General features: G+C 59.5%; 41 protein-coding genes and 5 tRNA genes (1 of these 46 cut by a window edge). 23 read left to right on the forward strand and 23 right to left on the reverse strand.

What is annotated here, in order from left to right; all coding sequences use genetic code 11:
• On the reverse strand, nt 1–106 hold the start of the coding sequence (locus tag BLR25_RS16100) for an efflux RND transporter permease subunit (protein WP_091938958.1). 3,023 nt of this gene lie to the left of the window's left edge; only the first 106 of its 3,129 coding nucleotides appear in the window; it begins with the start codon at nt 104–106; its stop codon lies off the left edge, out of view.
• Nucleotides 103–1,272, reverse strand: a complete 1,170-nt coding sequence (locus tag BLR25_RS16105; protein ID WP_143009889.1) for an efflux RND transporter periplasmic adaptor subunit — start codon at nt 1,270–1,272, stop codon at nt 103–105. Before BLR25_RS16105 ends, BLR25_RS16100 begins: the two co-directional genes overlap by 4 nt.
• A 170-nt stretch (nt 1,273–1,442) precedes the next feature.
• Between BLR25_RS16105 and BLR25_RS16110 the strand changes: the two genes are divergently transcribed.
• The 3 genes from BLR25_RS16110 to rlmD are packed head-to-tail and all read left to right on the forward strand — an operon-like array spanning nt 1,443 to nt 4,919.
• Nucleotides 1,443–2,120: a response regulator gene (locus BLR25_RS16110; protein ID WP_091938960.1), complete on the forward strand. Its 678-nt coding sequence runs from the start codon at nt 1,443–1,445 to the stop codon at nt 2,118–2,120.
• Nucleotides 2,113–3,489, forward strand: a complete 1,377-nt coding sequence (locus BLR25_RS16115) for a sensor histidine kinase (RefSeq protein WP_091938962.1) — start codon at nt 2,113–2,115, stop codon at nt 3,487–3,489. The genes BLR25_RS16110 and BLR25_RS16115 overlap by 8 nt, the downstream gene beginning before the upstream one ends.
• Before the next feature lie 50 nt (nt 3,490–3,539).
• Nucleotides 3,540–4,919, forward strand: a complete 1,380-nt coding sequence (gene rlmD, locus BLR25_RS16120) for a 23S rRNA (uracil(1939)-C(5))-methyltransferase RlmD (protein WP_091938964.1) — start codon at nt 3,540–3,542, stop codon at nt 4,917–4,919.
• Between the two features lie 81 nt (nt 4,920–5,000).
• Here rlmD and BLR25_RS16125 read toward each other — a convergent pair whose 3' ends face one another.
• Complete coding sequence (locus BLR25_RS16125) at nt 5,001–6,272, reverse strand: O-acetylhomoserine aminocarboxypropyltransferase/cysteine synthase family protein (protein WP_091938966.1); 1,272 nt, start codon at nt 6,270–6,272, stop codon at nt 5,001–5,003.
• A 355-nt stretch (nt 6,273–6,627) separates the two neighbouring features.
• Between BLR25_RS16125 and BLR25_RS16130 the strand changes: the two genes are divergently transcribed.
• The 4 genes from BLR25_RS16130 (at nt 6,628) to BLR25_RS16145 (ending at nt 10,312) form a co-directional block, all read left to right on the forward strand.
• Nucleotides 6,628–6,999 (forward strand): hypothetical protein, encoded by a 372-nt coding sequence (locus BLR25_RS16130; RefSeq protein ID WP_091938968.1) that lies wholly within the window; start codon nt 6,628–6,630, stop codon nt 6,997–6,999.
• Nucleotides 7,000–7,121: 122 nt separating this feature from the next.
• Entirely contained in the window at nt 7,122–7,685 is a 564-nt protein-coding gene (locus tag BLR25_RS16135; protein WP_143009890.1) for a DUF5625 family protein, read from the forward strand.
• Between the two features lie 222 nt (nt 7,686–7,907).
• Nucleotides 7,908–8,444: a DUF5625 family protein gene (locus BLR25_RS16140; RefSeq protein WP_245715592.1), complete on the forward strand. Its 537-nt coding sequence runs from the start codon at nt 7,908–7,910 to the stop codon at nt 8,442–8,444.
• Nucleotides 8,445–8,638: 194 nt separating this feature from the next.
• On the forward strand, nt 8,639–10,312 hold the full coding sequence (locus BLR25_RS16145; RefSeq protein WP_091938976.1) for a calcium-binding protein: 1,674 nt from the start codon (nt 8,639–8,641) through the stop codon (nt 10,310–10,312).
• A 38-nt stretch (nt 10,313–10,350) separates the two neighbouring features.
• Here BLR25_RS16145 and BLR25_RS16150 read toward each other — a convergent pair whose 3' ends face one another.
• Together BLR25_RS16150 and BLR25_RS16155 are read right to left on the reverse strand one after the other, a co-directional pair.
• Nucleotides 10,351–11,094, reverse strand: coding sequence for an ABC transporter substrate-binding protein (locus BLR25_RS16150; protein ID WP_091938979.1), 744 nt, complete (start codon nt 11,092–11,094; stop codon nt 10,351–10,353).
• Nucleotides 11,091–12,260, reverse strand: coding sequence for an adenylate kinase (locus BLR25_RS16155; protein WP_091938982.1), 1,170 nt, complete (start codon nt 12,258–12,260; stop codon nt 11,091–11,093). Before BLR25_RS16155 ends, BLR25_RS16150 begins: the two co-directional genes overlap by 4 nt.
• A 247-nt stretch (nt 12,261–12,507) precedes the next feature.
• Between BLR25_RS16155 and BLR25_RS16160 the strand changes: the two genes are divergently transcribed.
• On the forward strand, nt 12,508–13,431 hold the full coding sequence (locus BLR25_RS16160; RefSeq protein WP_091938984.1) for a 2-hydroxyacid dehydrogenase: 924 nt from the start codon (nt 12,508–12,510) through the stop codon (nt 13,429–13,431).
• A 37-nt stretch (nt 13,432–13,468) separates the two neighbouring features.
• Here BLR25_RS16160 and BLR25_RS22000 read toward each other — a convergent pair whose 3' ends face one another.
• Nucleotides 13,469–13,660, reverse strand: a complete 192-nt coding sequence (locus BLR25_RS22000; protein WP_091938987.1) for a 4-oxalocrotonate tautomerase — start codon at nt 13,658–13,660, stop codon at nt 13,469–13,471.
• Between the two features lie 241 nt (nt 13,661–13,901).
• Here BLR25_RS22000 and BLR25_RS16170 point away from each other — a divergent pair, with 241 nt between their 5' ends.
• Nucleotides 13,902–15,200, forward strand: coding sequence for an amidohydrolase (locus BLR25_RS16170; RefSeq protein WP_091938989.1), 1,299 nt, complete (start codon nt 13,902–13,904; stop codon nt 15,198–15,200).
• 74 nt (nt 15,201–15,274) lie between these two features.
• On the opposite strand, the gene BLR25_RS16175 is transcribed toward BLR25_RS16170, so the two are convergent.
• From BLR25_RS16175 to BLR25_RS16185, 3 genes are all read right to left on the reverse strand, one after another.
• Complete coding sequence (locus tag BLR25_RS16175) at nt 15,275–16,543, reverse strand: SLC13 family permease (protein ID WP_091938991.1); 1,269 nt, start codon at nt 16,541–16,543, stop codon at nt 15,275–15,277.
• A gap of 86 nt (nt 16,544–16,629) precedes the next feature.
• Entirely contained in the window at nt 16,630–17,616 is a 987-nt protein-coding gene (locus BLR25_RS16180; RefSeq protein WP_091938993.1) for a zinc-dependent alcohol dehydrogenase, read from the reverse strand.
• Between the two features lie 287 nt (nt 17,617–17,903).
• Complete coding sequence (locus tag BLR25_RS16185; RefSeq protein ID WP_218122781.1) at nt 17,904–19,829, reverse strand: sigma 54-interacting transcriptional regulator; 1,926 nt, start codon at nt 19,827–19,829, stop codon at nt 17,904–17,906.
• A gap of 183 nt (nt 19,830–20,012) precedes the next feature.
• On the opposite strand from BLR25_RS16185, the gene BLR25_RS16190 reads away from it, so the two are divergent.
• Together BLR25_RS16190 and BLR25_RS16195 are read left to right on the forward strand one after the other, a co-directional pair.
• Nucleotides 20,013–20,561, forward strand: a complete 549-nt coding sequence (locus tag BLR25_RS16190; RefSeq protein ID WP_091938998.1) for an NADPH-dependent FMN reductase — start codon at nt 20,013–20,015, stop codon at nt 20,559–20,561.
• 50 nt (nt 20,562–20,611) lie between these two features.
• Nucleotides 20,612–21,250 (forward strand): carbonic anhydrase, encoded by a 639-nt coding sequence (locus tag BLR25_RS16195; protein ID WP_091939000.1) that lies wholly within the window; start codon nt 20,612–20,614, stop codon nt 21,248–21,250.
• Nucleotides 21,251–21,257: 7 nt separating this feature from the next.
• On the opposite strand, the gene BLR25_RS16200 is transcribed toward BLR25_RS16195, so the two are convergent.
• From BLR25_RS16200 to BLR25_RS16220, 5 genes are all read right to left on the reverse strand, one after another.
• The gene (locus BLR25_RS16200) at nt 21,258–24,233 is read right to left on the reverse strand and encodes a hybrid sensor histidine kinase/response regulator (protein WP_091939003.1); all 2,976 of its coding nucleotides are present in this window, start codon (nt 24,231–24,233) and stop codon (nt 21,258–21,260) included.
• A 667-nt stretch (nt 24,234–24,900) separates the two neighbouring features.
• Complete coding sequence (locus tag BLR25_RS16205) at nt 24,901–26,379, reverse strand: sensor domain-containing diguanylate cyclase (protein ID WP_091939005.1); 1,479 nt, start codon at nt 26,377–26,379, stop codon at nt 24,901–24,903.
• A gap of 179 nt (nt 26,380–26,558) precedes the next feature.
• Complete coding sequence (locus tag BLR25_RS16210) at nt 26,559–29,315, reverse strand: bifunctional diguanylate cyclase/phosphodiesterase (protein WP_091939007.1); 2,757 nt, start codon at nt 29,313–29,315, stop codon at nt 26,559–26,561.
• Nucleotides 29,316–29,472: 157 nt separating this feature from the next.
• The gene (locus BLR25_RS16215) at nt 29,473–30,321 is read right to left on the reverse strand and encodes an HDOD domain-containing protein (protein ID WP_091939009.1); all 849 of its coding nucleotides are present in this window, start codon (nt 30,319–30,321) and stop codon (nt 29,473–29,475) included.
• Nucleotides 30,322–30,526: 205 nt separating this feature from the next.
• The gene (locus BLR25_RS16220) at nt 30,527–32,455 is read right to left on the reverse strand and encodes a methyl-accepting chemotaxis protein (RefSeq protein WP_091939012.1); all 1,929 of its coding nucleotides are present in this window, start codon (nt 32,453–32,455) and stop codon (nt 30,527–30,529) included.
• A 562-nt stretch (nt 32,456–33,017) separates the two neighbouring features.
• Here BLR25_RS16220 and BLR25_RS16225 point away from each other — a divergent pair.
• The 5 genes from BLR25_RS16225 to BLR25_RS16245 all read left to right on the forward strand — a co-directional run bounded on the left by BLR25_RS16225 (nt 33,018) and on the right by BLR25_RS16245 (nt 36,710).
• Nucleotides 33,018–33,692: a FadR/GntR family transcriptional regulator gene (locus BLR25_RS16225; RefSeq protein ID WP_091939014.1), complete on the forward strand. Its 675-nt coding sequence runs from the start codon at nt 33,018–33,020 to the stop codon at nt 33,690–33,692.
• 31 nt (nt 33,693–33,723) lie between these two features.
• The gene (locus BLR25_RS16230; protein WP_091939016.1) at nt 33,724–34,512 is read left to right on the forward strand and encodes a transporter substrate-binding domain-containing protein; all 789 of its coding nucleotides are present in this window, start codon (nt 33,724–33,726) and stop codon (nt 34,510–34,512) included.
• Between the two features lie 155 nt (nt 34,513–34,667).
• On the forward strand, nt 34,668–35,339 hold the full coding sequence (locus BLR25_RS16235; protein ID WP_091939017.1) for an amino acid ABC transporter permease: 672 nt from the start codon (nt 34,668–34,670) through the stop codon (nt 35,337–35,339).
• Nucleotides 35,336–35,986: an amino acid ABC transporter permease gene (locus tag BLR25_RS16240; RefSeq protein ID WP_176785946.1), complete on the forward strand. Its 651-nt coding sequence runs from the start codon at nt 35,336–35,338 to the stop codon at nt 35,984–35,986. The genes BLR25_RS16235 and BLR25_RS16240 overlap by 4 nt, the downstream gene beginning before the upstream one ends.
• A complete protein-coding gene (locus BLR25_RS16245) occupies nt 35,973–36,710 on the forward strand; it encodes an amino acid ABC transporter ATP-binding protein (RefSeq protein WP_091939020.1) in 738 nt (245 codons plus the stop codon). Before BLR25_RS16240 ends, BLR25_RS16245 begins: the two co-directional genes overlap by 14 nt.
• Nucleotides 36,711–36,909: 199 nt before the next feature.
• Here BLR25_RS16245 and BLR25_RS16250 read toward each other — a convergent pair.
• From BLR25_RS16250 to gltX, 4 genes are all read right to left on the reverse strand, one after another.
• Nucleotides 36,910–36,986 (reverse strand) — tRNA-Asp (locus BLR25_RS16250).
• A gap of 51 nt (nt 36,987–37,037) precedes the next feature.
• A tRNA-Glu gene (locus tag BLR25_RS16255) sits at nt 37,038–37,113 on the reverse strand.
• Between the two features lie 29 nt (nt 37,114–37,142).
• Nucleotides 37,143–37,218, reverse strand: a tRNA-Ala gene (locus BLR25_RS16260).
• An 83-nt stretch (nt 37,219–37,301) separates the two neighbouring features.
• Nucleotides 37,302–38,693, reverse strand: a complete 1,392-nt coding sequence (gene gltX, locus BLR25_RS16265) for a glutamate--tRNA ligase (protein WP_091939022.1) — start codon at nt 38,691–38,693, stop codon at nt 37,302–37,304.
• Between the two features lie 95 nt (nt 38,694–38,788).
• Here gltX and BLR25_RS16270 point away from each other — a divergent pair.
• The 4 genes from BLR25_RS16270 to BLR25_RS16285 all read left to right on the forward strand — a co-directional run bounded on the left by BLR25_RS16270 (nt 38,789) and on the right by BLR25_RS16285 (nt 43,424).
• Nucleotides 38,789–38,863: transfer RNA gene (locus BLR25_RS16270), tRNA-Val, on the forward strand.
• A gap of 1,615 nt (nt 38,864–40,478) precedes the next feature.
• Nucleotides 40,479–41,057, forward strand: a complete 579-nt coding sequence (locus BLR25_RS16275) for a recombinase family protein (protein ID WP_091939024.1) — start codon at nt 40,479–40,481, stop codon at nt 41,055–41,057.
• 338 nt (nt 41,058–41,395) lie between these two features.
• Complete coding sequence (locus tag BLR25_RS16280) at nt 41,396–41,578, forward strand: hypothetical protein (RefSeq protein WP_091939025.1); 183 nt, start codon at nt 41,396–41,398, stop codon at nt 41,576–41,578.
• On the forward strand, nt 41,571–43,424 hold the full coding sequence (locus tag BLR25_RS16285) for a hypothetical protein (RefSeq protein ID WP_091939027.1): 1,854 nt from the start codon (nt 41,571–41,573) through the stop codon (nt 43,422–43,424). Before BLR25_RS16280 ends, BLR25_RS16285 begins: the two co-directional genes overlap by 8 nt.
• 284 nt (nt 43,425–43,708) lie before the next feature.
• Here the strand turns inward: BLR25_RS16285 and BLR25_RS16290 are convergent, their stop codons facing one another.
• The 4 genes from BLR25_RS16290 to BLR25_RS16305 all read right to left on the reverse strand — a co-directional run bounded on the left by BLR25_RS16290 (nt 43,709) and on the right by BLR25_RS16305 (nt 50,818).
• Nucleotides 43,709–46,915 (reverse strand): type I restriction endonuclease subunit R, encoded by a 3,207-nt coding sequence (locus BLR25_RS16290; protein WP_091939029.1) that lies wholly within the window; start codon nt 46,913–46,915, stop codon nt 43,709–43,711.
• The gene (locus BLR25_RS16295) at nt 46,912–48,123 is read right to left on the reverse strand and encodes a restriction endonuclease subunit S (RefSeq protein WP_091939031.1); all 1,212 of its coding nucleotides are present in this window, start codon (nt 48,121–48,123) and stop codon (nt 46,912–46,914) included. Before BLR25_RS16295 ends, BLR25_RS16290 begins: the two co-directional genes overlap by 4 nt.
• A complete protein-coding gene (locus BLR25_RS16300; protein WP_091939033.1) occupies nt 48,120–49,673 on the reverse strand; it encodes a type I restriction-modification system subunit M in 1,554 nt (517 codons plus the stop codon). Before BLR25_RS16300 ends, BLR25_RS16295 begins: the two co-directional genes overlap by 4 nt.
• Nucleotides 49,674–49,798: 125 nt before the next feature.
• On the reverse strand, nt 49,799–50,818 hold the full coding sequence (locus BLR25_RS16305) for a tyrosine-type recombinase/integrase (protein WP_091939036.1): 1,020 nt from the start codon (nt 50,816–50,818) through the stop codon (nt 49,799–49,801).
• A 77-nt stretch (nt 50,819–50,895) separates the two neighbouring features.
• On the opposite strand from BLR25_RS16305, the gene BLR25_RS16310 reads away from it, so the two are divergent.
• The 3 genes from BLR25_RS16310 to BLR25_RS16330 all read left to right on the forward strand — a co-directional run bounded on the left by BLR25_RS16310 (nt 50,896) and on the right by BLR25_RS16330 (nt 52,913).
• A tRNA-Val gene (locus BLR25_RS16310) sits at nt 50,896–50,970 on the forward strand.
• 702 nt (nt 50,971–51,672) lie between these two features.
• Entirely contained in the window at nt 51,673–51,984 is a 312-nt protein-coding gene (locus BLR25_RS16320; RefSeq protein WP_091939039.1) for an integration host factor subunit beta, read from the forward strand.
• A 284-nt stretch (nt 51,985–52,268) separates the two neighbouring features.
• On the forward strand, nt 52,269–52,913 hold the full coding sequence (locus tag BLR25_RS16330; RefSeq protein WP_091939043.1) for a DUF2026 family protein: 645 nt from the start codon (nt 52,269–52,271) through the stop codon (nt 52,911–52,913).
• A 169-nt stretch (nt 52,914–53,082) separates the two neighbouring features.
• Here BLR25_RS16330 and BLR25_RS16335 read toward each other — a convergent pair.
• Nucleotides 53,083–53,515 (reverse strand): transposase (locus BLR25_RS16335; RefSeq protein WP_143009844.1); only part of this gene is annotated, 433 nt, incomplete at its 5' end.

Consider the following 53,515-nt stretch of genomic DNA (forward strand, 5'->3'; position numbering starts at 1 on the left):
TCGGCAGGTTGGACAAGGCATAGATGCCGAAGCCGACCAAGGCGGCGACGAGCACCAGGACGAAAACGCGCTGCTTTTGCGCGAATGCAATGACTCTATCGATCACGGTTTGTCGCCAATACGTGCGGTCAGTTCAGCGTCGAGGAGCAGTGCGCCGGTGACGACGACGCGTTCGTCGCCGCCAACGCCCTCGCTCGCACAGCTGATTTCACCGCCGCGCGTTTGCAGCGAGACCTTCTTGCGCTGGAATTCGCCCGGGTTCTTCTCGACATAGATATAGGCGTAGATGCCCTGGTTGATGACGGCGCTGTTGGGCACGCAGATGCCCATGCCCTTGTCCTGGACGACGTAGGCGCGCACGAACATTTCCGGCAGCAACTGGCGCTTGGGATTGTTCAGCGTGGCGCGCACGGTGACGCGGCGGGTGTTCGGGTCGACGATCTGGCCGAGCTGGACGATGCGGGCCGAGAAGCGCTCTTCCGGATAGGCGTCGCTTTCGAGGCTGACGTCGCTGCCGGGCTTGACCTGGGCGATCAGGCGCTCGGGCAGGTCGATCATCAGCCACAGGCGCTTCGGGTCGGTGACGACGAAGAGCGGGGCGGGCAGCGCCGGATTGACTTCGAGTGCCGGGTTGGCATTCCGCTCGGTGACGACGCCGGCGATCGGGCTGGTCAGCAGCACGCGCTGGCCGGAGATCGTCAGGTTGAACGGGTTCATGTTCTTGATGCGCTTTTCGGCGCGGGCCGTTTCGGCGCGGGCCTGCTCATAATCGGCGCCGGCGGCTTCCCAGTCCCTGACCGAGATGGCTTCGCCCGGGCCGAGTTCCTTGGCGCGTTCGAAGGCGAGGCGCTTGCGCTCCTCGTCGGCACGGGCCTTGTTGAGGTCGGCGTAGGCGGTGCCGAAATCCGGCGAATCGATTTCGGCGAGCACCTGTCCGGCATGGACCACGTCGCCGACGGCGGCCTTGAGCGTGACGATGCGGCCGGAGAAGCCGACGCCGATGCGCGCCGTGGCGTCCTCGTCGTAGGTCAGCCGGGCGCTGAGCGCGTCGGTCGACGGAATCTGCACGCGCGGGAAGGTCTTGGCCCGGATCATCGTCAGCTGCGGCGCATCGGGCGGGAAATGCAACTCGTCGGCGCCGACCCGGGAAATGGCCGGCGGCGCAGCGTCCGCCTGGGTTTGCGGGATGCTGCTGTGCGACCAGGCAAACCAGGCGAAACCGCCCGATATGGCCACGATGAGCAGCGCGGCCCATACCAGTTTCTTGTTCATACGTCTCCGGGAGTGCTCGAAAATTGTCAGGGGCGGACGCGGTCACTTCCAGGTGATCGACTCTCGGCGCGCCCCGCATCGCTTCATGATCGGAAAAATACGGGATAATTCGGAACCGGAAAGTATTCTATGAATCCAACCTTGCCTGAACCTTTCTTTCGTGACGCATCATGAGACTCCTGCTCGTCGAAGATGATTTGGAGCTCGCCAACGGCCTCGTCAACGCGCTGGCGCAGTCGAACTATGCGGCCGATGCGGTGCATTTCGGGAACGATGCGATCACCGCCTGCCTGACGACGACGTACCGCCTGATCATCCTCGATCTGGGCCTGCCCGACGAAGACGGCATCTCGGTGCTGCGGCGCCTGCGCGCCAATGGCGTGACGGCGCCGGTACTGATTCTCACCGCGCGCGACGACCTCAAGGACCGGATCGCCGGGCTCGATGCCGGCGGCGACGATTATCTGACCAAACCCTTCGAGTTCGGCGAACTGGAGGCCCGGTTGCGCGCCTTGCTGCGGCGCAGCCATGTCGATCAGAACCTGCGCGTTTTCGGCGAAGTCGAATTCGATCCCGGTTCGCGCATCGCCTCGGTCAAGGGGCGCGAGCTCGACCTGACGGCGCGCGAGGTGGCCGTGCTCGAACTGCTGCTGGCGCGGCCGGGGCGCGTCGTCAGCAAACAGACGATGGTCGAGTCCTTGTATTCCTGGGATCAGGAAGCCAATCCCTCGGCGATCGAAGTCTTTGTCAGCCGCCTGCGGCGCAAACTCGACGACGCCGGGGCCGGCGTCGGCGTGCGCGTGCTGCGCGGGCTCGGCTACCGACTGGAGCTGCAACACGATGCCTAGGGATTCCGGCTACAGCCTGCGACAGCGCCTGCTGGTCAGGCTCTGGGGCACGCTCTTCATCGTCCTCGTGCTCAGCACGGTCGCGGCGCTGGCATTGGCGCGTCATATCGGCACGGTGGTCTACGATCACTGGCTCTACGATTCGGCGATGACGCTGGCCGAGCAGGTCAAGGTGCGCGACGGCAAGTCGGTGCTCGATCTGCCGCGCTCGTCCGTCGAGATGTTCGAGTGGGACCGCGTCGACCGCGTCTTCGGCGAAGTCTCGTCGCAGAAGGGCGGGATGCTCTTCAGCAATGCGCGCTTTCCCAAGCTTGCCGGCACGTTGACGCCGGGCAAGCCGCGTTTCTACGACACCCAGGTCAATGGCAAGCAGGCGCGCGTCGTCGCGCTGCGGCTCAAGGAAGGCGCCGCCCCCGATGACGAGGTCACCATCCAGGTGGCCGAGACGCGCGTCAAGCGCGATTCCCTGCTCAGCGACATCCTGCTGATCTTCCTGCCGATGCAGGCAGTGATTCTGGTGGTCACCTGCCTGCTGGTGTGGTTCGCCGTGACCTCCAGCCTGCGGGCGGTCGAGGATATTGCCCTGCGGCTGTCGAACTACGAGCCGGAGCGACTCGAACCGATTGACGATCTGACCTATCTGCCGAACGAATTGCGGCCCTTGCTCGATGCGACCAACCAGCTGATCGGCAAGGTCGCCGACGCGCAGCTGACGCAGCGCCGTTTCGTCGCCAATGCCGCGCACCAGTTGCGCACGCCGTTGGCGACCTTGCAGGTGCAGGCCGAGCGCGCCCTGCGCGAGTCCGATCCGGTGCGCACCAACGAGGCGCTCGCGCATGTGCTCAAGGCAATCACGCGGTCGCGGCACATGGTGCACCAGTTGCTGACGCTGGCGCGTTCCGACCGCTCGGCCGAGAAGACGCTGGAAATGGGCAAGGTCGATCTCGCCGAGCTGGCACGCGAAGAACTCGAACGCTCGGCCGACGCCGCCATTGCGCGCGGCATCGACCTCGGTTACGAAGGTCCGGATGCCGGCGGCGAACTCGTCGGCGAGGCCTACCTGCTGCGCGAGATGATCGCCAACCTCGTCGACAATGCCATCCGCTACGGACGCGAGAACGGACAGGTGACCCTGGGCCTCACGCTTTCGCCGCTGACGCTCTACGTCGATGACGACGGTCCCGGCATTCCGCCCGAGGACCGCGCCCTCGTCTTCGAGCGCTTCTATCGCCGGCCGGGCGCTGCCGGCGACGGTTGCGGGCTGGGCCTGGCCATCGCCAAGGAGATCGCCGCCCGCCATGGCGCCGTGCTGCGCGTGCTCGACAATCCGGCCGGTCAGGGCGCCCGTCTCGAAGTTCAGTTTTCCTGATTGGCCCGCCGCGGCTAAAATGTCCCCCTTTTTTGCGGGAAAGTAGCGGCATGCCGACCGGAATCATCGAATCGCTGGACCATGAAGGGCGCGGAATCACGCGGCTCGAGGGCAAGACCATCTTTGTCGACGGCGCCTTGCCGGGTGAAACCGTCGAGTTCGCCAGCTATCGCAAGAAGCCGACCTACGAAAACGCCCAGGTGCTGCGCGTGATCAAGGCCTCGGCCGACCGGATCGAGCCGAAGTGCCCGCACTTCGGCGTCTGCGGCGGTTGCAGCATGCAGCATCTTTCGTCGCAGGCGCAGGTCGCGGCCAAGCAGCGCGTGCTCGAAACCAACCTCTGGCATCTCGGCCGCCTCGTCGCCGAGCAGTTCTACGCGCCGATCTACGGCCCGTTCTGGGGCTATCGTTTCCGCGCCCGCCTGTCGGCGCGGCTGGTGCCGAAGAAAGGCGGCATGCTCGTCGGTTTTCACGAGCGCAAGAGCAGCTATGTCGCTGACATGCAGGTGTGCCTGAATCTGCCGCCGCATGTTTCCGCCCTGCTGATGCCGCTGCGCGAACTGGTTGGCGGCCTGTCGATTTCCGCGGCGATGCCGCAGATCGAGCTGGCCATCGGCGATCGCGTCACCGCGCTCGTGCTGCGCATCCTCGAACCGCTGACGCCGGCCGACGAAGACCTGCTGCGCGCCTTTGCCGATCGTCATGACGTCGTCTTCTACCTGCAGCCGAAGGGACCGGCGACGGCCTACCGTTTCTATCCGCTCGACGGGCCGGCGCTCTCGTACAGCCTGCCGGACTTCGACGTCGAGCACTTCTTCTCGCCGACCGAATTCACCCAGGTCAATCACGCCATCAACCGCGTCCTCGTCCGCCGCGCCTTGGCGCTGCTCGATCCGCAGCGTGGCGAGCGCATCGCCGACATGTTCTGCGGCCTCGGCAATTTCACGCTGCCGATCGCGCGTTCCGGCGCCACCGTCGTCGGCATTGAAGGCAGTCCCGAACTCGTCCGCCGTGCCGGCGAAAATGCCGCCGCCAACGGCCTGGCCGATCGCGTCGAGTACGGCGTCTCGAACCTTTTCGAGGCGACGCCCGAATCGCTGGCGGCGCTTGGGCATTTCGACAAGATGCTGATCGACCCGCCGCGCGAAGGCGCCGTCGAACTCGTCAAGGCGATCGGCGCCGACGCGCCGCGCCGCATTGTCTATGTCTCCTGCAACCCGGCGACGCTGGCGCGCGATGCCGCCGTCCTCGTCACGCAGAAGGGTTACCGGCTGCGTGGGGCCGGCGTCATCAACATGTTCCCGAACACCTCGCACGTCGAATCGATCGCGCTGTTCGAATTCGATCCGGCAGCGGCCGCGGCGATCGCCGCCGCCGATGCCGCGGCCCTGTTGGCGGGCGAAGTCAGCACCGAGGAAAAAGGCGCTTAATGCAAGACACCGGCCTGAGCCGGTGTCGCGTGAAATCCCGACGGCCGCCCCGGCATCCCGGTGCGGCCGTATTTCTTTGTCCTAAACCGCGGCGAGCGCCTGTTCGAGGTCGGCGATCAGGTCGTCGATATGCTCGATGCCGATTGAGAGACGCACGGTGTCGAGCGTGACGCCGGCGGCTTCCAGTTCCTTCGGCGACAACTGGCGGTGGGTGGTCGAGGCCGGATGGCAGGCCAGCGATTTGGCATCGCCGATATTGACGAGGCGGGTGAAGAGATTGAGCGCGTCCTGGAAGCGTGAACCGCCCTCGATGCCGCCCTGGACGCCGAAGGTCAGGATGCCCGACGGGCGGCCGCCCATATACTTCTGCGCCAGCGCGTGATCCTTGTGGCCCGGCAGGCCGGCGTAATTGACCCACTTCACCTTCGGATGCGCGTCGAGGTATTCGGCGATCTTCTGGGTGTTCTCGGTGATGCGGTCGAGCCGCAGCGCCAGCGTTTCGATTCCCTGCAAGATGAGGAAAGCATTGAACGGGCTGATCGCCGCGCCGGTGTTGCGCAGCGGCACGACGCGGGCGCGGCCGATGAAGGCGGCGGCACCGAGCGCTTCGGTATAGACGACGCCGTGGTAGGACGGATCGGGTTCGTTGAGGCGCTTGAAGCGCGCCTTGTGCTCGGCCCAGGGAAACTTGCCGCTATCGACGATGATGCCGCCGAGCGAGTTGCCGTGGCCGCCGAGGTACTTGGTCAGCGAATGCACGACGATGTCGGCGCCGAACTCGATCGGGCGCAGCAGGTAGGGCGAGGGCACGGTGTTGTCGACGATCAGCGGCAGGCCGTGCTTGTGGGCGATGGTGGCGAGCGCTTCGATGTCGGTGATGTTGCCGAGCGGGTTGCCGATGGTTTCGGCATAAATCGCCTTGGTGCGGTCGTCGATAAGCTTCTCGAACGAGGCCGGGTCGCGGTAGTCGGCGAAGCGCACCTGGATGCCGAATTGCGGCAGCGTGTGGGCGAAGAGGTTGTAGGTGCCGCCGTAGAGCGTCGCTGACGAGACGATGTTGTCGCCGGCTTCGGTGATCGTCTGGATCGCATAGGTGATCGCGGCGGCGCCGGAGGCCAGCGCCAGACCGGCGATACCGCCTTCGAGCGCGGCGACGCGCTTCTCGAGCACGTCCTGCGTCGGGTTCATGATGCGGGTATAGATGTTGCCGGCGACCTTGAGGTCGAACAGGTCGGCACCGTGCTGGGTGTTGTCGAAAGCATACGACGTGGTCTGGTAGATCGGCACGGCCACCGCCTTGGTGGTCGGATCGGGATCGTAGCCGGCGTGGACGGCGAGCGTTTCGATTTTCATGCGACGGGCTCCTGAAAGGGGGAAATGACGTTACTTTAAAACGTCGGACACGGAGACGGAAATATCGTTTCGTTATGTGCTTATGCATAACGGCGACAAGGCACCAAAAAGCGCGCATGCCGGCGGGGGCGGCATGACCTTCGGCGCCGGTCCCGTTCACAAAAAAAAGCGATTGTCACCTGTCAGATCTGACATTGCGCGGGATTTTTGGCGCCAATACACTGGTCCGGATTTTGTCGCGCCTCGTCGAGGAGCGACGAAACCGTCCGCACGGATGCCGGGCGCCCGCCCGCAAGCGCTTGTCGTAACGCGTCCGGCGGTAGCGCAGGGATGATTGACCGGACGGAGACGCTTCATGAATGACGAGCAGCGAGCCGCAATCCTGAGACGCCGAGACGAAGCGCTCCGACTGTTTGTCGAGCATCCGGAGAACTTCACGCCGGCGGTGCGCGAGGCCATTCTCGCCAACCGTGTGATCGTCGGCATGACGCCGTACGACTGCCATCTGGCGGCGGGGGCGTTCAGCTACAAGGTCCAGGCCGATACGGCGATCTGGCCGCCGAATAGCGATCCCTTGAAAGTGCTGTGGGCGCAAACGCTGCGTCCGGACAACAGCCAGATCTGGATGAGCTTCGAAACCGACACGCAGTTTCCTGGAGAGGGGCGCTGCCGTTTCCGCGTTCACTTCCGTCACGGCGCTGTCGCCCGTATCGAAAAGCTGACCTAGGCCGAAGGCACGCGCGGCGTGTTGGTGACGTTGGCGACTGAGGGACGAAGTTTCGAGCAGGGCGGTCGAGGTGGCCGGGTGAAACGATGTTCAACGCAGGTGATAACGCGAGGAGGTCGGTGATGATGAGTCGACGAAGGTTCTTGAGTGTGTTGGGGGTGCTTCCCTGGATGACGGTATTGGCGGCAGACAAGCCGCTGGAACTGCCGTTCTTTGTGCCCTTCCCGGGAATGGGTAAGGCGGGGGCGAAGCTGTCGGTGGATTTCGTGTGCCCGAAACGCTATCGCCCCTGGTACGCCCTGCTGGCGCCGAAGCCGGTGGACGATGGCGATCCACGGCAGGATTGGATGATGTATTTGGCATTTTTGTTCATATCGGGGGATATAGATGATGGAAGAAGGGTGAAAAAAATTGCTGGATCTCCTCGCGGGGATATTGGTGTCCCTGTCAGCCTGAAGATAAAAATCACGGCCCGTGAGTCTTCCGATGCACGACCGGTCTATGAAAAAAGCATTGAGAACGAGCCTGTGGTCGTGGCTGCAGGAAACGGCCGAATCCATCGCATTGTCGACGGGGTTTTGTTGTTGCCGGGAAAGTATCGACTCGAAGTTGAGAGTGTCGATGATATTCCGGCGCTAGTTCTAGAAAACATCGAGTTTGCAATTTCTTATCCACGCGGGAAATAGATAGGTCGACAAGGTCGCGACGACGAATGTGGTTGGGAAGATGACAGTTCTTGCGCCAATAGTGGTGCGCAATAGCTGTGGCAATAACGATGTGGACGCGTGTTCTGACGGTAGTAGCGAATTTCTTAAACAGAGGTTTTCGAGTCAACGAGGTGAAACGATGTTCTACGCAGTGATAACGCGAGGAGGTTGGTGATGACGAGTCGACGAAGGTTCTTGAGTGTGTTGGCGGTGCTGCCCTGGATGAAAGTATGGGCAGCAGACAAGCCATTGGAATTGCCATTCTTTGTGCCGTTTCCGGGGATGGGCAAGGCGGGGGCGAAGCTATCGGTGGATTTCGAATGCCCGAAACGACGGCACCCGTGGTATGCGATTTTGGCGCCACGACCTGTTGATCCGAACAAGCCGCTGAGAGGCTGGACGATGTATTTGGCATTTTTGTTCAAGGATGGCGATTTGGATGATTTCAGGCGAGTCGAGGAATTTGCTGGGTCGCTAAGTGGAAAAAATGGAATTTCCGTTCGCTTGCACGTGAGCATCGTTTCTATCGGGGGGCATGAAACGTCTCCGATATATGACGAAGTGGTGCTTGTCGAGCAAAAAGCAAGTGGTGCGGGGAATGGTCGTATTGATCGTATCGTTGATGGCGTTTTGCTAGATCCGGGTTTTTATCGCCTTGAGGTTGAGGCCGTCGATGACATTCCAGTATTGATTCCAGAAAGCCTCAAATTCGGTATTGCCTATCCCCACGGAAAATAGAAGGAGTAATTATCATGGCTGCAGAAAATCAGGAATATCTGGTCGTCCATGTCGCGCCGGCAGGTCTCACAATAGCGGACAGAAGAACCGGTGAGGATGGCAAGTCTCTCGCTGGGCACATGTGGTTCACGTTGACAAGTGCCGAAGGAGTTTCGTCTGACTACGGGTTTGCGCCGGATGAGTCACACGGAAACATGCCGTTCGCTCCTGGATACGTCTATCGCGATGATGGCAGGGTTTACAAGATCGATGGTGAAAATGCAGGAAAAGTTTACTCGTCGCGTCAAGTCCCAATTACGCACGAGCAATACCTCGCGATAGAAAGCTTTGCTACCTCAGTTGTCCTGCGCGACACCAATGGCGACGGCATTGTCGAGCAGCGCGAGCGCACGGTGAAGGATGCCGACGGCGGCAAGACCGTCGACTTGCGGACGCTCAACGCCGACGGATCGCTGGCGCGGGAGGCCTGGACGACGACAAGCGCCGACGGAGTGGCCATCGATGTCCTGCGCGACACCAATGGCGACGGCATTGTCGAGCAGCGCGAGCGCACGGTGAAGGATGCCGACGGCGGCAAGACCGTCGACTTGCGGACGCTCAACGCCGACGGATCGCTGGCGCGGGAGACCTGGACGACGACAAGCGCCGACGGGCTGACGGTCGATGTTCGGCGCGACACCAATGGCGACGGCATTGTCGAGCAGCGCGAGCACACGGTGAAGGATACCGACGGCGGCAAGACCGTCGACCTGCAGACGCTCAACGCCGACGGATCGCTGGCGCGGGAGACGTGGACGATGACAAACGCAGACGGGACGAACATCCTGACCGAACGCGACAGCAATGGCGACGGCACGATCGAGCAGGAAGAATTCGTCGTCCGGGACGATCAAGGGGTGCAGGTGTCGATCGAAAACTACGATGCAGCCGGCATGTTGACCAGCGCGTCGACGAAGACGACGAGTGCGGACGGACTGACGCTGCTGACCGAGCGCGATACCAACGGTGACGGCGCCGTCGAGCAATCGACACAGGCAGTGACGGCGGCGGATGGCGGCAAGTCGAACGACGTCCGGAATTTCAGCGCCGACGGATCGCTGAAGAGCGAGGTGTTGACCACAACCGCGGCCGATGGCGCGCAGACGAGTCGCTATGCCCTCGCCGCAAGCGGGGCGCAGACGCTGGAGGGCGGCGGGCACCGTCTGGCGGTGGGTACCTCGGGCAACAACGCGCTTGCCGGAAACGATGCCGTGACGCTCATTATTGGCGGTGCCGGCAACGATACGATGACGCTGGGTAGCGGGACGAACGTGCTCGCCTTCGATGTCGGTGACGGCAAAGATACGGTCCGGGCGAGCGCCGGCGAACACAACGTGCTGTCGCTCGGCGGCGCACTGACGCCCGACGCGCTGAGCTTCAGCAAGAGCGGCGACGCCTTGGTCCTCGGCGTCGGCGAGAACGATGCCATCAGCTTTCGCGACTGGTATGCGTCGCCAGCGAACCGGTGCCTGAAGACCTTGCAGTTGATCGTCGACGATCAACTGGGTGTCCCCGAGAACTTGCGCACGTGCACGGTCGAGACCTTCGATTTCAATGCCCTGGCCGATCGCTTCGACCAGGCGCGAGCCGCCGATCCGGCTGTGCGCGCCTGGCAGTTGTCCAATACGCTGTTCGATGCCTGTATGGGCACGGGCAAGACGACGGCATTGGGCGGCGATCTCGCCTATCAATACGCGCTGCGTGGGACGCTGTCGGGCATGGACATCGCTGCCGCGACGGCGGTATTGGCCGATCCGCAGTTCGGTCGGTCGGCGCAGACCGTGTCGTCGTGGGGCGCGATCAGCGGTGGGACGGCGCCGCTACGCTAGAGTGTGTTCTCAATGATGCGGCGAATTGAGAAGACCCCCTAGAAGGTGCACGCTGGCGGCGCCACCGTGGCGCCGCCGATGCCGTGCCGGCGCAGCGCGTCGGCGACGAAACCGTCGGCCTTGAGCGATTCGACGAAGGCGGCGAGAAAGGCACGGGCGTCCGGGCCACGGTTTTGGGCGAGGCCCATCGCCTGGCGAATGACCATGAAGCGTTCGGGCAGGAGGCGCAGGCCGGGAATCTGCCGCATGTCCATTTCGAGTTGCTGCTTGACGCCGGCGGCGACGTCGAGGCCCTGTTCGACGAACAGCGGCGTCACCGCCTGTGGATTCGGCGCGCGGATGATCTCGGCATGGTGAAGCTCGCGCGTGAGAAAGAGGTCGTAGGCGCTGCCGCGGCCGACAGCGACACGCAGGCCGGGCCGGTCGACCTCGGTGCTTGCCGTGATCGGCGAGTCCTGGCGCACCGCGTACCAGCCTTCGATATGCAGATAGGCGTCGGTAAAGGCGATCGTTTCGCCGCGCTTGGGGTCGATGGCGAAGAAGCCGATGTCGGCGCGGTCGTCGGCGACGGCATCGACCGACTGGCTGGCCGAGTCGAAGACGACGAAATCGAGGCCGACGCCGAGCCGCTCGGCGAGCGCGCCGGCGAGATCGATCGAGACCCCGTGAGGCGCCGCGTCGGGCGCGTCGCGCCGGGCCAGCACCGGGTTGCCGAGGTTGATCGAGGCGCGCAGCCGGCCGCGCGGGGCCAGCTGCTGCCGCAGCGCGTCGCTGACACTCATCGCAGGTTCTTGATGCCGTTCTCGATTTCGGACGAGAGCCGCTCGAAGATTTCCTCGAAGGTGCCGAGGCCGTTGACCTTGGTCACGCCATGACGTTGCGCATAACGGGCGATGACCGGCAGCGTCTTCGATTCGTGCTCCTTGAGGCGCTTGACGATGCGTGCCGTGCTGGTGTCATAGGCCATGCTGTGCTCGGTCTTGCTGCGCTCGTCGAGGCGGTTGATCAGGTCGAGCACCGGCACTTCGAGTTCGAAGGCCATCGAGATCGTCGTGCCGCGCTTGCGCAGCAATCCGTCGAGGATGTAGGACTGCACCAGCGTGCGCGGGAAACCCTTGAAGATGAAGCCCTTGGCATTCTTGGCGTCGCTGATGCGGCGCTCGATCAGCTGTACGACGATGTCGTCGGAGACGAGCAGGCCGTTTTCATAAAGATGGACGATCTTCTTGCCGATCGGCGTCTCGTTGCGGATCTCGGTCTCGAGCATTTCGTTGGTCGAGATGAATTCGAGGCCGAAGCGCTCGGACAGCGCCTTGCCTTGCGAGTCGCGGCCCGATCCGGGATAGCCGAAGAGCAGGATGTTGAGCGGCTGCTTGGCGACCTCGGCGGTGACGATGGTATCGATCTGCTGCGTTACCTGGGCGATGTCGGCCAGGCCGTTGACTTCGAAGCAGACGCCCTTTTCCTTGTAGAACTGCAGCACCGGCAGCGTCTTCTCGGTGTATTCGCGCAGACGATTGCGAATGACGGTTTCATTGTCGTCGCTGCGTCCCGAGGTCTTGCCGCGATTGAGCAGACGCTGGACGCAGACCTCCTCGGGCAGGTCGATGCTGATCAGGCAGGTCAGCGAAGTGTTCAGCTTGAGCATCAGGCCTTCGAGAATGTAGGCCTGCACGTAGGTACGCGGGAAACCGTCGAAGAGGAAGCCGTTCGCTTCCGGGTGATCGGTAATGGTGTTTTCGATGATCTGGACGATGATTTCGTCGGAGACCAGTCCACCCGCCGAGATGATGCTTTGCGCTTCGAGACCGAGCGGCGTCTTCTCGGCGATTTCTTTCCGCAGCAGATCGCCCGTGGACAGGTAGAAGAGGTTGTACTTCTTGATCAGGTATTCCGATTGCGTGCCTTTACCTGCACCGGGCGGTCCGAACAAAGCGATATTGAGCATGGCGGTATGGGTTGGGTTGGTTGGGCGTGGGATTCTCTGACCGGCGACGCAGCGATGAGTTTCCGCTTATTGTGGGCGCCGGGACGATGACTTCATGACGGAAGTATCCTAGTCTTCCCGGCCGGGGTCAATGCTGGTTATCCGTCATCTTTGCTTGAACCAGGCCGCGCCGGACGGGGTTTTCCGGCGCCGCTATAATCGTTTCTTTCGCCGCTTGGCGCGATTTTTACCGAAAACAGGCCGCTTTATGCTGTATGTCTATGCGCCCGATCAGGGCGATCTTTATGCCAGTCTCTTACGTGCGGCATTGCCGGAATGGTCAGTCGCCGCCTGGCCGGCGCCGGTCGATCCGGCAGCAGTGACCCATGTCGCCGCCTGGGCGCCGCCGCCGGGCTTTTTCGCGCCGTTCGGGCAGTTGCGCACCGTCTTCAATCTCGGCGCCGGCGTCGATGCCTTGTTGACGCGCGACGATCTGCCGGCTTCGGTCGATATCGTGCGACTTACCGACGCCGGCATGGCGGCGCAGATGACAGAGTACTGTCTGTACGGCGTGCTGCACTGGCAGCGCGAGATGGATGCCTATCGTCGCCAGCAGGCCGAAGGCGTCTGGCTGCAGCGGCAGACGCGGCTGCGCGCCGACGTCCGGGTCGGCATTCTCGGTCTCGGCGAACTCGGCGGTCGCGTCGCCCGCGATCTCGTTGGCATGGGCTACCGGGTCGGCGGCTGGTCGCGCCGTCGGCGTGAACTCGACGGGGTCGTCTGCCGGCACGGCGACGACGGCCTGAACGAGACGCTGGCATCGAGCGACGTGGTGTTCTGCGTCTTGCCGGCGACGGCGGCGACCCGTCATTTGCTCGACGCGGCGCGGCTTGCCTGCCTGCCCGAAGGGGCGGCGCTGATCAATGCCGGCCGCGGTTCGCTGATCGACGAGGCGGCGTTGTTGGCCCGGCTCGATGACGGCGGCCTGCGCTTTGCCATGCTCGACGTGTTCTCGGAGGAACCGTTGCCGGCCGGGCATCCGTTCTGGCGCCATCCCCGCGTCATCATGACGCCGCACGTCGCGGCCGATACCGTCGCCGAGGAGGCCGTGCGCCAGATCGCCGCGCGTCTCGGCGGCGGCGATGGTGGCGCCGCGCCGGCCGGCCGCATCGATCGTCAGCGCGGCTACTGAGCGCTTGCCAAGGCGGGCGCCGCGCTGAGGTGTCCGCTCAGCTGTCCTTTTCCGACCAGAGCGTGCCGCCGGTCGCCCACTGATCGCGTTCGACGTCGATCAGGATGATGTCGACGGCGCCCGGCTCGCAGCCGAGCACGCGGCAGGTTTCGCGCGTGAGTCCGGCGACGAGTTCGCGCTTTTGTTCCTTGGAGCGTCCGGCAAAGAGTTCGACGTGCAGGGTAGGCATGGTCTTCCTTTCATGGTTTCGGCGAACGCCGACGAGAGCGCGAGGATACGCGCGCGTCCCCCGCCTCGGCAAGATGCCGGCGGCGTCGCCGGGTGTTGTTTTTCCCTTCGGGCGGCTTGCCGCCAATGCTGTGTAGATACTACGGACGCGTATGAAAGAGTGCTAGGATGAAGCGTTTCGGCGCGCGTCGCCGTGCGACGCCGCGCTCCTTATTTTCGCGATTCGTCAAGGGAGGACGATCATGGGTGCAGTGAGCTTCAAAGGGATGCGTCTCGTCCGGGTCGCGGCGCTCGTCGCCGCCGTGTTTCCGGCACTGGTCTGGGCAGACGAGCAGGCCCTGCTGGCGGCGATCGACGCGAAGTCGGGGGCCGTCAAGGAGGTGTCGCAGAAGATCTTCGAATTCCGCGAGTTGGGGCAGCAGGAGTTCAAGAGTTCGCAGCTCGTGATGGACGAGTTGCGCAAGCTCGGCTTCAAGGTCGAGGGCAACCTCAAGGTGCCCGAGGACCTCGTCAAGGGCGGCATCGCCCGCACGGCCTTCCGCGCCGAACTCGCGGGCAAGGGACCGGGGCCGACGGTGACGGTGATGCTCGAATACGATGCGCTGCCGAACGGCCATTCCTGCGGCCACAACCTGATTTCCGGCTCCGGCCTGCTGGCGGTGGCCGGTCTGGCCGAGGTGATGAAGGATCTGCCGGGCCGTTTGCTGGTGATCGGCACGCCCGACGAAGAACGCGGTTCGCTCGGCGGCGGCAAGATCGCCCTGCTCGAAGGCAAGCATTTCGACGGCAGCGACGTCGTGCTGATCACCCATCCGGGCAGCACCTGGAGTGTCGATAAGCCGCTGCTGGCGATGAAGCGGGCAACCTTCGTCTTCAAGGGCAAGGCGGCGCATGCCGCCGCGGCGCCCGAGCAGGGCATCAATGCCCTCGATGCGGCGATCCAGACCTTCAACGGCATCAACGCCCTGCGCCAGCACCTGCGTCAGGACGTTCGCATCCACGGCATCATCAAGAAGGGCGGCGACGCGGTGAACGTCGTGCCGGCCTTGGCCGAGGTCGAGTTCGCGGCGCGGGCGCTCGATACGCCGACGATGCTCGATGCGTATGGCAAGCTGATCAACGCCGCCAAGGCGGCGGCGATGGCCGCCGGCGCGACGATGGAATATACGCCGCCGCGGACCGCCTTGCTCTCGCCGGTGATGGTGCCCGAGTATCTCGCACTGGTGCGCAAGAACATCCGCCAGGCCGGCGTGCCGGCCGGCGAGGTCATCAACGATCCGGCGCCGCTCGGTTCTTCGGACCTCGGCAATGTCGGTCATGCCTATCCGACCGTCAACATCATGTTCAAGGTGGCGCCGGAGAAGGTCGCGCTGCACGAGGACGCAATGCTCAACTACACGGTGCCGTCGGCGGGTTGGCCGGCGACCGTGCAGGCGGCCAAGGCGATGGCGCTGACGGCGCACGACCTGCTCAACGATCCGGCGCTGACCAAGCGCATCGTCGACAAGTTCAAGGCGATGAAGGCGAGCGAAGGCAAGTGACCTAAGGTGTACGGAAGAGAACGAATGAGCGGGCCGCCTTGAACAGGCGGCCCGTTTTTTTGTGCCGGCGATGCTTATGGAATGGCCAGCACGGTGAAGGCCAGCCAGGAAATGACGGCGCCGATGAAGGCGATCGACAGGCCCCAGATCAGCAGGTTCTTGAACAGCCGGTTCTTGTCTTCCGAGGCGTGGGCGTTGGCGAGATAAATCGCGCCGCTCGTCGATAGCGGGCTCATGTCGACGACGAAGCCGCAGGCGACGATCGTCGAGACGATCGGCAGCAACTGGTCGGCCGACGCGCCGGCTTCCTTGAGCAGCATTGGCGCCATCGGCACGAAGGTCGGCAGGATGACGCCGGTGGTGCTGGCGAAGGCCGAGATGACGCCGTTGACGACGCCGGTGACGAGCGTGATCGTCGAGGCGTTCGAGAACCTGGCGATCAGGCTGGCGAAGAGTTCCATGCCGCCCATCTTGGTCATGATCGTGATCATTACGGTGACGCCGGTGACCATGATGATGGCGCCGAGCGGCATCGCCTTGATCGACTTTTCTTCGTCGGCGGCCTTGAGAAAGACGAGGATCATGCCGATCAGGAAGGCGCCGAGACCGATATCCATCTTGAAGGCAGTGACGCCGACGATGTAGGCAGCCAGCCCGATCAGTGTGATGACCTGGTCGCGGCTGAAGGGCTCGATGCGGATGTTCCTGAGCGTTTCGAGATCGCCCTGCGCATCGGTCCTGAGCAGCTTCATGCCGCCGAAGACGAAGAAAGCGATGACGGCGGCAACGAGGTGCACGAGGATGTTGTTGAGCCAGATGACCATCGCCGTGTCGACCATGCCAAGCTTGGTCGTCAGTCCCGTCGTGATGATGCCGCCGATGGCGATCGGAGACATGCCGCCGGCATGGCCACCGTTGCCGGCCATGACTGCGAGCAGCAGCGGGTTGAGCTTGAGTTCCTTGGCCAGCAGCATGACGGTCGGGGCGAGCAGCGCGGCGGTGACGGTCGGGCCGGGGCCGGCGGCGCCGATGGCGAGCGCGACGAAGAAGAGCAGGATGGGCAGCAGGATGAGCTTGCCGCCAATCAGCTTGATGACGACTTTGGTGACCTTTTCGAGCGTGCCGTTGGTTTGGGCCAGGGCGAAGAGGAAGGTTGTCCCGAGCAGCATGACGAGCAGGCTGGTGGGATATCCCTTGAGGATGTCGTCGATCTTCATGCCGCCGATGTAGTGGCCGATGATCAGCGCGATGCCGAGCGCCATGATGCCGATGTTGCGCGCCGAGATACAACTGATGACGATGACGACGACGAGAAATAGCAGCGAAATGACCGCGAGTGACATGGTGCCTCCCTTGTTGTTATGCCGATTCTCATTGCGGGCCGGGCCGCCGGCGCTTGGCGTCGTGCGGCCCGGATGGGCGCGGCGTCCTACGGCCGCAGCACGATCTTGATCGCCGCGTCGTCGGTGTCGGCGAGGTGGAAGGCCTCCTTGATGTCGGCGAGCGGGAACTCGTGCGTGATCAGCGGCTTGATCGTCACGTCGCCCTGGACGACCGGACGCAGCGACGGCGGCGTCCACACATAGCGCTCGCGCCAGGTGTGGTGGACCAGGCAGGTGTTGACGAATTGCAGGCCGTCGTCATGCCAGCGGCTGATGTTCAGCGTCACCGGCTGCGTCACCCAGCTGTAGAAGACGAACTTGCCGTTATGCCGGATGACTTCCGAGGCGAGGTTGAAGGAATCGGCGCTGCCGGCCGCTTCGACGACGACGTCGGCGCCGACGCCGGCGGTCAGGCGGCTGACGATCTGCGCGAGGTCGTCCTTCTTGAGGTTGACGGTGATGTCGGCGCCGAGCGTCTTGGCGAGTTCGAGCTTGCCTTCGAGTACGTCGGCGACGATGACCGTCGACGCGCCTTTCTTTTTGGCGCACTGGGCGATGATCTGGCCGGCGAAACCGCCGCCCATGACGACGACGACATCGCCGAGCTGTACTTCGCAGTGCAGGCCCGAGTACATGGCGCAGGCGATCGGTTCGCCGAGGCTGACAAGGTCCATGTCGAGACCTGCGGGCGCCGGCTGCAACTGGAAGGGCTGGGCGACGAAGTAATCGGCGAAGTTGTTGCACCAGCCGAAGGCGATGACCTTGTCACCGACCTGGTATTCGCTGACTTTGGCGCCGACCTCGACGACCGTGCCGCCGCTCTCGTGGCCGAGCCAGAACGGGAATTTCGGGTCCTGGCGGAATTCGGCGGTTTTCGGCGGCAGCTGGCCGCGATAGAAGCTCTTGTCGGAGCCGCAAATGCCGATCAGATGATTCCTGACGATGACCTCGTTATCGCCGCACACCAAGGTCTTTTCCTGCAGTTCGATATCCCGTGGCCCTTTCAACAAGGCGGCCCGTGTCGTGACGCTCATGACTTGCTCTCCTGGCTAATGTCTTTGGAATAGTCCGGCACGCTGCCGGACTTGCGGTCGCTGGTCTTGCCTTTCGACCGTCAGGATGAGTCATCGCAATTAGGGTGCCAGCTGCGTGCTGCGACGCAATGCCATGCGCCAAAACCATGCTGATTCAATGGTTTTGACGGCATTCGGGGCGTGGTGTCGGGCTGTTTGGGCGAGGGCGGCTGAAACCGATTGTGTTGCACGATGTTTCAATCGGTGTTTCAACTGAAACGTCATGCAACCTGTGGCGCGCGTTTCGTTCAGCGGGCGTCGGCGCTTTCCTTCAGGCGCCGCCACAAGGTCGTGCGGCTGATGCCGAGCAAGGCCGCCGCCTTGCCGTAGTGGAAACCGGATTGTTCGAGCGCTCGCGCAAGCGCGGCCCGGTTCGGCGAGCGATTGCCGATTTGGAGGGTCTCGGCGACGGGCGGCGGTACCGCCGGCGATTCCGTGGTCTCCTGGCTCTCCTCACTCGACGCCGGTTGCAGGACGTCGTCGATTTCGCGCGCGCCGATCCGTTCGCCGTGTCGCAGCGCCGCCAGACGCTCGGCGATATTGCGCAGTTCGCGCACATTGCCTGGCCAGTCGTGGCGTTGCAGTCGCGCCTCGCCGTCGGCGCCGATCGTTTTGGCCGGGCGCTTGAACTGCTGGCAATAGTGGGCGAGGAATTCCCGCATCAGCGGCAGGATGTCTTCGCGCCGCTCGCGCAGCGGCGGCAGGGTCAGGCGGAGAATGTCGAGGCGGTAGTAGAGATCCTGCCGGAAGCGTTCCTGGCGCATCATCCGGAGCAGGTCGCGGTTGGTCGCGGCGATGATGCGCACATCGACCGGAATGACGCGATCATCGCCGAGGCGCATGATTTCACGCTCCTGGAGCACGCGCAGCAGGTGGCCCTGGAGCTTGGGCGAAATCTCCGAGATCTCGTCGAGGAAGATGGTGCCGCGATGCGCCAGTTCGAAGAGACCGATCTTGCCGCTGCGCGAGGCGCCTGAAAAAGCGCCTTCGACGTAGCCGAACAGTTCGCTCTCGAGCAGGTTCTCCGGCAGGGCGGCGCAATTGATCGCGACGAACGGGCCCTGGCGGCGGTGGCCGGCGTTGTGGATGCTCTGCGCGAAGATTTCCTTGCCGGTGCCGGTCTCGCCGGTGATCAGGACGTTGGAATCGAGTTCGCTGTATTCCGAAGCCGCCTCGACGGCTTTGCGAATCGCCCGGCTGGCGCCGACGATGTCGTCGAAGCGGTGCTTGGCGACGAGGCCGCGCTGGTAGATCTTGCGCCGCAGGCGGCCTTCCTGCTCCTGGATGTCGGCGATTGGCCGGAAGGTGGCGACGGCGCCGACGGTCTTGTGATTGACCTTGATCGGAATGGTGTTGACGGCCATTGCCTGGCTACCGACCGTCTCGATTTCGCCGAGGCGGGCGTTGCCGTGCTTGAGCGTCCGGGCAAGACCAAGTTGCGGCAGCAGGGCGTCGCCGGCGCGGCCGACGGCGTTGGCCTGGAGGTGTCCGTGCTTCATGGCGGCGGCATTGACGAGGCTGATCCTGCCGTCGCCGTCCACCGCAACGATGCCGTCGGCGGAATGGTCGAGCAGGGTGCGGAACTGTTCGCTGCGCACCTGTTCCTTGCGCCGGATCTGCACGGCGCGGACGGCTTCGCGCAAGGCGTGGTAGATGGCTTCGCGGCCGGTGCGGATGAAGACCGCGTCGATGCCGCAGCGCTCGGCGATCAACGTCGGCATGACGCCGCCGATGATGACCTCGACACCGCTTTCCTGCAGGCGCGCGATCGTCGGCACGGCATCGGTTTCGTCGATGACCTCGGCAACCTCGAAGCGCAGGTCCGTCAATTCCTCGATGGCGCGGGCGCCGTAGATCATTGTCGCCGAACCGACGATGGCCATGCGCTGGTCCGGAAAGGCTTTCTGCGACTGGCGCAGCGCGCGCATCAGGTCGTAGCCGGTGACCTGGATGTCGACGACCGGGATGTCGGGGTAGCGCTGGCGCGCGGCGATCGCGGTGATGCCGCGCGAGATGATCACGTCGGTGTCGACATTGCGCCAGGCGGCGATCTGGCTGGCATAGTTGGCCTGGATGATCTCGAGTTCCCAGCGCTCGTCGTCGAGTTCGCTGACCAGCTCTTCGATGATGGTGCCTACTTCCGGGTAGGGAATGAAACAAGTGATTTTTCCCACCGGCATGTCTCCGCATAATCGTTCGTCGTAGCGGCATTATCGCCCAGAGTGCTGCGCGCGCGATCCCGGATCGCGCGTGGGCGGAACTTCGCCGCGGCCGGCCGGTCGCATCGGAGAGCGTTCCGCCGTGCCGGGACGCACGCTGGCAGCCGTGCCGCTGCCCTTCCTGCATGGAGAGATCGCATGACGACGACGAAACTGCTGGGCATCGCCGGAAGCCTCCGGCGGACCTCGACCAATCGCGGCCTGTTGCGGGCGGCGCAGGCCAATCTGCCGGAAGGCGCGAGTCTGGAGATCGCCGACCTGACCGACGTGCCGTTCTACAACTCGGACCTGCCGGAAAAGCCGGCCTCGGTCGTGCGCGTGCTCGGGCAGATCGCCGCCGCCGATGCGCTGGTGCTGGCGAGCACCGAGTACAACTACTCGCTGGCGCCGGCGCTCAAGAACATCCTCGACTGGGCCTCGCGCGAGCCGGGCAATACGCTGCTGGCGGGCAAGTCGGCGGCGATCCTCGGGGCGGGCGGCGGCATGGGCACCTCGCGGGCGCAGTACCACCTGCGCCAGGTCTGCGTTTTTCTCGACCTGCGGCCGCTCAACAAGCCGGAGATCTTCGCCAATGCCTTCGCCGGCGGTTTCGATGCCGATGGCAACGTGACCGATGCCAAGCTCATTGCGCAGGTGGCCGAGCAGATGCGGGTGCTGGTGGCGCGCGTCGCCGAGACGCGTCGCTGAGACGCTGGCGGCCCTTTGCCGCCGGTGCCGTCGTCTTACCGGAAACGCGTATGCAAAAAATCATCGAAGGCTTCCTGCGCTTTCAGAGCGAGGTCTTTCCCGACCGTGCCGAGTTGTTCAGCCGCCTGGCCGACGGGCAGAATCCGAAAGCGCTGTTCGTCACCTGTTCGGACAGCCGCGTCGTGCCCGAACTGCTCACGCAGCAGGACCCCGGCGATCTGTTCGTCATTCGCAATGCCGGTAACATCGTGCCGTCCTACGGCCCGGAACCCGGCGGCGTATCGGCGACGGTCGAATATGCCGTGTCGGTGTTGCGCGTCACCGACGTGGTGATCTGCGGCCATTCGAACTGCGGTGCCATGGGCGCGATTTCCGGCGGCCAGTGTCTCGACCACATGCCGGCCGTTGCGCACTGGCTGCGTTATGCCGATGCGGCCAAGGTCATCGTCGCCGCGCGCGACTACCCGACGCCGCGCGCCCGCGCCGACGCGCTGGTGCGCGAGAATGTCATCGCCCAGCTGGCGAACATCCGCACCCATCCTTCGGTGGCGCTGGCGGTCTCGCAGGGGCGCCTGAACCTGCACGGCTGGATCTATGACATCGAGCGCGGCACGATCGACGTGCTCGACGGCAAGACCCAATCCTTCGTGCCCCTCGCCGGGCATACGCAGGTCAACGCCATGCCGTGAACGGCCCCTATTGCGGCGGGTCGGCGCGGTCGAGCTTGGCGATGCCGTCGCGGATGCGGATGAATTCCGCCTGCAGTTCAGCCACGGTTGCTGCCAGCGTCTCCGTGCGTTCCGCCTGCGCGTCCTGCTCGAGCGATTCGGCGCAGGTGGCGATGGCTTCCAGCCCCAGATTACCGGCCTCGCCCTTGAGGTTGTGGGCGGCGGTATAGACCGCCCGGAGTTCGCCGGTAGCGACGAATCCGGCGATGTCGCCGACGACGGAAGCGTTTCTTTCGGCGAAGGTCGCCAGCAGCCGGACGAACTTGGCGGGGTTGTCACCGAGGCGCGGCAGGGCCTTTCGCACGGCAACGCCGGGCAGCGCATTTTCCAGCACCTCGATCGTCGCCGCGTCGTCGGTGGCTGGCGCGTTGGTGGTGGGCGTCGGTGCCGATGGCTCGCGACGGGGGGAGATCCAGCGCAGCAGGGTGTCGGCGAGTTCCTCGGGATTGATCGGCTTGGCGATGTGGCCATTCATGCCGATCGAGGCGCTGGCGATGCGATCCTGCACCATCGCGGCGGCGGTCATGGCGATGATCGGCAGTTTCTCGCCTTCCGGTATCGCCCGGATCAACTGGGTGGCTTCGAAGCCGTCCATGACCGGCATGTGCAGGTCCATGAGCACGACATCGAAAGGTTCCGAATGGACCTTCTCAAGCGCTTCCAGGCCGTTGCCGGCGATGACGACTTCAAGCCCGCATTGGTCGAGGAATTCGAAAGCGACCTGCTGGTTGAGGTCGTTGTCTTCGACCAGGAGGATGCGCGCGCCGCGCGCCTGGTGCAGCTTGGCCTTGGCGGCGGCAAAGCCGTGTCGGGTGGTGTCGAACGGGATCTTCCTGCCGTGCTGGAGTTGCGTCAGCGCGTCGAAGAGCGCCGAGGGGGTGACCGGCTTCGTCAGGATCGAGTCGGCGTTGAGCTCCTGCGAGGTGGTATGCAGCTTGTCGCGGCCGTAGGCGGTGATCATCAGCACGGCCGGGGGCTTTTCGTATTCGCGCGGATGGGTGCGGACCAGTTGGTCCAGGCACTCGAGGGTTTTCAGGCCGTCGAGGCCGGGCATCTTCCAGTCGACGACGAGCAGATTGAAGGGCGCGTCATCTTCGAGCGATTGCTTGAACAGCGCGATCCCTGCGTCGCCCGAACTCGCCGTCGAGACGCGGATGTTCCAACGCTCGAGGATCGATTTGACGATGGCCAGCGAGGTGGCCTGATCGTCGATGACCAGCGCGCGCGTGCTGTCGAAACGCTGGAGCGTTACCGCCGGCCCGGGCGTGCCGGCGTCGTGGCGGGTGTGCCCCAGCCGGGTGGTGAATGAGAAGCAGCTGCCTTGTCCCGGGGTGCTCGAAAGCGAGATCTGTCCGCCCATCAGTTCGACCAGTTGCTTGCTGATCGTGAGCCCCAGACCGGTGCCGCCGAATCGGCGGGCAAAGGATGAATCGACCTGGGCGAAGGGGTGGAACAGGCGCGCGGCCTGTTCCTGCGAGAGGCCGATGCCGGTATCGCGCACCGAGAAGCGCAACAGGACGCCGGTATCGGTGATTTCCTCGGTGCCGACGCGAATGTGGATTTCGCCGCGTTCGGTGAATTTGATGGCGTTGCCGACGAGGTTGTCGATGACCTGGCCGAGTCGGAGCGAGTCGCCGACGACCCGCTCGGGGACTGCCGAATCGATGTCGATCAGCAGTTCGAGGCCTTTTTCTTCGGCGCTGACGGAAAACAGGTCCGCCGTCGAGCGCAGCACGTCCTCGATCAGGAACTCGGCCGCTTCGATCTCGATGCGGCCGGCCTCGATCTTCGAATAGTCGAGAATGTCGTTGAGGATGCCGAGCAGCGATTTCGACGAGCGCAGCACCTTCGAGAGATAGTCCTGCTGTTGCTTGTTAAGCGGGGTTTCGAGCGCGAGCTGGGTGAGTCCGATGATCGCGTTCATCGGTGTGCGGATCTCGTGGCTCATGTTGGCCAGGAAAGCGCTCTTGGCGACGTTCGCGGCCTCGGCGGCGTCCTTGGCGACGAGCAGTTCCGAGGTGCGCGACGCGACGAGTTCTTCAAGATGGTTCTTGTAGGCTTCGAGTTCGAGTTCGGCCTGTTTGCGTTCCGAGACGTCCATGTGGATGCCGGTCATGCGCAGGGGCGTGCCGTCGTCCGCCCGGCGGGTCACCTGCCCGATGCTCATCATCCACTGCCAGTCGCCTTTCTTCGTGCGGCGTCGATACATCAGTTCCTTGGGCGCGCCGAAGGCGAGGGTCTCCCGGAACGATGCTTCGGCACGCGCACGGTCGTCCGGGTGAATCGAGTCGAGCCAACCCTGCTTGGTTGCGGGGTATTCCTCCGGCCTAAAGCCGAGCAGCGCGGCGACCTCCGGACTCGAAATCGATTCGCCTGTGCGCAGGTCGAGATCGAAGGAGCCCTGTTTGGCCGAACGCATCGCCAGCCGCAGCCGTTCCTCGCTCTGGATGACCAGTCGCTCCGCCTGCTTGCGTTCGGTGATGTCGCGGAATTCGATGACGCGGACTTCCCTTCCCTTGTAATGGACGTTCTTTCCCCGAATGGCAAGGTCATAACGGGAGCCGTCCTTGCGAAGTCCTTCGACCTCATAGCCGTTTTCGTAGGCGCGGCGGATGTTGCCGAGCACGGTGTTCAGCGTCTCCGGGGTGATGAGGTTGAAGCCGTTCATGCCGATCAGTTCTTCGCGGCTGAAACCGGTCATGTCGCTCAGACCCTGGTTGCATTCGAGGATGATGCCCTTTTCGTGGATGATGATGCCGCCGAAGGAAGAGTCGCTGAGCGCGCGGAACCGTTCTTCGCTTTCTTTCAGGGTGGCCTGGGCGATTCGGAGCCGCAGGTTGGCGCGATGGAGGTGGTAGCCAATCCAGATCGCGGCAAACATGACCATCATGGCCAGGGCGCCAAAGAGCCATTCAGGGTGATCCGTCATCGCAGGCATGTTCATGGGCGTCTCTCAAAAGCGGAGTGCGTTGAGGAAATGTCCCTGCTTTGCATGTGGTCTAAGCTATTTTGCACCGGGTAGGCCAGAACTGCCAGCGATCGTTTGCGGGCGGGGGCGTCCGGGGCGCGACTGTTGCAGATATATCGGTATTCTCTGATATTGGGGCTGCGTTGGGAAGGTTTTAGCGCAAGACCTCCGGTCGCCTCTCTTGTTGTATAAAATATCCTGAAGTCATTGATTTGACAGAAAGATATCTCTCGTTCGAGCTGAATCTGCACGAAGTGAGGTTGTTTTCGAGCATTGACGCGGCACGTTCGTGGGTAACGGCCGATGCCTAGGGGGTATTCACCATCAAGCCTTGCCTGGGCAAGGGACTGGCAGGGCGCGGCGACAGGCGGCAGTTAATTCAACCTACGTCCAGGATGCAAGCAGAATTTTTTCGAACAGAAGCAAAATCCCGTGCTATGCTAGCAGCGTAGTACGTTAGCAACACCCCCCCTTTAGCCGCCCTTCTGGGCGGCTTTTTATTGCTCCCATTCGTCTGGCGAGCGTTCAAGACCCCGGCCGCATCGGTAATCGAAATGCTGCGGTCGCAAGGGGAGCCCAGCGTTGTCCGATCCGTGCCGATGTCTCCCCTGAATGGAAATGGGAGTGCCGTGCCAAGCTCACGTCAGTTCGGGGAATCGCAGGCCTTTACATTGTTACGGCCATCGCTTTTTGCCTTGTACAGCGCTGTGTCAGCGCGGACAACAAGCTTTTCGACATTGTTCGCATCCGGCGGAGTCCATTCCGCAACGCCGATACTGACGGTCATGGTCAATAAGGAATCGCCGAGGCTGATCGGCGCCAGTTCGACTTCCTTGCGAATTCGTTCGGCGATGGCCGTCGCCGATGCCAGCGTTGTTTCCGGCAAGATGATGGCGAATTCCTCACCGCCAACGCGTCCCAGATGGTCTGACGGACGTATCGTTTTTCGCACGACGGATGCGAAATGGCACAGGGCTTTATCACCCACCAGATGGCCGTACCTGTCATTGATCGACTTGAAATAGTCCAAGTCCAGCGACACCAGGCAAAAGGCTCGTTGATAGCGAATTGTCCTGAGATGTTCGGCCTGCAGCAATTCGAGAAAATGCCGGCGGTTTGCGCATCCGGTCAGTGCATCCGTCCGCGCCTGGTGATCCAGCTGTTCGGCAAGCAGGCTTTTCGCCTTCCAGGAGGAGTAGAGCAGTGCTGATGCGATGCATGTCACGACAACAAACAGGCCAAGGAGGCTCAAGGTCGTGAGTAATTTGTCATGCCAGTCGGAAAAATAGTCGTTCTCGACAACGCCGACCAACACATATCCGGAAAACGGGGCGGTCTTTCGGTAAGCCACGACACGGGGAATTCCGTCGATCGGGCTTCGAAGCGATACCGTTCCGGCCGAACTGTTTTTCCTGAGCGCTTCGTTGAATTCTTCCGGGAGTCCGGCACGCTTGAAAGACGACTCCGAACGCGCGGACTCGGGATGACGGGCGAGTACATCGCCGTCCTGGTCGATCAAAGTCACGACGCCGTTATGTCCCAGATAGGGCGTCTGAAAAAGCTCCCGAATCTGTTTGAGCGTGATCGCGGTGTAGACGATCCCGGCAAAAGCGCCGTCGGGCTTGCGAATCGGCTTGACCAGAAATATCGAAATTTCCCCGGTCGTCTTTGCAATGAGCGGTTTCGAAACGATCAATCCGGATTGTGGTGCTTGTTTGGCCCGGATGAAGTATTCGCGATCGGCGACCGAGGTTACCGTTCCTAAGGCCGGGCCCACGCCATGGATAATACGACCTTGCGTATCGACAATCCTGATGGCGCTGAGCTCGGGAAGAAGTTTGAGCTGACGTTCGACAAAATCATTGATGTTTGATTCGTTGCGTGGCTTCGAAACGATTACCTCCATTTCGCTCACGCACGTGGATAAGGCCAAATCAATTCTATCGACGACGCCGGAAAGCGCCTGTGCCACAACGCCGGCATAGCCGCTGACGACGAGCATGGCCCTTTCTTTGCCATGCTGCCGGCTATTCACAAGGGATACCACGCCAATGGTGATCGCCAGCAGATTGACCAATACGGTCATCGCGATCACGCGTTTCAGGAACCTGCTATTGTTCATGCTCGGCGTCGCCAGCCAGGGTTAGTCGTCGGTAAGTCCATCTTGGTCGCTGCATTCCACTTGTCAACCCGTGACGCATGGCGTGGATACTGGTCGGCTCGCGGCGTCCTGTTCTTTCAGGAAGGCGGAAGTGCCTTTACCCTCCTGGGCCTGTCATTCGAATTTCGCAGCGGTTTGCTTCAAGCGTCACGCTGCTGCAAGTTGAATTGGCCTTGCGTTTGCCATGTGGCCAGCCAATCCGGGATCGCATCGGGTGGCATGGGGTGTCCGATGCCAAAACCTTGCGCCTGATCGCAGCCGCACTGCAACAAGGCATTCGCATGATCGATGGTTTCGACCCCTTCGGCGACGACGCTGCGCTGAACGGAGTGCGCCATCGCGATCAGGCCCTCGACCAGCGCTTGATCCTTGGGCAGGATGAGCATGTCACCGACAAACGAGCGGTCGATTTTTACCGTGACGACGGGAAGGCTTCGCAGATAGGTCAGGGATGAATAGCCGGTGCCGAAATCATCGAGCGAGAACTGAACGCCTTGCTCGGTGCAACGTTCGATTTTCTTGTTGATTTCCGCCAGATCGCCCAGCGCGGTGGTTTCCAGTATTTCCAGTTCGATGGTTTCGGGCGCGATGTCCGGAAATTCGCCGAGAATATTTCGGAGACGATCCGGGAAGTCCGGGCGCTGCAAGTGCAACGCAAATACATTGACGCTGATCACCAGGTTGATGCCCGTCGATATCCATATTCTCGATTGTCGTAAAGCTTCGCGCAGCACCCACTCGCCGATCGGCAAGGTCAGTTCGGTTGACTCGATTATCGGGAGAAATTCTCCGGGAGGCAGCAAGCCGCGTTTGGGATGCTGCCAACGCAACAACGCTTCCACGCCGGTGACGGAACCCGTTTGCAGATCGACCTTGGGTTGATAGAACAGGCGGAATTCATTGTTGCGCAGGGCATCGGCAATCTGCCGGTGGATGCCTTGTCGTTCCTTAAGCAACTTGTCGCTCTCAGGGTCGAAAAAGTGACTGCGGTTCCCGCCGTTGCGCTTGGCCTCGTACATTGCCTGGTCCGCATGGCGGATCAAGGCATCCGGTTCATCCTCTGCATCGAGCGGATAAATCGTGATCCCGACACTCACCGTCGAAGTCATTTCGATGCCATTGATCTCGTAAGGCCGACTGGCGCAGTCCATCAGGCGCGTAACGGCATTCTCGACCCCGGCAATATTTTTGAGATCGCAAAAAACGACAACGAACTCGTCGCCGCCCAATCGGGCAACGGTGTCATTCCCTCGCACCGCTTCTTTGAAACGCTCGGCGACGCGTGCCAGCAGTGAATCGCCCACATCGTGTCCCCAACGATCGTTCACCGACTTGAAGCCATCGAGATCGAGGTGACAGATGGCAATCAACTCGTCATTTCTGCGTTTGCATCGACTGATCGCCTGGTGCATCCGGTCGGATAAGAGCACTCGATTGGCCAGCCCGGTCAGCACGTCGTAATACGCCATGCGTTCCAGATCCTGCTGGGCCAGTTTAAGCGCCGTGACGTCCTGTATGGTGCCGAGCATCCGGGTCGGATGCCCATCCTCGGCGAATTCAAGCTTGCCCAGGCCGCGCACCCAGACGGTTCTCCCGTCGCTCGGTCGCACAATCCGGTACTCGCGGTCGAAGTCGACGCGTTTCCCTATCACTTCGCCATAAAAATAGTGCGTCATCGACGCACGGTCGTCCTCGTGCAGCAGATCTTGCCAGTCCTGGATCGAGTGCAGGGGGAGCGTTTCGATGCCGAAAATGACGTCGAGCATGTCCGACGATATCCAGTGACCGTTGTCCAGATCGAGAACGTAGGTCCCCAAACGGCCGGCTTCTTGCGCCGATACGAGGGCGTTGTCACGTTCCCGCAATTGTCTCAGCGACGTTTCCAGGCGCTCGTTGCTTTCCTTCAACAGGCCCGTGGAACGACCTTGGCGTTGCCAGAGGCGATAGAGAACCCAGGCCGATCCATTCGCAATAACCAGAAAAACGCCCAGAATTCCGAGGAAACGCCAGACAATGGACTTCCATTCGCGGAGTTGATCGGTGATGGAGACTGTGACAATGGCGTAAAGATCGCCGGGGGTCAGCTTCCGGTAGCTTGAAACTCTTTCAACTGCGTCGCCCGCATTGTCCGTGGTGTAGGTCGCTCGTGAATTTCCTGCCGACATCCGTCGCAATAGCGTTATCGAAAGATCGTCTCCTCCAGAGAGCGTGACGTCCCCCCGCTGATCGGTATTGATCTGTGTCATGACGGCGAGATTCCGATCGCGTAAGGCGATCGTCCCTCGCTGCCCGACGTCGAAATTGCATATGGCTCGATTGACATAGCTCATCGGGAGCGCGATGAGAACGATGCCGGCAAATTTCTCATTGGGCAGCGTAATTCGGCGACCGAAAACCAGAACGAATTCTCCGGTTGCGCGGCTAAGAAGCGGGCGGGAAATCAGCAGGCGATCCGCGCTGTCATTGCGAAGGTCGGTGAAGTAGTCGCGGTCTGCGACCGAGAAACGCTGGAGCCGAGTATCGCCGTAGTGCAGAAAGACGTTCCCGTCGGCGTCGGCGATGCTCCAGCCTTCGACTTCCGGAAGCAGCGATTTTTGCTGCTCCAGCACAACGGAGACCCGCCGCCAGTGATTTTCGGCGTCGCCGCGGTCAAGACGGGAGCGCTTCAGCTCGCCTACAACCGTCTTGAGCGAAAGATCGATCTTTTCAATTTCCGAACTCAGGCTCAGATCGAGCGCGAGCGCGAGGTTTTGACTACGGCTTTCCGCTTCCCGGATATTTTGATCGTAGAGTTGTTTGATCCCCAGCAACACCACGGACACGACCAGAACGTTCAGCAATACCAACCCCGCCACCAGGCTCCGAAATATCACCGAGGAATTTTCTGAGGGCGTCATAAGGCGTTCGCTTGCTTCGTCTTGTCCCGTGGAAAGGATGGTCGTCTGTTCCGAGTTTATGTTTTTCGGCGGTATTACAAAAGGAGCATTAATGAAAAATGACTTGCTCGCGCCCTGATTTCAGCACTTGAAGCAGCTGTCGGTCTGCTTTGTGGCTCTAAAACCCAAGGCCCGATCGATTCGTCGTAAAGGCATGCAAGCTATCGTGGATGTCATGGGATCGCTCGTTGACCTCATCGAAGTACTCACGCTCGCTACTGGCGGGGATGCCCAGTTCGTCCAGGGCCGCTCTTCGGATTGCTGGCCACCCTGGTTCGTTCAAGTGATGCGACAGGTCATGGAAGTGTGTTGCCAGCAACACGATGGCCACCAGCGAACGGATCATCCCCGAATCCTCATTTGGCAGCTCGTTTTGGTACAAGGCTGCCGCACAGACAAAATCCGGTAGTCGCCAGTGCTTCGCCAGGAAGTAGGCAAGATTGCCGTGGTCGACCTTGTAGCGCAGATCTTCCCTGGCCAGATCCGGCCAGGCGTCATCGTGCAGGATGGCTATGACGTAATCTTTGAAGCGCTGCGCCAGCACCGGCACGCCACATCCGTGAAACAGCCCGGAAAGATAGGCTTGGTCGGGAAAGATGTTGCATACCGAAATTCGCTCTTCCGCAATGATTGCCGCAAATCTGCCGATCTCATAGGCACGCGACCAATACAGGTCGAGAACGTGTTTTGTCGCATCGGTGACTGCGATCGAGGCGGCCGTTGCGTTGATCAGCCGGAGCGTCTGCCGGGTGCCAATGCTTTCAACCGCCTGCTCGATCGATTCCGCGCGAGGGGCTGTGTTCTTGCCAATATGCGCGGCCTGCCGGAACAGCAAGGCGATGCTGCCTGGATCGGACGAAATGATGGCAATCAGATCGGCCGCGGAGAATGTCGCCATCGAGCCGAGTCGGCGTAGCTCGAGCAAGACGCCGGGTTGCGGTGGAATTCTGATGCTCTTGTTGATCATGACTTCGTGTCTGTAGGCAGAGTCGTCGGGAACGGACTCAAGCAATCGTCATCGGTGGGAACTTCCCTCGTCATCGGGAAGGACGTTCCTGCCCTTATCCTCTAAATGTCTGCACTCTTGAGGGCAGGCATGCTCTCATATTTGAAACCCGATGGCATGCCATTTCCCCTCCGTCTGTTCAATCGCTGTGACGCCCCATCGATTCCTATTTCCTGGGGACCGTCGCTATCAAGGCATCGATCATGCCGACGAGTTCCATCGAGTTGCTTTTCATCTCATCGCATAGCGCGCGGGCTTTCAGCTTCTCTCCGGCGTTGAAGGCTTCGATCGCCCGTTTGCCAAGCTCATGGACTTTTGCATGCGGCGCATCGATCGACGCGTACAACGCGTTGTGACCGCAGGTTTCATGTCCCTTGGCTTGGTACCACTGGCCGAATGCACAGGTCAGATGCGTTGGGAGTGCGGCGGGATCGAGCCTCTGCGCGCCGTCCAGATGCGCCTTGATTTTTCCGATGAAAATCATGTGGGCACTCTTGGCCTTGTTCAGCGACAGGTTTACGTCTTCATCCAGCGTGAATTTGGCCATTCCGGACATGAGCTTTTCGGCGATGCCGGTCATGCCGTTTGCCACATGCGTCGCTGTCTGGCATTCCTTTGCGGTTTTTTCGACGGCCGCCGAAATGCCTTCCATGTTGGCCGAAATCTCTTCGGTCGCCGCCGTTTGCTCTTCCGCCGCGGCGGCAATGTGACTCATTTGCGCCGACACCGACTCAACCTGGGCAATGATCGCCTTCAGCGCTTCCTCGGAATGCGCCGCTTCATGCGTTCCCGCCTCCACCTGTCGCATGCCATTTTCCATGGCCGCAACAGCCAGTCGGGTCTCATCCTGAATGGCTTTGATCATCTGGCTGATTTCCTGCGTTTCCTTGCTGGTTCTTTCCGCCAGTTTGCGGACTTCATCGGCGACAACCGCAAAACCGCGACCTTGTTCGCCAGCGCGTGCGGCTTCGATGGCGGCATTCAGCGCCAACAGATTGGTCTGTTCGGCAATTTCCTGAATCGTTCCGATGATCGTCCCGATTTGCGAACTGCGCGCGCCAAGGCTGGACACCGTTTTCGAGGAATCCTCGACGGTAACGGCAATTTGTCGCATCAGTTGAATCTGCCGATCAATCGTCGCCGAGCCATTTTGAGCGGTGTGTGTCGCTGTCATGGCGCCGTCGGCCGCTATTTCACAATTCCTGGCAATCTCTTCCGATGCTGCTGCCATTTCCTCGCTTGCCGCCGCGGCCGCTGCGACCTGGTTGGCAATCTCGGAAACGCTGCTGCTAATCTCCTCGGAAGCGGAATGAACCTTCTGTGCGGAGACGGAAACCGTTGCGGCCGTTTCCATCGTGCTCCGAAGCGTGGTGTCCACATTGGCGGTCAGATCGTTAAAGGCTTTGCCGAGCCGCCCGATCTCGGTCGGTCCGGATTCCAGCGGTTCGATCGTGAGATCGCCGGTTGCGAGCGCCATTGCGCTCGTCGTGGCCTTGCGAAATGAACCGACGATTTCCTTCACCAGCAGGAAGCCGGCGCCCACCCCCAGCAGAACCGCCATGCCGGCCAGCATGAAAATCAGGCGATTCGAGAGTGAAACTGTCTTCTCCATCGAGCCCGATTGTTTCAATATCGCCTGCTCGCAGTAGTCCTGTGCCTTGCGTGCCGCATCCACCATCTGTTTGTCGAGATCCGACAAGGCGGCCCCTTGCGTGTTGTTCGCGAGGATTGCGTTGGCCATTTGCTTGAAGGCGTTCTCGTAAGTGCCGACGGAGGCAAGAACATCGTCCATCAACTTCTTGCTCTCGCTGTCGCGGAAAAAGTCCTTTGACTCGCGAGCCTGGCGTTTGACGGACTCGATCGCTTTCAAGGTGTTATCCCGGTACAGCGTCTCGGTCCGGATGATGAGATTTTTCTCGTGCCGACGCGCCTCGAGGAGGTTTTTCACAATCGCCTGCATTTCATTGGAACGGCGCGCGCCATCGGCGATTTCATTCAGTCCGGAAATCGCGAAATAGCCGACGACGATCAGGAGAACGAGAATCAATGCCGTGGTCGCGTAGACCTTGTTACTCATCTTCATGTTATTCAGCATTTTGTCATTGCTCCACAGACGCCCGGATGGTTTCGGGGCGTGCAATTATCGACGATTGAGAGAGCCCGGAGTCAATTCCAATATTTTTTCGGAAATTCGCTTCTCCGTAACAGTTTCTGATGACTAATGCTGCGTGCCAGGAAAATTGAAACAATCTCGTGATGGGAAACGTACTGGCGCCAGCCGGACAATCAGCCTCCTAATGTCATGTAAACATGACATTAGTGCATTTTAATCGATTTTGAATATTCTCGACGGTTGGACGCCGTTGTGCGGTTGTATCTGCGATCAATATCCCCAATCACCGCCTTCCCTTGGGTGCCTGACGACGCTCAGTTTCTTTTCGTTGCGAGCACCAATAATGTTGGTCAAGCCCGACAAATAAACCGACATTGGTGCGTTTTGTCCCGTCCGGAGTGTGCCTGCCTTCGTCATGCGGTTTTATGTAATGCCATGATTATATGGCATATATATTTGTAGTTTCTTCATTTTAGGCGTGTGGCATGGGCTTTGCTGGAGGGTGGCCATACCGGTCCGACCAGTTGTCTTTGCCGAGCACGCCATGCCCAGTCTTTCGAATATCGCCGCCCAGAACCTGCAAAGCCTGATTGCCGATGGCACCTACGCCGTTGGCAAGACATTGCCGGGACAGCGCGAACTCGCCGAAACGCTTGGCATCAGTCGCGCCTGTCTGCGCGAGGCGGTTTCGATGCTTGAGGCGCTCGGTCTCGTGCGTTCGCACGCAGGCAAGGGCGTGTTCGTCACGGCCGGCACGGAGCGCAAGTCCGACGATATTCCGCCCAATCCTAATGGCATTCGCCCGGAAGCGATTTTCCAGTTTCGTTTCGTGCTCGAACCGGCGGCGGCCAGCATGATTGCCGCCGATCATCGCTGGAATGCCGAAGAATTCGAGGATATCCAGACTCGGCTCGAGGCGGCGCTACATGGTTTCGATTTTGTCACTGCCGCCCAATGCGACATGGAGTTCCATCGTGCCGTCGCCCTTCTGTCCGGCAACGAGGTTTTTTCCTCGGTGGTCGAGCGATACCAGTCGCAAGTCGCCTACAGCCTGCAACTCCCGTTTGCCAATCCGAAAAGCATCCGGGAAACGGCAGACGAACACCGTGCCGTCATCGGTGCGATGACCGCCCGCGATCCGGCGGGGGCACGGCGTGCCATGCAAACTCACCTCGTGCGCGCCGCCGCCCGCATCGGCATCCGTTTCTTTCAACCCTAAGCCCACCTCAACCGTCCACAGGAGAATTCCAATGCTCAACCGCTTCCTTCGTTCTCTGACGCTGGTCAGTACCGTGGTTTTGGCCACGCTCGCGCCAAGTGCTCACGCTGATGTCCTGGCCAATGTCACTAAATCCGGCACCATCAAGATCGCCGTGCCGCAGGATTTTCCGCCTTTCGGCAGTGTCGGTGCCGATATGAAGCCGAGCGGTTATGACATCGATTTCGCCAACCTGATCGGCAAGGAACTCGGCGCCAAGGTTGAACTCGTGCCCGTATCCAGTGCCAACCGGGTGCCGTTCCTGACCACCGGCAAGGTCGATCTCGTTGTCTCCAGCATGGGCAAGAATGCCGAACGAGAGAAGGTCATCGACTTCTCGGCCGCCTACGCGCCGTTCTTCAACGGCATTTTCGGCCCCGACGAAATCAAGGCAAGCAAAGCCGATGAACTCGCCGGCCGGACCATCTCCGTGACGCGGGGCTCGGTCGAGGACCTGGAGCTCTCGAAGATCGCACCGCCCAGCGCAGTCATCAAGCGTTTTGAGGATAACAATGCAACGATCACGGCCTACCTCTCCGGCCAGACGCAACTCATTGCCACCGGCAACGTCGTTGCTGCAGCGGTGAATGAGCGGAGCAAACTGCGCCGTCTTTCGACCAAGTTCCTGATCAAGGATTCGCCGTGCTTTGTCGGTTTGGCGAAGGGTGAAGCCGCCTTGCAGGCGAAGGTCAACGAGATCATCGCGAAAGCCAAGAAGAGTGGGGCCTTGAATGAGATCTCGCAACGCTGGTTGCATGCGACCTTGCCGGCCGGGCTTTGATGGAGCCTCGATCGCCGGCCGGAGTTCGCCTCCTCGTCCGGGGGTCGGGGAGGCATCGCGCCACGACTGGCGATCCCTTCTTTCCGCCCTTTCGCGGTCCCTTTGCAGCCTTTCGCGGTCTTTTATCCTGACATTCGTTTTGACGACACAGCGCTATGGCCTATCAATTTGACTTCGCTTTCATTCCTGATTACGCCGGCATGTTCGCCCACGGCCTTGCTTATACCGTCGGGCTGACCGTCGCCGGCGGTGCGATCGGAATCGGGATCGGGATCGGTGGCGCGATCAGCCGTCTCTGGAACCTGAGGCCGTTCGGAAACCTGTATCGCTATTACGTCGAACTATTCCGCAACACGCCTTTCCTGGTGCAATTGTTCCTGATCTTCTTCGGGCTGCCCTCGCTCGGCATCAAGCTGGTCGAGTGGCAGGCGGCGATCCTGGCCATGGTGTTAAACCTGGGCGCCTATAGCACCGAGATCATTCGCGCCGGCCTGCAAGCGACTCCGCCGGGACAGATCGAGGCGGCGGAATCGCTCGCCCTGACACGCTGGCAAACCTTCCTGTACGTCATGCTGCGACCGGCGCTGCGCAAGGTGTGGCCGGCCTTGTCCAGCCAGGTGGTGATCACGATGCTCGGCTCGTCGGTGTGCTCGCAGATCTCGGCGGAGGAACTGACCTTTGTCGCAAATTTTATCCAGTCGCGTAACTTTCGCGCCTTCGAGACCTATTTTTTCACCACCGCCATGTATTTCGGCCTCGCCTTGCTCATCCGTCAGGCGATGCGTCTCATTGGTCGCCACCTGATCGTGCGGAGGCCGTTGTCATGATCTCTTTCTCGCTCTGGGACATCGTGCGTAATTTGGCGATTGGCGGTGCGCTGACCTTGCTGCTGTCGCTCGTGGCTTTCGTTCTCGGTGGCGCCGCCGGCTTGCTGGTCCTTTTCGCCCGGATCGGAAAATGGCGCGTGCCGCGCGCAATGGCGCAGATGCACATCGAACTATTTCAGGGTACGCCGCTGCTGTTGCAGCTGTTCACGCTGTTCTTCGGTCTGTCGCTCTTTGGTCTCGATATGCCGGCATGGTTGGCGGCTGCGCTCGGTCTCACCTTGTTCACCAGCGCCTTTCTCGCTGAAATCTGGCGTGGCTGCGTCGAGGCGGTACCGAAAGGTCAGTGGGAGGCCTCGGCCTGTCTGGCGATGAGCTACGGGGAGCAGATGCGCCATGTGATCCTGCCGCAAGCCATGCGTCTTGCCGTTGCGCCGACCGTCGGTTTTGCCGTGCAAGTGGTGAAGGGGACCGCAGTCACTTCGATTATCGGTTTTGCCGAGCTGACCAAGACCGGTTCAATGATCGCGAACGCGACGTTCCAACCGTTCCTTGTCTATAGCTTGGTCGCGCTCGCTTACTTCGTCCTCTGCTATCCGCTCTCGCACTATGCCCAATCGCTGGAAAGGAAACTCCATGCCGCTCGTTAGCACCAACCGCCTGCATAAATTCTATGGCAAGAACCACGTGCTCCGGGGCATCAAGCTCGACGTCGAAGAGGGCGAGGTCGTCACCATCGTCGGTCGCAGCGGATCGGGCAAGAGCACGCTGCTGCGAACGCTCAACGGACTCGAAAGCATCGACGACGGCGTCATCGAGGTCGACGGCGCGCGGCTGGACGTTGACCACGCTGATGGCGACACGCTGCGCGCGCTACGGCAGAAGATCGGCATGGTTTTCCAGCAGTTCAACCTGTTTCCTCATCTCTCGGTCGGGCAGAATGTGATGCTCGCGCCGCAAGTCGTCAAGAAAATGACAAATGCCGAGCGGGAGGGCATCGCCCGCGACATGCTGTCTCGCGTCGGCCTCGCCGAAAAATTCGACGCATTCCCCGATCAGCTCTCCGGCGGCCAGCAGCAGCGCGTGGCCATCGCCCGAGCCTTGGCGATGTCGCCGAAGGTCTTGCTATGCGATGAAATTACCTCGGCGCTCGACCCGGAACTGGTCAATGAAGTGCTTAACGTCGTGCGCCGGCTCGCTGCCGAGGGTATGACGCTGATCATGGTGACGCACGAGATGCGCTTCGCGCGCGAGGTCAGCGACAAGTTGGTGTTCATGCACGAAGGCCGTATTCACGAAACGGGGCATCCGCAGGAAATGTTCGCCAGGCCGGCGACGCCGGAGTTTGCGAACTTCATCGGCTCGTTGAATTGATCGGCATGTTCGCCGGAAGAGGGTAGTGATTCGCTGCCTGGCCGGATAGTGCGTCAGCATCTCCGGTGGAATGCGAGGCGGCCTCTTCAGCTTGCTCCGGCGCGGAGACGCTGGCGTCGTGAAGCCGGTGCTGCGGCGGCCCTAGCATAGCAAAACGCCTTGCAGTGTCTTGAGACAGTGCAAGGCGTTTGCTTGATGCTGGCGGAGTGGACGGGACTCGAACCCGCGACCCCCGGCGTGACAGGCCGGTATTCTAACCAACTGAACTACCACTCCAATGCTGCCGACATTCGTTCGGCTTGCTGCTGCCGATCGCCTGTCTTATCTTGGCGTCCCCACGGGGATTCGAACCCCGGTACCAACCGTGAAAGGGTTGTGTCCTAGGCCTCTAGACGATGGGGACCCGGACTAAAACATTTTCTTTCGAGCTCTTGGTGGAGGTACGCGGGATCGAACCGCGGACCTCTTGCATGCCATGCAAGCGCTCTCCCAGCTGAGCTATACCCCCGCTCGAAAGAAGGGCGCATTATAGAGAGCCTGTCGGGGGTTGTAAAGTCCTTTTTAAAAAAATATGGAGTTTTCTTTCGACGCTCACGCGGGCAGCGCTGCCAGGCGCTTCAGCACGGTCTCGCGCGGGAAGAGTGCGACCACCGCGTCGACCGACGGCGTCTGCGCCTGGCCGGTCAGCAGCACGCGTAGCGGCATGGCGAGTTTGGGCATCTTGAGGCCGTGTGCGCCGATGCAGCTCTTGATCAGCGCATTGATGGCGGCCGGCTCCCAGGCGACATCGCGCACGCCGGTGGCGAAGTCGACGAGCGCCGGCAGTGCTTCCGGCGTCAGATGCTGATTCAATACGGCCGGATCGAAGGTGATATCGGCATAGAAGATGCTGGCCGCATCGGCCAGCTCGTTCAGGTTGCTGACGCGTTCCTTGTAGAGGCCGATGATCGCTTCGAGCGAGGGCGATGCCGAAATGGCGATGCCGCGCGCTTCGAGGCGCGGGCGAACGAGCGCCGCCAGGCGGGCCGTATCGGCTTGCTTGATGTAGTGGGCGTTCAGCCAGTTGAGCTTCTCGGTGTTGAATTGGGCCGCCGACGGGGTGATGTGGTCGAGGTCGAACCACTCGCAGAACTGCGTCATCGAGAATACTTCGTCATCGCCGTGCGACCAGCCGAGGCGGGCGAGGTAGTTCAGGACGGCTTCCGGCAGGTAGCCGTCGTCGTCGTATTGCATGACGCTGACGGCGCCGTGGCGCTTGGACAGCTTCTGGCCGTCGTCGCCGAGAATCATCGACAGGTGCGCGTATTGCGGCACTTCCGCGCCGAGCGCCTTGAGGATGTTGATCTGGCGCGGCGTGTTATTGACGTGGTCATCGCCGCGAATGACGTGGGTGATGCCCATGTCCCAGTCGTCGACGACGACGCAGAAGTTGTAGGTCGGCGTGAAATCGGTGCGGGCGATGACGAGATCGTCGAGTTCGGCATTGGCGATGGCGATCTGGCCCTTGACGAGATCGTTCCAGGCGACGACGCCGTCGGTCGGGTTCTTAAAGCGGATGACCGGCTGGACGCCGGCTGGCGGCGTCGGCAGGGTCTTGCCGGGTTCCGGGCGCCAGGTGCCGTCGTAGCGCGGCTTCATGCCCTTGGCACGCTGCTCCTCGCGCATCCGCTCGAGTTCCTCGGGCGTGGTGTAGCAGTAATAGGCGGCGCCGTCGGCCAGCATTTTGTGCAGGACTTCCTTGTAGCGGTCCATGCGCTGCATCTGGTAGAACGGGCCTTCGTCGTGGGCGAGCCCGAGCCAGTTCATCCCGTCGATGATGGCCTGGACGGCTTCCGGCGTCGAACGGGCGACGTCGGTGTCCTCGATACGCAGGATGAATTTTCCGCCATGATGACGGGCAAAGGCCCATGAAAACAGCGCGGTACGGGCGCCGCCGATATGCAGGAAGCCAGTGGGGGAGGGGGCAAAGCGGGTTCGGATCATGGTCGGAGGCAGGAAACGTAAAACGACTATTGTAAAGGAAACTCAGATCCAAATTGACCGCGCGCCCAGCTTATGGTTAAATGCCGCCCTCGATTGCGCGGTTAGCTCAGCGGTAGAGCACTGCCTTCACACGGCAGGGGTCACTGGTTCGATCCCAGTACCGCGCACCATCGAATTACGAAAACCCTCTGATTTTTCAGGGGGTTTTTGCTTTATGGCGTCGTCATTTATACCCCGGTCACCACCCCGCTTTGAGGTTAATAGTGACTTTCGGGTGACAACAGGGTGACAAGAAAACTACCCCGTTGCCTAGGCAAAGACTACCACTCAAGCCTCTTGTGCACAAGACAGATGCTTGCTCGATACCCCTTACAACATCCCAGCACTCCGCGTTCGCTCGAAGAGTGATTAGGGGGCAACTCTCCCCGTGTCAGGTCTTCTGTCGCATTGAGTGCTGTTACGGTTTCTTGGTTAGGTTCGAGCGGTGTGGTCCGAAGTTCGCCCCGCCTGATCGTCGCACACCTAGGTATCGGTGGTTTCTCGTTAAGTCAGAATCGGTTCGACAGGACCAAAATCACTGCAAATTTTCGAGAGGGGAATCGTTTGAACTCGACTCGAAGATTCCCCCCCGTCCGGGGTGGGGGCTCAAATTGAGTCTCGTAAAGAACTTTTTGTGTAATCAGAATTGAGCCAAGCAAGTTGCAGAATGATCGCGGAAAGATGGTTCGGGTGATTGACTCGTCATCCCGCATGGCAACAGGCTTTATTGTCAGGAGGTGCTCTAACCGGAGGACGAAGCTGAGATAGCGGGGAGTTGAGCGTCGGACACCTTGCTTCGTCTATTGGGGCCGACAGGGGCAGCTTCAGAGCCAGCAACCACCTCAACAAATTGAGGAGTGTCGTGAATCGAGTCCAATGCCGTGGGCCAATCTGAGCGATATGTTCTCTGAGAGATTCTTCCAAACCGCGATAGGCAGAAGAAAAACTATCCCAGTTTTCGATTGTTCCCAGTGCTCGGGCAATTCGTCTGCGAACGTCGTGCACAGATATCTCACATCCTTTCGAGTACTTCTCGATCAGGATTTCTGTTGAGATTTCCGCAGATGCAAGCAGAGTTTCAGTCACGACGTTGTAGCTGCCTTGTTAAAGTTGTCACGCACTTGCAGCAAAGGGTCCGCTGAGCCTTTGCCACTACACAGGAGGTTACGCCTCCTGAACATAGAACAGGGTTACTGCAAAGAGACTTTGTTAATCATCGTCAGGGGTCACCGTTTCCTTCTAGAAGTGATGCGGGTTAGAAAAAATATTGCCTTTTGTAGAAAGTGTTTGTTTAACCAGTCGAGTAGATAACCTCCGTATTGCCTTAGAACAACTCGTCGTGCCGAAAAAAGGCAAAGCAGCATGACGACGTCAAAAAAGGTGTTGAGGTAGTCTTCAGCAGCCCATTTGGACGATAGGTTGATGATCCTTTCTCCGGCACGGATCAGAAATACCGCAATGGAGAATAGCTTATGGAAGTGAATCAAAATTCCTCCTTCGTAGAAACAGAAGGAGGCGTTTCCATTTGCCCGTTCTTGTGCCCCCGGCGTGACTTGAGGACATGATGACTATGGGGGCTTTATCTGATTTTTTCAAGCACGGACAACTTGCGATTTTGTACTCGAAAACCACCGTTTTACGGTACATAAGCAGGTACGCTCAGAACGTACCTATAAACGGGGTGTTGTAAACCGGTCAATGTACCGATAAAATTCACCCCGTTATTTGTTCGGTACGGAGTGGCTCATGGCTACATTCGCTTACCTTCGGGTTTCAACCAAGGATCAGACCACGGAACAACAACTGGCCCAGATTCAGGGGGCCGGGTACAAGATCGCAAGGGACCGCGTTTATGTCGAGCAGGGAGTATCAGGAAAAGTACCTGCTCTGCAACGTGAGCAGTTCTCGAAGCTCAACGAACGGCTCCACTCCAGTGACTCTTTGGTCGTCACCAAACTGGATCGACTGGGCCGGGACATGCTGGATGTGATCGCCACTATCCGCGATCTCACCGAGCGTGGCATCTCCATCATGATCTTGGGTCTCGGTACGCTAGATAGCTCCCCTCAGTCGAAACTGACGCTGGCCATGTTGGCTGCGATCAGTGAATACGAGCGTGACCTGATCAGCGAGCGCACCAAGGCCAAGCTGGCGAAGCTCAAGGCAGATGGCGTGAAACTTGGGCGGCCAATGAAAACGACCGATGAAGCGTTGCGCGAAAAAGCAGAGGCCCTCTTCGCCGAAAACATGAGTTGGCGCAAAGTGGCGGGTGAACTCGGCGTCGCCCTCTCAACACTTCAGCGCATGATGAAGGCTGCTGCGTGACAAACAATCAACCCATCCCATAGCAGAAGGCTGATCCTGTTTGACACGTTCGCCCGTCGCTCCTCCGATTAGGTAACACCATAGGGGATGAGGCATCGGGTCGATTTTCACGCAACACAGGACAAGAGCCAATTCTTACCACCCTTAGGGAAAGGCCGATTACTGCCACCCATAGGGATAAGTGGCATCTAGCCAATTACTGCCCCCCTTAGGGATGAGCCAACGCGCTGCTCGTCCTTGGTCCGCGACAAGCTATTTTGCTTGTCGATTATTTAACCCGCTAGACCTCCGCTGGGGCAACCCACCGGGGGTCTCTTCGTTTCTGCATGAGGTATTCAATGAATGATCTGAAATGTGTCTTTCGTAACTTCTCTCTGTCTATCCCGACCTTCGACCATCTGAAGCACTTCCAGCGAGAGTATGAGCGTCAGCACAACGTGAAGCTGAGCAACAGCCAGGTATTGGCAATCATGCTGCGTCAGCATCAGGAACTGATTGCCGGGAGTAAATGTGATGACTGAGCGTCTCTCCGTTCAACAAGCCGAACTGCTGATTAGCACAGCCTACGACATCCTGATCAGCTATTTGGAGCAAAACGGCAACCGGCTTTCCGACCTCCACCGCCAAGCCCTTCAGGCAATGCTTGAGGAAATGACCGGTTACGCGACGGGTGCAATCTCTGGTCGCCGTGCCTTCAGTCTTGGTACGGGGTGTGGAAAAACGTCGGCCATCATCGCGTGGATCACTGCACTGCACCGTCTGGGACACCACGGGGTGTCAGTTTCCGTGTCTGCGTCCAAGGTTGAGGCTTTGTGTGATCTGAAGCGGCAACTGATGCTGCTTGGGGTTCCAGAGCGGCTGATCGGGATCAAGCATAGCGTCCGAGACGCCTCCCTTCCATCGACCGATGACGATGACCGGCTCTACCAACTGGTTACCCATGCCCGAGTCCGTGGTGGCAACGACAAGCCTCTTTTCGTCGAGCATCGCGGCCAGATCCGTGCGCTGATGATTTACGACGAGAGCCTGATTCGGTCGGACTGCGAGGTGATCTCGGAGCGAAAGCTCAGGATGGAAATCGCGGCCCTCAAGGAGAACGTGCGCGGGCGGGATGTTGAAAGCCGGTTCCTGCCCCTGTTCAGCTTTCTTGATGAAGGCGTCGCAGCCATCAAGGAGGCATTGCATCAGTACAAGGGCAACCCAAAGGCATCCCCGGTTGTTGCCATCGGTGCCCCAGAGTGGATTGATCTTGATGGATTCCGCTCCTTGCTTGGCAAAAGTTCGCAGTGGGAAACCATCCTGCGCTTCCTTGATGTCGTTGGCTCCCCGTTGCGCCTGTTGCTGACCAAGCAGGATGAGGGCCTCGTCTGGTACCAGATCAGCGTTCCGCCTGAATTGAACAACATCCTGATCCTCGATGCTTCGTATCCGATCCGGGAATTGGTGAAGATGGATTCATCGATTGTCGACAGCAGCCCTGCATACATTCGCGAGGTGAAGCGTTTCGACCGGGTGACGATGTATCAGATGAAGCACCCAAGCGGACGCCAAACCACCAGCGACAACTTCGGCAAACGCTGGCTGACGGATCGCACGATGTCGAGGGAGATCGCTCAGGTTGTCGAGCGAGTTCCCCAAGACAAGTCCATCCTTATCTTCACGTTCAAGCCTCGGGCCAACGAGATCGATATCCCGTCGGTGATCCTGCGTGATCTTGAGGATGTTGGGATCGACATCAAGGCCAGAACTCCTGAAGGCAACCCCCGGATCAATATCCTCACTTGGGGCGACGAGACCAGCCTGAATCAGTTCTCCCACTGCGAGGTCGTCATTCTCGCTGGTTTGCTTCACCTGCCTCACCTGACGATTGCCTCCCGGATTATCGGGCAGCAAGACAGCTACGAGGTCTCTACCAGCCACAAGCAGGTGGAGGAGGTTCTCGACAGCGAGATTGCACACTCGGTGTATCAGGCAATCAGCCGAGGTGCGTGTCGCGTGGTTGAAAACGGTCAGGCCAAGGCGATGGAGGTGTATCTCTTCCACAGCAAGAACAACCTTCAGGCGGCTCTTCAGTCCATCATGCCGGGAATGAAGTGGAATGTCTGGGTGCCGACGTTTGTGACCGACGACGCTAGGCTCAGTGAGATCGACATCAAGGCCATGGAGATCAAGGCTTACCTCGACAAGCAACCCGAAGATCGAGCGAAGGTGCCGACCAAAGAAATCCGTGAGGCCCTGTCGCTCGACGCTCAGATCGACAAGCTGAGGAAACTCTACGACCGAGCCATCCAGAAAGTCTGCAGTTCAGGACTATGGCAACGTCAGGGGCAGTCGCTGGTCAGGATGGGGTATCTCTTCGGGTGCTGACCAAAAAGGACATTTCTTCCTAAATACTTTGGTTTATAGAAGATTTGTCCTTTTCGTGAGATCAATCGCTTGGCCGACAAACGGAACAGCTGAACATCCCGTCACGGGGTCTTGAGTGTCATCGTTTGAAGGTCAAGCGGTAGTCTCCGGGCAATAGCTTTTATTGGTGAATAACCATGAAGGAGGATGCCCTGATCAGTATCACTTCAGAGGGCTGTCGGCTCACACCGGCAGTCCTCGTCCTCTTGCTATCTGTCGTTTTCAGGTTGTCGATCAGGCTACCCTCAGTGCAACCCGGCAGACATCCCTTGATAAACACTTTGTCCCGCCCCGAAGTAATTCTCGTAGATGTGGGCGTAGGTCTTCACCCGCTTGTCCTTCTTCAGATCGGGCGTGTAGGCCTTCGGCAGTTTGATGTAGAAGTCCCTGATGGTTCGCTCGACATCAGCCTTGGTCTGGGTCTTCAGTCGCCAATCAAGGACCAGCTTCTCGGCCTTCAGCTTGGCGAGTAGCTCCTTGGCTACTTTCTTCACGTCGTCCTTTTCCTTGTCGCTCAGGATCGGCTCGGGTTGCGTCAGCAGATCGAAGATCGCCAGTTCCTCTTCGGAGAGGTTCTCACGGTGCGCCCGTTGTTCCTCTTCCGTCAGGCTCTGGGCGAAATCCATCAGTTCCTTGAAGAAGGCTTCGAGGTTGTGGCTTGATGCGTTGTAGCTATCGATCAGTTTCTTGAACTTCTCCATGAAATCGATTCGCCCCTTGTTCTCACGGACCATCTTCTCCAGTTTCTGCTCGATCTGCCCCTTCAGCTTCTCGGTCTCGGTCGCCTTCTTGCCTTCCTCAAACTTCTTCTGGAGGGCCGCGAAATCGATCTGCGACAGGTCGATCAGTGCTTCAGCCTGTGGGCGATTCCCGATGCGGTAGCCCTCGGTAGCAATCGAGTCATCGAGCAGGGCATCCAAGTCGCTCATCACCCCGGAGATGTCCGGGGCTGGGCGCAGCGCCTTGATCATCGCGCCAAGGTAAGACACCAAGACGGACATGGGGGCGTAAGCGTTGGCCTCGGCATCGGGGAGGATGGCCTTGAAAGTTCGGGCAACCTGACCAGCCAAGAGCAGGTACGCCTTGATGGTGTCTTCTCCTGCCTGAAGGATCACGTCCATGGCCTTCTGGAGAGCTTCCAGGCGTTTTTCCGGCGGGGTGTTAACGACCCCCTTCAGATCGATGCCGAGACCCGTACAGAACGATTCTGCCCGTTTGAGCAGCCCTTCCAGTTGCTCGATCAGCGCCGTCTTGTCCTTGATCGGCAGTTGCCCCGGTTGGTTGGGCTTGGCGTAGATACGCAGGGCGTCCTGAAGGTTGCGGAAGATGCCCACATAATCGACGATCAGACCAGCACTCTTGCCCGGTGCCACACGGTTGGCCCGAGCGATGGTCTGCATCAAGGTGTGATTCCGCATCGGCTTGTCGAGGTACAGGGTCGAGCAGGTCGGCACATCGAAGCCGGTGATCCACATGGCGCAGACAAAGACCAAGCGAAGACTGGCGTCCGGGTCTTTGAATTTCTCGTCCAAGTCCTCGTTGATCATCCGCTGCCGGTGCGGAACGATGTCCAGCCCCTTGGCTTTCAGGTCTTCAATCTCGTTCTGGGATTGCGACACCACCACGGCCATGTCGGTGGTCTGCATGACCATGATTTTCTCGGCCAGCACCTCCTTGGCGTCCCCAGTGGCGGTCTTCAGTTGTTCGTGAAGATCGGCCAACTGTTTTTTCCAGAGAGCCTGAACCTTGTCGTACATCCGCACCGCTGTGGCTTTGTCGATGCAGACCATCATGGCCTTACCCCGGTAACCTCGACCAAGGAAATGCTTCACCAGATCGGTGGCGATGGTCTCCAGTCGCTCATCGCGGGTAATCAGGTGGTATTCACGGGCGAACTCCCGCTCCAGCTTCTTCTCTTGGGCTTCGTCCAGTTCGGCCTCTTCGAGGAGCTTCTCGATGTCCTTGTTCAGGTTCTCGTTGACGATCTGAAGCTCTGGCGTCCGGTTCTCGTAATAGAGCGGCACCGTGGCCCCATCCTCGATGGATCGGGCGAAGTCATAGACTGAAACGTAATCCCCGAAGACCTCGCGGGTGCGTTCCTCCTCCCCGGCAATCAGCGGCGTCCCGGTAAAACCGAGGAAGGCGGCATTGGGCAGGGCATTGCGCATGTTCAGCGCGAAGATGTCGTACTGGCTGCGGTGGGCTTCATCGGTGATCACGATGATGTCGTTGCGGTCGGAAATCTGCGGATAAGCCTCGCCTTTGTCCGTGTGGAACTTCTGGATCAGGCTGAAGACATAGCGTTGATCCTGAGACAGGAGTTGCTTCAGGTGTTCCCCGCTGTTGGCATGAACTTCCGCCCCGGTGATCGCGCCGGTTGCCGTGAAGGTCTTGTAGATTTGGTCGTCCAGTTCGGAACGATCAGTGACGATCACGAACGTCCATTTGCCGGGTAACTTGCGGAGAATCTTCTGGGTGAAGAACACCATCGAGAGGCTCTTGCCGCTCCCCTGCGTGTGCCAGAAGACCCCGAGCTTCTTCGCCGCTTCAACATCTCCGGATTCCCGCAGCGTGATCATCTGGGCGATGGCCTTGTTCACACCCAGGTACTGATGATTCTTCGCGACCTTCTTGATCAAGCCACCCCGTGCCAACTCGAACAGGGTGAAGTTCTCCACGATGTCGAGCAGCCGCCGCTTGTCGCAGAGACCACGAATGGCAGTCTCCAAACTGGTGGAACCTGCTTCGGTCTCATCGTCGATCCGCCGCCACTCGAAGAAGTGTTCCCAAGGGCTGGTCAGAGTGCCCACGCGGGTCTGTGAGCCATTGGACAGTAGGATAAAGGCGTTGGGATGGAAGAGCTGCGGGATACTCTGGCCCTTGTAGTCCTTCAGGTTGTCGTCGAAGGCGGACTTCAGGGGAACGTGCGGCCCCTTCAGTTCGATGAAGACAAGCGGAATGCCATTGACGAAGCCGAGCAGGTCACAGCGGCGCTTGTACATCTCCCCCGATACCCACATCTGCTGGGCAAGGAAGAAGTCGTTGTTCTCCGGGGTGTTCCAATCAATGACCGAAAGCTCAACCGTCCGTGGGTTGCCTTCGTCGTCAGTGATGTCGACCTTCACCCGGTCCCGCAGCAACTTGTAGAAGGCTTGGTTGGCATTGACCGGTATCTGCTTCGAGCGGTCCTCGGTCAGTTGCTCGATGGCCTGTTCATAGGCAGAAGCTGGGTAACCCGGATTGATGCGCTCCAGTGCCTTGCGAAGGCGAGGCACGAAGATGACTTCGGCGGCTGACTTGCGTCCTTCTGTTCCATCCGGCCCGAAGGTTTCGTTGTAGAGGTTGGCCGTCTCCCAACCAAGTGATGCGAAACAGTTGATCGCGGGTAGCTCGACCAGAGCGAGTTCCCCGTAGGTGGCTGTGACTTCCTTGGCTGTGAGAACGGTGGTCATGCCGCGATGGCCTCCTCAGGTTCGGGCAGATTGGAAACGTCGAGTTCGCCGGAGATGAGCTTGGGGAGCAAGAGGTCTCTGGTAGTGCGGAGATTGGTATTTTTGTTTGAAAGCGAGTCAACCAGCTTAAACATCGGCGCAACAGTATGGTCGAATTTATGTACCAACGTTTCCGCAGGGGTTAGTACTTTGCAGGCACGCGCATCTCCAAGAGAAATAAAAGGTTGAGCTGCTCCACGCTTTGGCCAAAAATCAGGCGACTTGGTAGCAAAATAAAGGAAGGAATTCGATACTCCTTGCTCACTACGCGCCCAAAATTTAATGGTGTTCTTGATACACGACCACTTCCCCCGAGCAAACCAAGTCAATCCCACATTACCAATGGCAGAAAGGACAATCCCCTCTCGGTCGAAATCAAAGTAAGACAGTTTTCCATCTGGTCCAGAGGCGCTGTATGCAGTGAAACCATCTTTAACGTAAGCCTTTTTTGTTTTCGTGGTATCGCCCCATTGAACTTCGGCAAGAACACCCAGTGGCTGATAGCTCCACCCCTCAGGGATCAACCCCAGTTCCGGCTCCACCATCTTCACCTGTTCATGCCCCGGAAAACGGAAGCGGACAAACCACTCCTCGTAGATTCTCCGGGCCATTTCCTCAAGGATGGCAATCCGTCGCGTGTTGTTTTCGATCAGGTCGTCGTAGGCGGAAAGGATGGAGGCGATGCAGCGTTGAGTTTTCAATGGAGGGAACGGCAGCTCCAGATCAGATATTTGCTTTGCACTTACATTTGGCTGTCCGGCTCCAAGTCCTTGGGCATACAAGGTCTTCTCATAATTCGGCAGCGACAGAACATAAAAAACAAAGGCCGGATCACACTTGGCCTTATCAGGTCGAATAATTCCAACACGCTGATTGACCAAAAACCGTTGTGACACTTTTAGCATCCGACCAAACTTGCCTACACTTCCGGCTCCGGTCATAGCAACTAAGCTGTCTCCCTGCTGTAAAACGTATCGGTCTAATTTGCCGGTAAAAAGCTCTCTCGGGAAATGGTCCGCACAGCGAGACTGGACGCACCCAGCTTGGATGTTCCCAATCTTGATCACGGGTATTCCACTACTTCCGAGGTCGGAACTCTTAAATGCAAACCCGGAGAAAACAGTAGCAATTTCTCCTAATTGCACTTTTGTATGGCCAGTTTTCTTCATGAGGCTGAAATGGAGAGAAGATTTGATGCGTTGTCACTAATGGCTTTTTCCAATTCGCCAGCTTCGAAGTTCAGCAACTCCAACTCTTCCGTCAATGCTTCAAATCTCTCAACAAAATCAAAGTCGTCCGCCCCCTTGTCTGCAACCCCAACATAGCGTCCTGTATTGAGACTCCAACCTTGCGACTCAATCTCAGCTAGGTTCACTGCTCTGCACACCCCTGCGATGTCCCGGTAGACACCCTCAGGGAACTGCTGCTGGAGCATCTCTTGGCTACCAGCACCTGTCTCGACTGCTTCGCCACGCCACAGCCGCACGATGTTGGAGAGGAACTCGATCTGCTCGGGCAGGAAGTCGCGGATCGCCCGGCTGACCTGTCGGTAGTAACCCCGTGCATCGATGAACAGCACTTGATCCTTGCGTTCGCCTTTGGTCTTCGCCTTATCGAAGAACCACAGGGTACACGGCAGGGTCACCGTGTAGAAAAAGTTGGACCCGACCGAGACGATCACATCCACGCCCCCGGCCTGGATCAGCTTCTTGCGGATTTCCAGTTCCGTACCCCGAGCGTCCCCTGCCGAGTTCGCCATGACGAAGCCAGCACGACCCGTCTCGTTCAGCGCGGTGTAGAAGAGCTGAATCCAGAGGTAGTTGGCGTTGTCAGTGGTCGGGATACCGAAGGGGAACCTTGGGTCATCCTTCACGCGCTCCTTGTCGACTCCTGAGACGTTGAACGGAGGGTTCGCCATTACGAAGTCGAACTTGCCGAGGGCCTTGTGCGGGTCTTCGTAGTAGGTGTTGGATTCCCGAACGTCCCCCGAGAGGCCATGCACTGCAAGATTCATCTTGGCCAACTTGACAGTGTCACCGGCCTTCTCGGTTCCGAAGACGGTCAGTTCCTCACTGGCGCGTTTCTGATGCCGCTGCACGAATTCGGCACTCTGGACGAACATACCCCCGGAGCCACACGCCGGATCGAAAATCTTGCCGTGGTAGGGTTCGATGATTTCGACGATCAGTTTGACGATGCTGGTCGGGGTGTAGAACACGCCGCCCTTTTGGCCTTCCGCCAGCGCGAACTTGCCAAGGAAGTACTCGTAGATTTTCCCAAAGGCGTCCCCCTCGATTTTCCCAAGGTCGTTCATCAGACGCAGCAATTCGATCAGGACGGAATTTGGGAGCTTCCCGTAGGAACGCGGCAGGATACCTTTCAGTTCTTCGTTCTCAGCCTCGACAACCGCCATGGCTTCGTTAGCCGCCTTGCCTACGTCTTGCCCTTCGGCCAAGTCGAGCAGGTAGGAGAATCGGGCATTTTCAGGAAGGAATAGCGCCCCCTCGGCCTGATAGTCGAACGTCTCGATCTCGGATACGTCGAGACCACTTTCGATCAGTTTGGCCTCGGCTTCGTGGAAACGCTTCTCGGCGTAGCGTAAGAAGATCAGCCCAAGGACTGGATTGGAGAACTCGGAAGGCTTTAGACCGGTATTGGCCCAGAGTTGGTCAGCCGCTGCCCACAGGCGGGATTCGATTTGATTCAGGTCGATGGTCATTGTTGTTTTGTTTTCTGGGATTAGACTGATTTTTATTCACCGAGAATTGTACTCGGCAGGAATCAGTCCGCCTACCAACCAACAACCGATATCAAGAAATCAGCAAGCGACCAACTCTGGCGGGATCAGCGAACCCTTCGCAAATTTTGGCCTTCTCTGGATATCTTTTGTCCAGCCAGCCTTCCTGCAAGGTCTCCGGCATCAATCGAAACATAACGCTGGAGCATGTTGGCGGTCGCATGACCTGATATTGTCCGCAGTTCCAAGATGTTGAATCCCATTTTGGCAAGGCGGGTCAGTGCATCGTGTCGAAGGTCGTGAAAAGTGAAGTCTTCGATTCCTGATCTATCTACAGCCCTTTTGTATGCTTGCTTCAGTGTTTCAGCCGTGACCGGAAAGACGCGACCTTCGTGGCTCCGAGGCAATGACTTCAAGAGGGAGATACACGTTGGCGACAGAGGAATGTTGCGGCAGCCAGTTTTCCCCGAGACTTTTGCCACCTTACGGACCATATCTATGTCGTCCCATCTCAGGGACAGTATTTCCCCCCTCCTGGCTGCCGTTTCCAACGCGAAAACAACTACCGGCCTTATCCAATGGTTTCTGCACCGGCCCACAGATGTCAGAAGGGCTAGCCTTTGCTCTTCGGTAAGTACTCGATCCCTTGGTTTTTCGAAGGCTGGTTTTCGTATGAGACTGACGGGGTTGTTTTGAAGGGCGAATCCCCATTCTCTTATTGCCACAGAAAATACATGGCTGATTAGCGTCAACTCTCGGCTGACTGTTGAGCCAGAAACCTCTTCAAGACGTTGATCTCTCCATTCGGCTAACCGTTGGGACGTTACTCCAGCGACTGAGAACAGTGCCAACTTGGAACGGCGCAAGGCTTCGATGCGAATCATCTCGACGTCTGCCCCACGCTTTTTGCTGCTGACTTCTAATGAGTAACGTTTGAGCAGATCACCTAGAGTTGTCTGCTCGGCTTCCGTGCGATCCATCCATTGACCAGCGTCGATTGCCCTTTCTTGCTGCCTTCCCCATCTTTCAGCATCTTTACGAAGCTCGAAAGTTTTCGATAAGGTCGGATATCCCTTGCGCTTGATAATGCACTGCCAATGCCCATTTCGTTGTCTGATAGTTGCCATCCTTGATACTCCGGGTGACAGCAGGGTGACAAACGAGGTATAAAACTGACAATGACACCTATGAAAGCCCCTCGATTGCGCGGTTAGCTCAGCGGTAGAGCACTGCCTTCACACGGCAGGGGTCACTGGTTCGATCCCAGTACCGCGCACCAATCGATGCAAATACTTAAGCCACTTTTAAAGTGGCTTTTTTATTTTGTGGGAAAAATATGTGGAAGTCAGTTTCTGCAACTGGCTGTCAAGCACGACTGCACTCCATTCCCATGGATTGCCTATGACACCCGGACCCGTCGCTAGTGGCAATGACTTTGGAAAATGGCCGCGATAGTCCGTTCAGGTTTCCTGTTGTTACTCATCGCGAGCTTTCTTGGTCATTCCTCGAGGGATGCATAGCGTCCGTTTGTTGCTGCTTGCACAGGAATGGCAGTGAAAGAAAAAACCTGCCTAGCTCTGAATTGAATCGTTTGCGTGCTGCTGCCAGGCTGATTCCATTCGTAGAGTCCGGACTGTCAAATCGAACGCTGCCTGTCGGGCGAGCTTGACAGATGATGCTGTTCTGCGAACGGCCGGCGAAGACCGAAGGGCAAGGAAGTCATTGGCAAAGGTCTGAAGCGCCTCAATGATCGATATTTTGGGGGCGATGAATCGGTCGGTAACGGCTTCGCTTGTGAGAGCATTGAATTGGAATTGGCGTTGGGCAAATCCAAACGGCGCACTCATGTCATCCTCATTGGCGCGAGTCCGTTTAAAGCGAAGCGCATGTGCAAGTGCCTTTGCGCACGGATGACGGCGTAAAAGATAAATTCTAATAAGTCTTTGTTTGATTTGGCCTTGTGTCGTTATAGAATCATCGAATGACCCGATCTGACTTGATAGAACTTTTGGCGGCGCGTTTTCCGCTGCTGACCGCCAAAGATGTGGATGCTTCCGTTCGGGAAATTACCGATGCAATCAGCCTGGCGCTTTTGGCGGGGCGACGAACCGAGATTCGCGGGTTCGGCTGCTTTGCGCTGAACTACCGCCCCCCCAGAATTGGGCGTAACCCGAAATCCGGCGAAGTCGTCAATGTCCCGGAAAAATGGGTGCCTCACTTCAAGGCAGGTAAGGAAATGCGGGAGGCTGTGGATGCATCGGCCAGGCCGGTCTTGGCGAGAAAGGTCGCCTGACGAATTGCGGATAAAAAAATCCCGCGCCAGTGTGGCACGGGACATAAATCTCATCATTGCGATGAGTCAGGGAGGGTCAAACATTGTCAGCAGGGGATGCTGAAGCAATGATTGCAGTGTACGACTGAGCGATCTCCCCGTCTGTGTCGGCTTCAAGGTGTTTGGGTAACGGTTTGTGCAGGGCTTGGCGTCTAACGTCTGAGGACATCCCAAGGAGGTGGCGTTTTACCTCGTTACGCTGACACTGGATAATGCCGAATTGAATAACCTCTGCAGAGATCAGCATGGCAAAACGCACGACACCACCGATTACCCTTCCGGAATATGAGCGGCTATTTCGGACAATCCATGCCGTTTGTGCGACCGAACAGAGCGACCCGACAAAGTCGTCCCTCTTTTTTTCAGTTGCAGGGGCGTATCTGATCAAGCGGCATCACAAACTGGACTCGGCGTCCCCGGTTGCCGGCGTGGCGGGGTATAACGTCAGTGGATCAGGCAAGTTCTCCATTGTTTTTGGAAAAACTACGAGTGGGGCGTACCTTGCAGATAGCGATCATTTCCATTGCTGGGTTGAAGTCGATGGATGGGTCGTCGATCTGATGGCACCCTTGTTTAACGAGGCGGCGTCTGCTGATCGCAAGGTCGAATCCATTCCGCGATTCATGTTCCAGAAACCTGTGATTGCTGATGTCAGTGCGATTGGAATTGATAAGCCAGGTGCATATTTCCACATTCCGAACGATCGATTGACGACAGACTTGATGACGGGGTTTGCGGAAAATCCGGTGTGTTCGGACCTGGTTCGAATATGCGATCAATGGTATGCCCGTCCGCCCAGGAAGATTGCGCCGAGTATTGGAATAGAGGATCAAGCGGGGAATGCCGAAGAAGTTTGTCTGTCGCCCCTGCGGATCACGGGGGCTTGGTAATACTCTCCGTATTCTCAAGGGGCTGATTTTCGGCGATTCTGTTGAAAAACTCGAATTGAAATCGGGTTTGAGGTGGGGCGGCAGGCAACGGGAACTGCCTCACAGCCCTTTCGGACGTTTCATTCGGGCTTTGCCGCCCGGCTTGTTAGTTGATCTGTAGGGTTTCGCGTTAAGCGGGCGCACCTATCCTGTTGAAGGGCGGTCCTTGGCTGGTGAGTTTGGCCATGCGACGGAGATTCTGAGCGATGCCTGCCAGCGTGAATTCGTCAGTCGCGCCAGTCAGCCCACGTAGACGTAAGCGATCAAGCCTCAGGATTGACTTGAGATGGGCAAACAGCATTTCGACCTTCTTCCGTTCGCAGCATGAGCGTTGATACTCGAGTGTCGTCGCAATCTGGCGTGCCACATTACGAGCATCCTCATGAATGCTGCGGTGGATCATGCGGGATCTCATGTTCGGACAGCACTGGAACTTCATTGTGCAGCTTGCGCAATCAGATTGCTGGGCGCGATAGATGATGGTTTCTGCTTTGGTGATGCGAGTACGTGGCTTTTTGAATATACGCCATTGCTTGCGCAGGGGTTTGTCTGCCGGACAGCGA

It is taken from the genome of Propionivibrio dicarboxylicus, assembly GCF_900099695.1.
GTDB lineage: Bacteria > Pseudomonadota > Gammaproteobacteria > Burkholderiales > Rhodocyclaceae > Propionivibrio > Propionivibrio dicarboxylicus.

Coding starts and splice junctions, on each gene's coding strand:
- BLR25_RS16105 (WP_143009889.1), bottom strand. CDS start 1,272: ATGAACAAGAAACTGGTATGGGCCGCGCTGCTCATCGTGGCCATATCG.
- BLR25_RS16110 (WP_091938960.1), top strand. CDS start 1,443: ATGAGACTCCTGCTCGTCGAAGATGATTTGGAGCTCGCCAACGGCCTC.
- BLR25_RS16115 (WP_091938962.1), top strand. CDS start 2,113: ATGCCTAGGGATTCCGGCTACAGCCTGCGACAGCGCCTGCTGGTCAGG.
- rlmD (WP_091938964.1), top strand. CDS start 3,540: ATGCCGACCGGAATCATCGAATCGCTGGACCATGAAGGGCGCGGAATC.
- BLR25_RS16125 (WP_091938966.1), bottom strand. CDS start 6,272: ATGAAAATCGAAACGCTCGCCGTCCACGCCGGCTACGATCCCGATCCG.
- BLR25_RS16130 (WP_091938968.1), top strand. CDS start 6,628: ATGAATGACGAGCAGCGAGCCGCAATCCTGAGACGCCGAGACGAAGCG.
- BLR25_RS16135 (WP_143009890.1), top strand. CDS start 7,122: ATGATGAGTCGACGAAGGTTCTTGAGTGTGTTGGGGGTGCTTCCCTGG.
- BLR25_RS16145 (WP_091938976.1), top strand. CDS start 8,639: ATGCCGTTCGCTCCTGGATACGTCTATCGCGATGATGGCAGGGTTTAC.
- BLR25_RS16150 (WP_091938979.1), bottom strand. CDS start 11,094: ATGAGTGTCAGCGACGCGCTGCGGCAGCAGCTGGCCCCGCGCGGCCGG.
- BLR25_RS16155 (WP_091938982.1), bottom strand. CDS start 12,260: ATGCTCAATATCGCTTTGTTCGGACCGCCCGGTGCAGGTAAAGGCACG.
- BLR25_RS16160 (WP_091938984.1), top strand. CDS start 12,508: ATGCTGTATGTCTATGCGCCCGATCAGGGCGATCTTTATGCCAGTCTC.
- BLR25_RS22000 (WP_091938987.1), bottom strand. CDS start 13,660: ATGCCTACCCTGCACGTCGAACTCTTTGCCGGACGCTCCAAGGAACAA.
- BLR25_RS16170 (WP_091938989.1), top strand. CDS start 13,902: ATGGGTGCAGTGAGCTTCAAAGGGATGCGTCTCGTCCGGGTCGCGGCG.
- BLR25_RS16175 (WP_091938991.1), bottom strand. CDS start 16,543: ATGTCACTCGCGGTCATTTCGCTGCTATTTCTCGTCGTCGTCATCGTC.
- BLR25_RS16180 (WP_091938993.1), bottom strand. CDS start 17,616: ATGAGCGTCACGACACGGGCCGCCTTGTTGAAAGGGCCACGGGATATC.
- BLR25_RS16190 (WP_091938998.1), top strand. CDS start 20,013: ATGACGACGACGAAACTGCTGGGCATCGCCGGAAGCCTCCGGCGGACC.
- BLR25_RS16195 (WP_091939000.1), top strand. CDS start 20,612: ATGCAAAAAATCATCGAAGGCTTCCTGCGCTTTCAGAGCGAGGTCTTT.
- BLR25_RS16200 (WP_091939003.1), bottom strand. CDS start 24,233: ATGAACATGCCTGCGATGACGGATCACCCTGAATGGCTCTTTGGCGCC.
- BLR25_RS16205 (WP_091939005.1), bottom strand. CDS start 26,379: ATGAACAATAGCAGGTTCCTGAAACGCGTGATCGCGATGACCGTATTG.
- BLR25_RS16210 (WP_091939007.1), bottom strand. CDS start 29,315: ATGACGCCCTCAGAAAATTCCTCGGTGATATTTCGGAGCCTGGTGGCG.
- BLR25_RS16215 (WP_091939009.1), bottom strand. CDS start 30,321: ATGATCAACAAGAGCATCAGAATTCCACCGCAACCCGGCGTCTTGCTC.
- BLR25_RS16220 (WP_091939012.1), bottom strand. CDS start 32,455: ATGCTGAATAACATGAAGATGAGTAACAAGGTCTACGCGACCACGGCA.
- BLR25_RS16225 (WP_091939014.1), top strand. CDS start 33,018: ATGCCCAGTCTTTCGAATATCGCCGCCCAGAACCTGCAAAGCCTGATT.
- BLR25_RS16230 (WP_091939016.1), top strand. CDS start 33,724: ATGCTCAACCGCTTCCTTCGTTCTCTGACGCTGGTCAGTACCGTGGTT.
- BLR25_RS16235 (WP_091939017.1), top strand. CDS start 34,668: ATGGCCTATCAATTTGACTTCGCTTTCATTCCTGATTACGCCGGCATG.
- BLR25_RS16240 (WP_176785946.1), top strand. CDS start 35,336: ATGATCTCTTTCTCGCTCTGGGACATCGTGCGTAATTTGGCGATTGGC.
- BLR25_RS16245 (WP_091939020.1), top strand. CDS start 35,973: ATGCCGCTCGTTAGCACCAACCGCCTGCATAAATTCTATGGCAAGAAC.
- gltX (WP_091939022.1), bottom strand. CDS start 38,693: ATGATCCGAACCCGCTTTGCCCCCTCCCCCACTGGCTTCCTGCATATC.
- BLR25_RS16275 (WP_091939024.1), top strand. CDS start 40,479: ATGGCTACATTCGCTTACCTTCGGGTTTCAACCAAGGATCAGACCACG.
- BLR25_RS16280 (WP_091939025.1), top strand. CDS start 41,396: ATGAATGATCTGAAATGTGTCTTTCGTAACTTCTCTCTGTCTATCCCG.
- BLR25_RS16285 (WP_091939027.1), top strand. CDS start 41,571: ATGACTGAGCGTCTCTCCGTTCAACAAGCCGAACTGCTGATTAGCACA.
- BLR25_RS16290 (WP_091939029.1), bottom strand. CDS start 46,915: ATGACCACCGTTCTCACAGCCAAGGAAGTCACAGCCACCTACGGGGAA.
- BLR25_RS16295 (WP_091939031.1), bottom strand. CDS start 48,123: ATGAAGAAAACTGGCCATACAAAAGTGCAATTAGGAGAAATTGCTACT.
- BLR25_RS16300 (WP_091939033.1), bottom strand. CDS start 49,673: ATGACCATCGACCTGAATCAAATCGAATCCCGCCTGTGGGCAGCGGCT.
- BLR25_RS16305 (WP_091939036.1), bottom strand. CDS start 50,818: ATGGCAACTATCAGACAACGAAATGGGCATTGGCAGTGCATTATCAAG.
- BLR25_RS16320 (WP_091939039.1), top strand. CDS start 51,673: ATGACCCGATCTGACTTGATAGAACTTTTGGCGGCGCGTTTTCCGCTG.
- BLR25_RS16330 (WP_091939043.1), top strand. CDS start 52,269: ATGGCAAAACGCACGACACCACCGATTACCCTTCCGGAATATGAGCGG.